General features: G+C 62.0%; 56 protein-coding genes, 1 tRNA gene and 2 pseudogenes (1 of these 59 only partly in view). 26 read left to right on the top strand and 33 right to left on the bottom strand.

The window, feature by feature from the left end:
• The 5 genes and pseudogenes from ROSMUC_RS14980 to purC all read right to left on the bottom strand — a co-directional run.
• A protein-coding gene (locus ROSMUC_RS14980) for a sigma-54-dependent transcriptional regulator (protein WP_052115402.1) crosses the window boundary here: on the bottom strand, positions 1-56 show its 5' end (the start). Its footprint begins 1,279 nt before the window's first position; the window shows 56 of its 1,335 coding nt (coding positions 1-56); its start codon is at positions 54-56; the stop codon falls past the left edge of the window.
• 6 nt (positions 57-62) lie between these two features.
• Positions 63-1,824: pseudogene (locus ROSMUC_RS14975) on the bottom strand (sensor histidine kinase).
• A gap of 45 nt (positions 1,825-1,869) precedes the next feature.
• A complete protein-coding gene (gene purQ, locus ROSMUC_RS14970; RefSeq protein ID WP_037274909.1) occupies positions 1,870-2,538 on the bottom strand; it encodes a phosphoribosylformylglycinamidine synthase subunit PurQ in 669 nt (222 codons plus the stop codon).
• Positions 2,538-2,777 carry a phosphoribosylformylglycinamidine synthase subunit PurS gene (purS, locus tag ROSMUC_RS14965; RefSeq protein ID WP_037274907.1) on the bottom strand — a complete coding sequence of 80 codons (240 nt, stop codon included), beginning with the start codon at positions 2,775-2,777 and terminating at the stop codon, positions 2,538-2,540. Before purS ends, purQ begins: the two co-directional genes overlap by 1 nt.
• Positions 2,778-2,788: 11 nt before the next feature.
• A complete protein-coding gene (purC, locus tag ROSMUC_RS14960) occupies positions 2,789-3,550 on the bottom strand; it encodes a phosphoribosylaminoimidazolesuccinocarboxamide synthase (RefSeq protein WP_037274904.1) in 762 nt (253 codons plus the stop codon).
• Between the two features lie 162 nt (positions 3,551-3,712).
• Here purC and ROSMUC_RS14955 point away from each other — a divergent pair, with 162 nt between their 5' ends.
• The 3 genes from ROSMUC_RS14955 to ROSMUC_RS14945 all read left to right on the top strand — a co-directional run bounded on the left by ROSMUC_RS14955 (position 3,713) and on the right by ROSMUC_RS14945 (position 5,466).
• Positions 3,713-4,027 (top strand): DUF1476 domain-containing protein, encoded by a 315-nt coding sequence (locus tag ROSMUC_RS14955; RefSeq protein WP_037274901.1) that lies wholly within the window; start codon positions 3,713-3,715, stop codon positions 4,025-4,027.
• A gap of 166 nt (positions 4,028-4,193) precedes the next feature.
• Positions 4,194-5,204, top strand: coding sequence for a betaine--homocysteine S-methyltransferase (gene bmt / locus ROSMUC_RS14950; protein WP_037275021.1), 1,011 nt, complete (start codon positions 4,194-4,196; stop codon positions 5,202-5,204).
• 16 nt (positions 5,205-5,220) lie between these two features.
• Complete coding sequence (locus ROSMUC_RS14945; RefSeq protein WP_037275017.1) at positions 5,221-5,466, top strand: hypothetical protein; 246 nt, start codon at positions 5,221-5,223, stop codon at positions 5,464-5,466.
• Here ROSMUC_RS14945 and ROSMUC_RS14940 read toward each other — a convergent pair.
• Positions 5,448-6,527, bottom strand: a complete 1,080-nt coding sequence (locus tag ROSMUC_RS14940; protein ID WP_037274899.1) for a PA0069 family radical SAM protein — start codon at positions 6,525-6,527, stop codon at positions 5,448-5,450. The two genes, ROSMUC_RS14945 and ROSMUC_RS14940, sit on opposite strands and share 19 nt — an antisense overlap.
• Positions 6,528-6,736: 209 nt before the next feature.
• Here ROSMUC_RS14940 and ROSMUC_RS14935 point away from each other — a divergent pair, with 209 nt between their 5' ends.
• Positions 6,737-7,441, top strand: a complete 705-nt coding sequence (locus ROSMUC_RS14935; RefSeq protein ID WP_037274891.1) for a corrinoid protein — start codon at positions 6,737-6,739, stop codon at positions 7,439-7,441.
• Positions 7,442-7,505: 64 nt separating this feature from the next.
• On the top strand, positions 7,506-8,147 hold the full coding sequence (locus tag ROSMUC_RS14930) for a DUF1638 domain-containing protein (RefSeq protein ID WP_037274889.1): 642 nt from the start codon (positions 7,506-7,508) through the stop codon (positions 8,145-8,147).
• Between the two features lie 63 nt (positions 8,148-8,210).
• Here the strand turns inward: ROSMUC_RS14930 and ROSMUC_RS14925 are convergent, their stop codons facing one another.
• Positions 8,211-8,621: a SufE family protein gene (locus tag ROSMUC_RS14925; protein ID WP_037274885.1), complete on the bottom strand. Its 411-nt coding sequence runs from the start codon at positions 8,619-8,621 to the stop codon at positions 8,211-8,213.
• Between the two features lie 108 nt (positions 8,622-8,729).
• Here ROSMUC_RS14925 and ROSMUC_RS14920 point away from each other — a divergent pair, with 108 nt between their 5' ends.
• Positions 8,730-9,266, top strand: a complete 537-nt coding sequence (locus tag ROSMUC_RS14920) for a hypothetical protein (RefSeq protein ID WP_052115401.1) — start codon at positions 8,730-8,732, stop codon at positions 9,264-9,266.
• A 20-nt stretch (positions 9,267-9,286) separates the two neighbouring features.
• Here the strand turns inward: ROSMUC_RS14920 and rnd are convergent, their stop codons facing one another.
• The 3 genes from rnd to purM all read right to left on the bottom strand — a co-directional run bounded on the left by rnd (position 9,287) and on the right by purM (position 12,174).
• Complete coding sequence (gene rnd / locus ROSMUC_RS14915) at positions 9,287-10,447, bottom strand: ribonuclease D (RefSeq protein WP_037274883.1); 1,161 nt, start codon at positions 10,445-10,447, stop codon at positions 9,287-9,289.
• 90 nt (positions 10,448-10,537) lie between these two features.
• Entirely contained in the window at positions 10,538-11,131 is a 594-nt protein-coding gene (gene purN, locus ROSMUC_RS14910) for a phosphoribosylglycinamide formyltransferase (protein ID WP_037274881.1), read from the bottom strand.
• The gene (purM, locus tag ROSMUC_RS14905) at positions 11,128-12,174 is read right to left on the bottom strand and encodes a phosphoribosylformylglycinamidine cyclo-ligase (protein ID WP_037274879.1); all 1,047 of its coding nucleotides are present in this window, start codon (positions 12,172-12,174) and stop codon (positions 11,128-11,130) included. Before purM ends, purN begins: the two co-directional genes overlap by 4 nt.
• A gap of 112 nt (positions 12,175-12,286) precedes the next feature.
• Between purM and ROSMUC_RS14900 the strand changes: the two genes are divergently transcribed.
• Together ROSMUC_RS14900 and ROSMUC_RS14895 are read left to right on the top strand one after the other, a co-directional pair.
• Positions 12,287-12,363 (top strand) — tRNA-Ile (locus ROSMUC_RS14900).
• A gap of 19 nt (positions 12,364-12,382) precedes the next feature.
• Entirely contained in the window at positions 12,383-12,721 is a 339-nt protein-coding gene (locus ROSMUC_RS14895; protein WP_037275011.1) for a TfoX/Sxy family protein, read from the top strand.
• Between the two features lie 3 nt (positions 12,722-12,724).
• Here the strand turns inward: ROSMUC_RS14895 and ROSMUC_RS14890 are convergent, their stop codons facing one another.
• Complete coding sequence (locus tag ROSMUC_RS14890) at positions 12,725-13,723, bottom strand: GlxA family transcriptional regulator (RefSeq protein WP_037274877.1); 999 nt, start codon at positions 13,721-13,723, stop codon at positions 12,725-12,727.
• Between the two features lie 146 nt (positions 13,724-13,869).
• On the opposite strand from ROSMUC_RS14890, the gene ROSMUC_RS14885 reads away from it, so the two are divergent.
• On the top strand, positions 13,870-14,517 hold the full coding sequence (locus ROSMUC_RS14885) for a helix-turn-helix domain-containing protein (RefSeq protein WP_037274874.1): 648 nt from the start codon (positions 13,870-13,872) through the stop codon (positions 14,515-14,517).
• A 162-nt stretch (positions 14,518-14,679) separates the two neighbouring features.
• On the opposite strand, the gene ROSMUC_RS14880 is transcribed toward ROSMUC_RS14885, so the two are convergent.
• Genes ROSMUC_RS14880 through ROSMUC_RS14865 form a run of 4 tightly spaced genes read right to left on the bottom strand, consistent with a single transcriptional unit; the run spans position 14,680 to position 18,552 of the window.
• Positions 14,680-15,747, bottom strand: coding sequence for a heme-dependent oxidative N-demethylase family protein (locus ROSMUC_RS14880; RefSeq protein ID WP_037274872.1), 1,068 nt, complete (start codon positions 15,745-15,747; stop codon positions 14,680-14,682).
• Between the two features lie 13 nt (positions 15,748-15,760).
• Positions 15,761-16,747, bottom strand: coding sequence for a PDR/VanB family oxidoreductase (locus ROSMUC_RS14875; RefSeq protein ID WP_037274869.1), 987 nt, complete (start codon positions 16,745-16,747; stop codon positions 15,761-15,763).
• The gene (dmmA, locus tag ROSMUC_RS14870) at positions 16,744-17,379 is read right to left on the bottom strand and encodes a dimethylamine monooxygenase subunit DmmA (protein WP_425442821.1); all 636 of its coding nucleotides are present in this window, start codon (positions 17,377-17,379) and stop codon (positions 16,744-16,746) included. The genes ROSMUC_RS14875 and dmmA overlap by 4 nt, the downstream gene beginning before the upstream one ends.
• 27 nt (positions 17,380-17,406) lie before the next feature.
• On the bottom strand, positions 17,407-18,552 hold the full coding sequence (locus ROSMUC_RS14865) for an aminomethyl transferase family protein (protein ID WP_037274862.1): 1,146 nt from the start codon (positions 18,550-18,552) through the stop codon (positions 17,407-17,409).
• Between the two features lie 21 nt (positions 18,553-18,573).
• Here ROSMUC_RS14865 and ROSMUC_RS21205 point away from each other — a divergent pair, with 21 nt between their 5' ends.
• The 7 genes from ROSMUC_RS21205 to glnT all read left to right on the top strand — a co-directional run bounded on the left by ROSMUC_RS21205 (position 18,574) and on the right by glnT (position 24,883).
• Positions 18,574-18,717: a hypothetical protein gene (locus tag ROSMUC_RS21205; protein WP_206018464.1), complete on the top strand. Its 144-nt coding sequence runs from the start codon at positions 18,574-18,576 to the stop codon at positions 18,715-18,717.
• An 81-nt stretch (positions 18,718-18,798) separates the two neighbouring features.
• Positions 18,799-20,172, top strand: a complete 1,374-nt coding sequence (locus tag ROSMUC_RS14860) for an ammonium transporter (protein ID WP_037274859.1) — start codon at positions 18,799-18,801, stop codon at positions 20,170-20,172.
• 11 nt (positions 20,173-20,183) lie between these two features.
• Positions 20,184-20,399: a hypothetical protein gene (locus tag ROSMUC_RS14855; protein WP_037274857.1), complete on the top strand. Its 216-nt coding sequence runs from the start codon at positions 20,184-20,186 to the stop codon at positions 20,397-20,399.
• A gap of 150 nt (positions 20,400-20,549) precedes the next feature.
• Positions 20,550-21,446: a class II glutamine amidotransferase gene (locus tag ROSMUC_RS14850; RefSeq protein ID WP_037274854.1), complete on the top strand. Its 897-nt coding sequence runs from the start codon at positions 20,550-20,552 to the stop codon at positions 21,444-21,446.
• Between the two features lies 1 nt (position 21,447).
• Positions 21,448-22,125: a GltB/FmdC/FwdC-like GXGXG domain-containing protein gene (locus tag ROSMUC_RS14845; protein WP_037274852.1), complete on the top strand. Its 678-nt coding sequence runs from the start codon at positions 21,448-21,450 to the stop codon at positions 22,123-22,125.
• A gap of 11 nt (positions 22,126-22,136) precedes the next feature.
• Entirely contained in the window at positions 22,137-23,480 is a 1,344-nt protein-coding gene (locus ROSMUC_RS14840) for an FMN-binding glutamate synthase family protein (protein WP_037274849.1), read from the top strand.
• A gap of 74 nt (positions 23,481-23,554) precedes the next feature.
• Positions 23,555-24,883, top strand: a complete 1,329-nt coding sequence (glnT, locus tag ROSMUC_RS14835) for a type III glutamate--ammonia ligase (RefSeq protein WP_037274847.1) — start codon at positions 23,555-23,557, stop codon at positions 24,881-24,883.
• Positions 24,884-25,162: 279 nt separating this feature from the next.
• Here the strand turns inward: glnT and ROSMUC_RS14830 are convergent, their stop codons facing one another.
• The gene (locus ROSMUC_RS14830) at positions 25,163-25,603 is read right to left on the bottom strand and encodes a globin domain-containing protein (protein WP_037274845.1); all 441 of its coding nucleotides are present in this window, start codon (positions 25,601-25,603) and stop codon (positions 25,163-25,165) included.
• A 45-nt stretch (positions 25,604-25,648) separates the two neighbouring features.
• A pseudogene (locus ROSMUC_RS14825) lies at positions 25,649-28,019 on the bottom strand (trimethylamine N-oxide demethylase).
• Positions 28,020-28,164: 145 nt separating this feature from the next.
• Here ROSMUC_RS14825 and ROSMUC_RS14820 point away from each other — a divergent pair.
• Positions 28,165-29,019 carry a DMT family transporter gene (locus ROSMUC_RS14820; protein ID WP_037274843.1) on the top strand — a complete coding sequence of 285 codons (855 nt, stop codon included), beginning with the start codon at positions 28,165-28,167 and terminating at the stop codon, positions 29,017-29,019.
• 98 nt (positions 29,020-29,117) lie between these two features.
• Here ROSMUC_RS14820 and ROSMUC_RS14815 read toward each other — a convergent pair whose 3' ends face one another.
• The 6 genes from ROSMUC_RS14815 to ROSMUC_RS14790 form a co-directional block, all read right to left on the bottom strand.
• Positions 29,118-29,729, bottom strand: a complete 612-nt coding sequence (locus ROSMUC_RS14815) for a tetratricopeptide repeat protein (protein WP_245875198.1) — start codon at positions 29,727-29,729, stop codon at positions 29,118-29,120.
• Positions 29,680-30,387 carry an ABC transporter ATP-binding protein gene (locus ROSMUC_RS14810; protein ID WP_037274837.1) on the bottom strand — a complete coding sequence of 236 codons (708 nt, stop codon included), beginning with the start codon at positions 30,385-30,387 and terminating at the stop codon, positions 29,680-29,682. Before ROSMUC_RS14810 ends, ROSMUC_RS14815 begins: the two co-directional genes overlap by 50 nt.
• A complete protein-coding gene (locus ROSMUC_RS14805; protein ID WP_037274834.1) occupies positions 30,377-31,144 on the bottom strand; it encodes an ABC transporter ATP-binding protein in 768 nt (255 codons plus the stop codon). Before ROSMUC_RS14805 ends, ROSMUC_RS14810 begins: the two co-directional genes overlap by 11 nt.
• Positions 31,141-32,118 carry a branched-chain amino acid ABC transporter permease gene (locus ROSMUC_RS14800; RefSeq protein ID WP_245875197.1) on the bottom strand — a complete coding sequence of 326 codons (978 nt, stop codon included), beginning with the start codon at positions 32,116-32,118 and terminating at the stop codon, positions 31,141-31,143. Before ROSMUC_RS14800 ends, ROSMUC_RS14805 begins: the two co-directional genes overlap by 4 nt.
• Complete coding sequence (locus ROSMUC_RS14795; RefSeq protein ID WP_037274831.1) at positions 32,111-32,980, bottom strand: branched-chain amino acid ABC transporter permease; 870 nt, start codon at positions 32,978-32,980, stop codon at positions 32,111-32,113. Before ROSMUC_RS14795 ends, ROSMUC_RS14800 begins: the two co-directional genes overlap by 8 nt.
• Before the next feature lie 68 nt (positions 32,981-33,048).
• Positions 33,049-34,338, bottom strand: coding sequence for an ABC transporter substrate-binding protein (locus ROSMUC_RS14790; protein ID WP_037274827.1), 1,290 nt, complete (start codon positions 34,336-34,338; stop codon positions 33,049-33,051).
• Between the two features lie 399 nt (positions 34,339-34,737).
• Between ROSMUC_RS14790 and ROSMUC_RS14785 the strand changes: the two genes are divergently transcribed.
• A complete protein-coding gene (locus tag ROSMUC_RS14785; protein ID WP_037274824.1) occupies positions 34,738-35,460 on the top strand; it encodes a FadR/GntR family transcriptional regulator in 723 nt (240 codons plus the stop codon).
• Positions 35,461-35,481: 21 nt separating this feature from the next.
• Here the strand turns inward: ROSMUC_RS14785 and ROSMUC_RS14780 are convergent, their stop codons facing one another.
• The gene (locus ROSMUC_RS14780; RefSeq protein ID WP_037274821.1) at positions 35,482-36,783 is read right to left on the bottom strand and encodes an ABC transporter substrate-binding protein; all 1,302 of its coding nucleotides are present in this window, start codon (positions 36,781-36,783) and stop codon (positions 35,482-35,484) included.
• A gap of 163 nt (positions 36,784-36,946) precedes the next feature.
• Here ROSMUC_RS14780 and ROSMUC_RS14775 point away from each other — a divergent pair, with 163 nt between their 5' ends.
• The gene (locus ROSMUC_RS14775; RefSeq protein WP_037274818.1) at positions 36,947-38,284 is read left to right on the top strand and encodes a flavin-containing monooxygenase; all 1,338 of its coding nucleotides are present in this window, start codon (positions 36,947-36,949) and stop codon (positions 38,282-38,284) included.
• Between the two features lie 135 nt (positions 38,285-38,419).
• Complete coding sequence (mnmH, locus tag ROSMUC_RS14770) at positions 38,420-39,454, top strand: tRNA 2-selenouridine(34) synthase MnmH (RefSeq protein WP_037275005.1); 1,035 nt, start codon at positions 38,420-38,422, stop codon at positions 39,452-39,454.
• Between the two features lie 187 nt (positions 39,455-39,641).
• Here the strand turns inward: mnmH and selD are convergent, their stop codons facing one another.
• The 5 genes from selD to ROSMUC_RS14745 form a co-directional block, all read right to left on the bottom strand.
• A complete protein-coding gene (gene selD / locus ROSMUC_RS14765) occupies positions 39,642-41,813 on the bottom strand; it encodes a selenide, water dikinase SelD (protein WP_037274815.1) in 2,172 nt (723 codons plus the stop codon).
• Between the two features lie 73 nt (positions 41,814-41,886).
• Entirely contained in the window at positions 41,887-42,132 is a 246-nt protein-coding gene (locus ROSMUC_RS14760; protein ID WP_037274813.1) for a MoaD/ThiS family protein, read from the bottom strand.
• Entirely contained in the window at positions 42,132-44,378 is a 2,247-nt protein-coding gene (locus ROSMUC_RS14755; RefSeq protein ID WP_037274810.1) for a xanthine dehydrogenase family protein molybdopterin-binding subunit, read from the bottom strand. The genes ROSMUC_RS14760 and ROSMUC_RS14755 overlap by 1 nt, the downstream gene beginning before the upstream one ends.
• Positions 44,378-44,857 carry a (2Fe-2S)-binding protein gene (locus tag ROSMUC_RS14750; RefSeq protein WP_037274807.1) on the bottom strand — a complete coding sequence of 160 codons (480 nt, stop codon included), beginning with the start codon at positions 44,855-44,857 and terminating at the stop codon, positions 44,378-44,380. Before ROSMUC_RS14750 ends, ROSMUC_RS14755 begins: the two co-directional genes overlap by 1 nt.
• A complete protein-coding gene (locus tag ROSMUC_RS14745; protein ID WP_037274804.1) occupies positions 44,854-45,717 on the bottom strand; it encodes an FAD binding domain-containing protein in 864 nt (287 codons plus the stop codon). The genes ROSMUC_RS14750 and ROSMUC_RS14745 overlap by 4 nt, the downstream gene beginning before the upstream one ends.
• Positions 45,718-45,962: 245 nt before the next feature.
• Here ROSMUC_RS14745 and ROSMUC_RS14740 point away from each other — a divergent pair, with 245 nt between their 5' ends.
• The gene (locus ROSMUC_RS14740; protein WP_037274801.1) at positions 45,963-46,166 is read left to right on the top strand and encodes a hypothetical protein; all 204 of its coding nucleotides are present in this window, start codon (positions 45,963-45,965) and stop codon (positions 46,164-46,166) included.
• A gap of 4 nt (positions 46,167-46,170) precedes the next feature.
• Here the strand turns inward: ROSMUC_RS14740 and ROSMUC_RS14735 are convergent, their stop codons facing one another.
• From ROSMUC_RS14735 to ROSMUC_RS14725, 3 genes are read right to left on the bottom strand one after another with little or no spacing between them, the layout of a single operon-like run.
• Positions 46,171-46,887, bottom strand: a complete 717-nt coding sequence (locus ROSMUC_RS14735) for an RlmE family RNA methyltransferase (RefSeq protein WP_037274799.1) — start codon at positions 46,885-46,887, stop codon at positions 46,171-46,173.
• A gap of 10 nt (positions 46,888-46,897) precedes the next feature.
• The gene (locus ROSMUC_RS14730) at positions 46,898-47,356 is read right to left on the bottom strand and encodes a phage tail protein (RefSeq protein ID WP_037274797.1); all 459 of its coding nucleotides are present in this window, start codon (positions 47,354-47,356) and stop codon (positions 46,898-46,900) included.
• Entirely contained in the window at positions 47,357-48,469 is a 1,113-nt protein-coding gene (locus tag ROSMUC_RS14725; RefSeq protein WP_037274795.1) for a Ppx/GppA phosphatase family protein, read from the bottom strand.
• Positions 48,470-48,705: 236 nt separating this feature from the next.
• Between ROSMUC_RS14725 and ROSMUC_RS14720 the strand changes: the two genes are divergently transcribed.
• The 4 genes from ROSMUC_RS14720 to ROSMUC_RS14705 all read left to right on the top strand — a co-directional run bounded on the left by ROSMUC_RS14720 (position 48,706) and on the right by ROSMUC_RS14705 (position 52,786).
• A complete protein-coding gene (locus tag ROSMUC_RS14720) occupies positions 48,706-49,002 on the top strand; it encodes a virulence factor (RefSeq protein ID WP_037274794.1) in 297 nt (98 codons plus the stop codon).
• Between the two features lie 30 nt (positions 49,003-49,032).
• Positions 49,033-49,959 carry a methylenetetrahydrofolate reductase gene (locus tag ROSMUC_RS14715; protein ID WP_037275002.1) on the top strand — a complete coding sequence of 309 codons (927 nt, stop codon included), beginning with the start codon at positions 49,033-49,035 and terminating at the stop codon, positions 49,957-49,959.
• 9 nt (positions 49,960-49,968) lie between these two features.
• Positions 49,969-51,030 carry a methyltetrahydrofolate cobalamin methyltransferase gene (locus tag ROSMUC_RS14710; RefSeq protein WP_037274792.1) on the top strand — a complete coding sequence of 354 codons (1,062 nt, stop codon included), beginning with the start codon at positions 49,969-49,971 and terminating at the stop codon, positions 51,028-51,030.
• Positions 51,031-51,613: 583 nt separating this feature from the next.
• The gene (locus tag ROSMUC_RS14705) at positions 51,614-52,786 is read left to right on the top strand and encodes a DUF3644 domain-containing protein (protein WP_037274783.1); all 1,173 of its coding nucleotides are present in this window, start codon (positions 51,614-51,616) and stop codon (positions 52,784-52,786) included.
• Between the two features lie 153 nt (positions 52,787-52,939).
• On the opposite strand, the gene ROSMUC_RS14700 is transcribed toward ROSMUC_RS14705, so the two are convergent.
• Entirely contained in the window at positions 52,940-53,548 is a 609-nt protein-coding gene (locus tag ROSMUC_RS14700) for a response regulator transcription factor (protein ID WP_037274781.1), read from the bottom strand.
• A 472-nt stretch (positions 53,549-54,020) separates the two neighbouring features.
• Between ROSMUC_RS14700 and ROSMUC_RS14695 the strand changes: the two genes are divergently transcribed.
• Entirely contained in the window at positions 54,021-54,794 is a 774-nt protein-coding gene (locus ROSMUC_RS14695) for a hypothetical protein (protein ID WP_245875196.1), read from the top strand.
• The last annotated feature ends 46 nt before the right edge of the window (positions 54,795-54,840 follow it).

Raw genomic sequence — 54,840 nt, 5'->3', positions numbered from 1 at the left:
GACTGGCGCATGTCCTTTTCATCATCGACGATGGCGATTTTCATGGCTGCTGGCATTTCACATCACTCCGCTGCTCGGGTCTCATCCGCCAATATGGGTAGCTGCATCTCGAATACAGCCCCTCCGTCGGGCGCATTGCGCGCCACAAGACGTCCGCCAAGGTCGTTGACGATCCCCGAGGAAATAGCAAGCCCAAGCCCGACCCCATCGCCGGGTTGTTTGGTGGTGTAAAACGGCTCGAAAAGGTTCTTGAAATCACCGATCCCCTCGCCGTTGTCGCGCACCGTGAGTACCGCCGTTTCCCCCGCCGCGAGCAGAATGTCGATGGTGGCATCAGGCACCGCGTTGGTGGCATCGATGGCGTTGCGCAAGAGGTTGATGATCACCTGCTCCACCCGCACCCGGTCGCCCATGATTATGACCGGCTGATCCGGAAGGGTGCGGGTGATGGTGATCTTGCGCTGGCGCAATTGCGGCTCCATCATCGACAACGCCGAGGCCACGGCATCTGCCATATTTACAGGGGAAAACTGCGTTCCCGACTGGCGCGCATAGGACTTGAGCTGTTTGGTGATCGCCCCCATCCGCTCGATCAGATCGTCAATTCGCTGAAAGGCCGAGAGCGCCTCGTCAGGCCGGTTGCGCGACAGCAAGAGCCGCGCGCCCGCAAGATAGGTTTTCATCGCCGCAAGAGGTTGGTTCAGCTCGTGGCTGACCGCCGCCGACATCTCACCCAGCACCGCCAGTTTCGAGCTTTGCTGGATGGTCTGTTCGGCCTGTGCAAGGTTCTCTTGCGCGCGCCTGCGCTCGGCGATTTCCCGCTGGAGGCGGGCATTCAATGCGCGAAGCTCTGCCGATTCCCGCTGAAACAGCGCCATCCGCAGCGCTGCCTTGCGGTTGAGAAAGTAAAACGCGAGCGCGAGGAGAATCGCGAATCCCATGATCTCGAGCGCGAGATAGCCGTTCACCTTGTCGCGCACCGCCGTGTAGGTGGTGAACCCGGCGATCCGCCAGCCACGAAAGGCCACGCGCCCCTCGACCCGCATCACCGCCTCGCCGCGCACATAGGCATCCGCCGGCAACGCGGTCCAATCCGAGGTCGCCTGAATGGCGCGCTGAATGGCGCTGTTGACCGGCTCGCGGCGCAACGCCTCGGGCCTCTGTCAACCCGCGCCAGCGTGGTTCGGTCGCCAGAATGATCCGCCCCTCGGTATCCGTCACCATCACGGCATCGGAAATCCCCGCCCAGGCGCGCTCGTATTTGCGCAGATCCACCTCGACCACGATCACGCCCAATGTGCCATTCTGGGTCTCGATCCGACGCGAGTAGTAAAAGTTGAATTGCCCGGTTTCCTGGCGCAAAACATGGAAAATCGTATCGCGCGAGCGCATCGCATCCACGAAATAGGCCGCCGACTTGTGGCTCTCTCCCAATCGCAGGCGGTCGGTTGCCGCCACCGCGCGCCCGTCCTTGTCGAGCAGGGTCAGGCTCGCCGCGCCGATTTCCTCAAGAAACGAAATCAGGCGTTGCGTGGATTGCGCATAGTCCTGCGTATTCAGCGCCGCAATCAGCGCCGGATCCCGCGCCAAGAGCTGTGGAACAATCGCATTCTGGCGCAACTCCGACAGCAGGTTGCCGGAATAGAGCACAAGGCGTAGCTCGGCACGGTTGCGCGTGTTCTCGGTAAAGCGATCCGTCAACAGCCGGTTCGTGGTCAGCACCACCGCCACCGCAACGATGAAAAGTGCAAAAAGCACCGCGCGCGCGCGCCAGGAAATGGTACGCATCCGATGACGTGCGGTCGAAGAGGCGGCTTTGCTCATGCTCTCAGATTATGCCGCGCGGCGCCGCTTCTCAAGCGCAAGCGTTCAGGCGCGCTCCAGCGCTCCCATCACGCCGGTGAAGAGAGCGGCCCCATCGGTGCCCCCCTGCAACGGCTCTGCCATGCGCTCGGGATGCGGCATCATTCCCAGAACGCGGCGATTCTCGGACAGGATACCCGCGATGTCGCGCGCCGACCCGTTGGGGTTCTCGGTATAGGTAAACGCCACCCGATCCTCGGCGTGCAGCCGGTCCAGCGTGGCGGCATCGGCATAGTAATTGCCATCGTGATGGGCAATCGGCACGGTGATCGTGCTGCCCGCCGCATAGCCATGGGTAAAGGCGCTGTCCGAGGTCGCAACCCGCAGGCCAACGGGCTTGCAAACATATTTCAGCCCTGCATTCCGCAACAAGGCACCCGGCAGAATTCCCGTCTCGGTCAGGATCTGGAAACCGTTGCAGACACCCAGCACATAACCGCCCTTGTCCGCATGCGCGATGACCGACCGGCAAATGGGCGAATTGGCGGCAATCGCGCCGCAGCGCAGGTAATCGCCATAGGAAAACCCGCCCGGCACGCCGACCACATCGACACCCTGCGGCAGGTCCGTGTCCTTGTGCCAGACCATCGACACCCGCGCGCCCGCGCGCTCAAAGGCCACCGCCAGATCGCGGTCGCAGTTAGAGCCGGGAAAGACGATGACGGCGGCATGCATCAGGCCAACTCCACCGAATAGCTCTCGATCACGGTGTTCGCGAGCAGCTTTTCGCACATCTCGGTCACGGTCGCCTTGGCCTTGGCCGCGTCGGTCTCGGCCAGATCAAGCTCGATCACCTTGCCCTGCCGCACCGCTTCGACCCCGTCGAACCCCATCGAGTCGAGGGCATGGCGCACCGCCTCGCCCTGCGGATCAAGAACGCCGGATTTCAGCATGACATGCACGCGCGCTTTCATGGGATACCTCTTCAGTTGATCAGTTTTGGCCGCGCCATCGGCGTGCTGCCCTTGGGCATGACCCCCAGACGGGTGGCAACCTCGGTATAGGCATCCGTCAGGCTGCCCAGATCACGGCGGAACACGTCCTTGTCCAGCTTGCGGCCCGTGGCGATATCCCACAACCGGCAACTGTCGGGGCTGATTTCATCGGCCACGATCAGCCGCTGGAAATCGCCGTCATAGACGCGACCGATCTCGATCTTGAAATCAATCAGCTTGATTCCGACGCCATACATCACGCCCGCCATGAAATCGTTGACGCGCAGCGCGAGGCTGAGGATGTCGTCCATATCCTGCTGGCTGGCCCAGCCAAAGGCGGCGATATGTTCCTCGGTGACCAGCGGATCGCCCAGCTTGTCATCCTTGAGGCAATATTCCACGATGGGGCGCGGCAATTGCGTGCCCTCTTCGATGCCCAAACGCTTGGCCATGGTGCCGGCGGCATAGTTGCGAACGATCACTTCAAGCGGGATGATCTCAACCGCGCGCACCAGTTGTTCGCGCATGTTCAACCGCTTGATGAAATGCGTGGGCACGCCGATGGTGTTCAGGCCGGTCATGAAATACTCGGACAGCATGTTGTTAAGCACGCCCTTGCCCTCGATCACGGCCTTTTTCTCGGCGTTAAAGGCTGTGGCGTCATCCTTGAAATACTGGATGATCGTGCCCGGCTCCGGCCCTTCATAAAGGGTCTTGGCCTTGCCTTCATAGATTTTCTTGCGCCGCGCCATGGGAACTCCATCGTTGAGGGTGGGGGGCGTGAGTCCCCTCATGCCGATGCGCTCTCATAGTGCATGGGCCAACACGTCGCAAGATGGCGTTGGCCCCTTGCCCTTTTGCGTGCCAGATTGCATATCGGGGGCAACAGCAACGCATGCAAGGGGACCGGCCCAATGACCACCTTTGACGATCGCGAAAGCGCATTCGAAAACAAATTCGCCCATGACGAGGAAATGGCCTTTCGTGCCGTGGCCCGCCGCAACAAGCTTCTGGGCCTCTGGGCCGCGGAACTGATGGGCAAGACTGGCGATGACGCCAATGCTTACGCCCTCGAAGTGGTCAAGGCCGATTTCGAAGAGGCAGGCCACGAAGACGTGGTGCGCAAGGTCGCGGCCGATCTGGGCGATATCGCCGATGTCGACACCATCCGCGCCAAGATGGACGAGCTGCTCAAGATCGCCAAGGGCCAACTGGCCAACGAGGCCTGAGCAGACCCACCCAACACCACCAAGGGGCGTGTCATACCATGGCGCGCCCCTTGTGCTTGGTCAGGCAATACAAACGCGCCTCACCATTTACATGAAATAAATGCATTTGCGCGCAGAGCCCGTTTGGTGGCACATCTGCGTGCTCACGAAGAATTGGACAGCCCAGATGACAAACGCCTTCACCAAGATGCTCGCCACCCGCGATTGGATTCTCGCCGATGGGGCCACCGGCACCAATCTCTTCAACATGGGCCTGCAATCGGGCGATGCCCCCGAAATGTGGAACGATCAGCATCCCGACCGGATCAAACGCCTCTATACCGAGGCGGTGGATGCGGGCAGCGACCTGTTCCTGACCAACTCCTTTGGCGGCAATGCGGCACGTCTGAAACTGCACGGCGCACAGGGGCGCGCACGTGAGTTGTCCCGCATCTCCGCCGAGATTGGCCGCGACGTGGCCGACCGCTATGACCGGCCTGTGATCGTGGCCGGTTCTGTCGGCCCGACCGGCGAGATCATGGCCCCGATGGGCGCGCTCACCCATGAATTGGCGGTCGAGATTTTCCACGAACAGGCCGAGGGGCTCAAGGAAGGCGGGGCCGACGTGCTCTGGCTCGAAACCATTTCCGCCCCCGAGGAATACAAGGCCGCTGCCGAAGCGTTCAAGCTGGCCGACATGCCGTGGTGCGGCACCATGAGCTTTGACACCGCCGGGCGCACCATGATGGGCGTCACCTCTTCCGACATGGCTGCCATGGTCGAAAAGCTGGGCAATCCGCCGCTCGCCTATGGGGCCAATTGTGGCGTCGGGGCTTCGGACCTTCTGCGCACCATTCTCGGTTTCGTGGCCCAAGGCTCGGAGCGGCCCATCATCGCCAAGGGCAATGCCGGCATCCCGAAATACCATGACGGCCATATCCATTACGACGGCACCCCGGACCTCATGGCCGATTATGCCGTGCTTGCCCGCGACGCAGGGGCGACCATCATCGGCGGCTGCTGTGGCACCATGCCCGAACACCTCTCGAAAATGCGCGCCGCACTGGAAAGCCGCCCACGCGGCCCCCGCCCCACGCTGGACCAGATCACCGAGGCGCTCGGCGGTTTTTCCTCAGGTGGGGATGGCACCGGCGACGATACTGCGGCCCCTCGCCGCCCCCGCCGCAGGCGCGCCTGAGCAAAGGGGCAGGAAGATGCTGCGCGTCATCTTCCTCGCTGCGGCCCTGCTGACCACCCTCGCATGGGGCATAGGCTATGTCTGGATTTCCGGCCTCGCCTGCGCCTTTGGGTCGCCCAGCGGAAACTGTTCCATCCCGCTCCCCTGGTCCCTGCGCGGCGAGGATCTAACGCTCCTTGTCCTCATGCCCGGTGGCGTGGTCGCGAGCCTTTTGGCGCTGGCCTGGCTCAGCGGACGACACGCTCAAAAAAGCGAGAGTTGATTCCCCCGCTCCAGTGGTACCTCGAACAGGTCCGTGCGTAACGCTGCCTGCGCTTGATCCAACCCCAGCCGCCGCGCCGCCAGATCGAACCGGCGCGCGATCATGCGCGCATGCACCCCCTCGCCGCGCATCCGTTTATGCCACTCGGCGCTATACTCTTGGCCACCGTGCATTTCGCGCAACCGGTTCATCACCTTGCGCGCTCTGTCGGGATAATGCGTCGCCAACCATTCCTGAAAGAGCGGTGACACCTCGCGTGGCAGGCGCAGCATGATCCAGCTTGCGGCCCCTGCCCCGGCGTCGCGCCCCGCGGCCAGAATCGCCTCGATCTCCGGGTCGGTCAGGCCCGGAATGACCGGCGACACCATGAGGCGCACAGGGATGCCCTCCCCAGCCAAGCGCCGGATCATTTCCAACCGCCGCGCAGGTGTGGGCGCGCGCGGTTCCAGCCGCCGCGCCAAAACCTCGTCGAGCGTTGTCACTGAAATCCCCACCCGCGCCAGCCCGCGCGCGGCCATGTCGCCCAGAAGATCAATATCCCGTTCGATCAGCGCCCCCTTGGTCACAACCGCCACCGGATGACGGAACCGCTGCAAGACCTCGAGGCAGGCACGGGTAATGCCGAATTCCGCCTCGATCGGTTGATAGGGGTCGGTATTGGTGCCGATTGCCATCGGCGCCACGCCATAGCTGCGCGCCCGCAATTCCGCCTCCAGCCGCGCTGGGGCCTCGGGCCGCGCGATCAGTCGTGTTTCGAAATCAAGCCCCGGCGACAGGCCCAGATAGGCATGGCTCGGCCGCGCAAAACAATAGATGCAGCCATGCTCACAACCGCGATACGGATTGATCGAGCGGTCAAACGGAAGATCGGGCGAGCGGTTATAGGTGATCATCCGGCGCTGGCGCTCTGTCGTGACCTGCGTGCGCAAGAGCCGCGCCTCCTCCGCGCTCACCTCTGCGTCGTACTGCACGCCATATGCCTCGAACCGGCCCGCCGCATTGCTCAGCGCGCCCCGCGCCCGTAGACGCACATCAGGGGAAAGGGTTTGATCCGGTTTCATGCCCCACAAATGGAACATAAAGTGAACATTTGCAAGAAACCGATAATCATCATGCCGATAATTCAGTCACATCCCCCGCGATTCCAAGCTATAGGTCGGTTGCGGCGCGGGCAGCGTCGCAATTCGGAAAGTGGCCGCGCCGCAAATTGACGAAAGCTGCGCCCAGTCAACCCAGATGCGCGCGCGCAGAGAACTCAAGGATTCCCCCAATGTCCGATCAAGACGACGACATCATCCTCGCCGACCTCGACGATGACGAGCTTGTCCAACAGATGTTCGACGACCTCTACGACGGCCTCAAGGAAGAGATCGAAGAGAGCGTGCACATCCTGCTCGAGCGCGGCTGGGCACCCTATCGCATCCTGACCGAGGCGCTGGTTGGTGGCATGACCATCGTCGGCAAGGATTTCCGCGATGGCATCCTCTTTGTTCCCGAAGTGCTGCTGGCGGCCAACGCCATGAAGGGCGGCATGGCCATCCTCAAGCCGCTTCTGGCCGAAACCGGCGCCCCGCGCGTGGGCAAAATGGTGATCGGGACCGTCAAGGGCGACATCCACGACATCGGCAAGAACCTCGTCGGCATGATGATGGAAGGCGCAGGCTTTGAAGTTGTCGATCTCGGCATCAACAACGCCGTCGAAAAGTATCTCGAAGCGCTGGAAGCCGAACAGCCCGACATCCTCGGCATGTCGGCGCTGCTGACAACCACCATGCCCTACATGAAGGTCGTGATCGACACGCTGGTGGAACAGGGCAAGCGCGATGAATATATCGTGTTGGTGGGCGGCGCGCCGCTCAACGAGGAATTCGGCAAAGCCATCGGCGCCGATGCCTATTGCCGCGACGCCGCCGTGGCCGTGGAAACCGCCAAGGATTTCATGGCGCGCAAACACAACCGGCTGGCCGCAGGCTGAGCAACGGAAACGCTCAAGAACGGCCCGCCCCCGCGCGGGCCGTTTGCATTTGAGAGGACCGGCAATGGATCCGAGCGACGATCACCTGACCACGCAGGGGCTTGAGGCCGAGGGACGAGGCCGCCTTCTGCTCATTGCCTGCGGGGCCTTGGCGCATGAGATTCTGGCGCTGAAACGCCTGAACGGCTGGGATCACATGGATCTGCAATGCCTTCCGGCCAAGCTGCACCTTTACCCCGACCAGATCACCGACGAGGTGGAAAAATCCGTCCTCGCCCATCGCCACGATTATGACCGCATTTTCGTGGTCTATGCCGATTGCGGCACCGGCGGCTTGCTCCAGGCAAAATGCGCCGAACTGGGCGTGGACATGGTGGCAGGCCCGCATTGCTATGCCTTTTACGAAGGTCTCGACAGCTTTGCCGCCCATGAGGATGAAATCAGTGCCTTCTACCTCACCGATTTCCTCGTGCGGCAATTCGATGCCTTTGTCTGGAAACCCATGGGGCTCGACCGCCACCCGCAGCTGCGCGACATGATCTTTGGCAATTACACCAAGCTGGTCTATCAGGCGCAAACTGACGATCCCGCCCTGCGTGCCAAGGCAGAGGACTGCGCCGCGCGCCTTGGCCTCGCCTATGAATACCGCTTCACGGGCTATGGTGATCTTAAGGTATCACTTGAGATTCAAGCCGCAAGACACTGATTTAAATATCATCTGGCCTTAAATACCTCGGGGGTGTGGGGGCAGAGCCCCCACGCTGCTGCCTTACGCGGCCTCCGCCGCCACCAGCCTGATGCGTTCGATCATCGCCCGCACCCCGTTCGAGCGTTGCGCCGACAGATGGGCATCCAGCCCCAACCGCGCCAGTTCCGCAGGCGCATCCACCCGCGCCACCTCTCCCACCGGCACGCCGTTATAAAGCGCGCGCAGCACCGCGATCAGGCCACGCACGATCATCGCGTCACTATCCCCATCAAAGCTGAAGACACCCGCCTCGATCCGTGGATGCAGCCACACCTGACTTGCACAGCCCTCGACCTTGGTCGTGGGCACCTTGAGCGCGTCATCCAGAGGGTCCATCGCCCGGCCCCGGTCGATCACATAGCGATAGCGATCCTCCCAATCCTCCAGAAACTCGAAATCATCGACAATCTCTTCAAAGGCGGCAGCGGCCATGACACTCTCCTTGCGCTTTGCCTCAGACCTAGGGCCGGGTCGGAAAAAGGTCCAGACCTCGCTTGCACCTTTTCAAGCCGGACGCGATAGGATAGTCGAAAGGAAAAGATGACAGGGGCGGATGGCATGCAACGGCGGGTCTTTCTATCATTGGTGGCAATGTCGGTTCTGGCGGGTTGCGGCGGGTATCGCCGGTCGCGCGCCAATCCGCGCAATTGGTTCGGGCGCAGCACCCCGCGCCGCCGTGCCGCAGAACCGGCCCCTGCGAACACCAACCCCCTCATCCCCGAACGCGAAGACACGATTTTTCGTCGTCGCCGCGACAAGGTCTATGAGGGCACGCCCGTGGATCAGATCACGCGCATGGTGATCGAACGCACCAGCGACGGCGGCATCATCCGGGTCGAGGGCGTGACCCTGCAACAGGGGGCCTTCGACGTGCGACTGGTTTCCGAAACAGACAACAAACCCGTGAACGGCCGGCTGGACTATCGCCTGATGGCCATTCAGCCCGAGGATCAACCCCAGGGGCCAGAGCGCGCGCGCACTGTGATGGCCGCGGTGTTTGTCTCAAACCAGGTGCTTGAGCGCTCAGATGAAATCCGCGTAATCGGTGCCCGCAACGAACAGGTCAGCCGCCGCTAAAGGCGGGGCACGGCCTTGGCTCAGAGATCCACTGTCTCTACGCTGCTGCCCTTGACCGCCAACGCCACCTCGCCCCTGCAGAGCCGCAGCGCATCAGTGCCGAAAACATCAAGCCGCCAGCCACGCAGCGCCGGCAGATCGCGCGCACCCGCCGCGATGGCGTCAAGATCACTCGCACTGGCAATCAGCTTGGCCGCAACGCCGTAACTCTCGCTTTTGGCCTTGAGCAGCACCCGCAAGAGATCGGCCAACGCCGGGTTGACTTGCGCGCGGTCGTCCAAGGCCTCCGCACGTGGCATGCGGTCCGCCGGGCACTCCAGCCCCGCCTTGACCGCCGCCAGAATCCCGTCGGCAATGTCCCCCTTGCGCGCCTCGCGCAGCAAGAGCCGCGACCGCCCCAGATCCTGCGGCGTCACCGGTTTGGTCGAGGCCAGTTCGACCAGCGCATCATCCTTGTAGACACGGCTGCGCGGCACGTCGTGCGATTGAGCATACTCTTCACGAAACCGCGCCAGTTCGCGCAGAATCGCCAGAAACTTGGGCGAGGTGTTGCGCGTCTTGACCCGCTGCCACGCCTCGGCCGGATCGGTGCGATAGGTCGCGGGATCGGTCAGCACGCTCAATTCCTCGGCCACCCATTTGTCACGCCCGGAACTCGCCAGTTTCTTGGCCAGATATTCGTAAATCACCCGCAGATGCGTCACATCCGCCAGCGCATAGACCTTTTGCGCCTCCGTGAGCGGACGCCGCGACCAATCGGTGAACCGAGAGCTTTTGTCGACGCTCTGCTTGGCGATCCGCTTGACCAGCGTTTCATAGCCCACCTGCTCGCCAAAGCCACAGACCATGGCCGCCACCTGCGTATCGAAAAGCGGATCGGGAATCACCCCGGCATCAACGTGGAAAATTTCCAGATCCTGCCGTGCGGCATGGAACACCTTAACCACCGATGTATCGCGAAACAGCTCGTAGAGCGGCTCCATTGACATCTCCGACCCCTCGATCGGATCGACCAGAACGGCGCTCTCGTCATCCCCGCCGGGCACGGCCATTTGCAAGAGGCAGAGCTTGGAATAATAGGTGCGCTCGCGCAGAAACTCGGTGTCGAGGGTCACATAAGGATGCTTGCGCGCCATGGCGCAAAACGCCGCCAGTTCTTCAGTCGTGGTGATTGTTTTCATATGGGGTGATCTTTGCTCTTGTCTCAAATGCCCGGTCCTGTCCCCCGCCCCCAGCTATAGACCAGATTAGCCGAATTGCAAATGCCACGCTCAGGGCAGATAGACCGGCGCGCGATTGCCCTCGGCAAAGCGCCGCAGCACCATGGGGTAAAGCATATGTTCCTGCGCCAGCACCCGCGCCGCGAGGCTGTCTGGCGTATCGCCGGCCAGAACCGGCACCCGCGCCTGTCCCAGAATGGGCCCTTCGTCCAGTTCCGCCGTAACCTCATGCACGGTACAGCCCACCTCCTGCTCGCCTGCCTCCAGCGCGCGGGCATGGGTGTGCAAACCACGGTACTTCGGCAAGAGCGAGGGGTGGATATTGATCATCCGCCCTTGCCAAGGCGTTACGAACCCGGCCGTGAGCACCCGCATGAACCCGGCCAGACAGATGATGTCGATGCCATAGGGCATCAGACGCTCGGTCAACTCGGCCTCGAACGCGGCACGATTGGCCCCGTGGGGGCGGTGATCCACCACCTCTGTGGCAATCCCGCGCGCGGCGGCCCAGGCGATACCTCCCGCATCGGCCCGGTTCGACAGCACCACCGCCGGACGCGCCGGATGGTCGCCGGTCATGCTCGCGACAAGCGCGCGCATGTTCGAACCGCCCCCCGAGAGCAGGATCGCGACCCGCTTGCTCACAAAAGACGGCCCCGATAGGCCACGCCCTTGCCCGCCACCACCTGTCCCAGCCGGCAAACCGTTTCACCGGCCTCGCTCAGCGCCGCGCTCACCGCGTCGGCCTCATCGGCCGCCACCACTGCGATCATCCCGATGCCGGAATTGAAGGTCTTGAGCAATTCCGGCTCTGCCATGTTTCCGGTCTCGGCCAGCCAGCGGAATACGCCCGGCAATGCCCACGCGCCAAGGTCGATCTCCGCCCCCAGCCCCTCGGGCAAGACGCGCGGCAGGTTCTCGGTCAGCCCCCCGCCGGTGATATGCGCCAGGCCGTGGATGCCCCCTGCCCGCAGTGCCGCCAGCACGGGGCGCACATAGAGCCGCGTGGGCGTGAGCAGAACCTCTCCCAGACTGCCCTCGGCCCAGGGGCAGGCATCCTCCCATGTCAGCCCCGACATCTCGACAATCCGCCGCACGAGGGAATAGCCGTTGGAATGCACCCCGTCCGAGGCAAGGCCAAGCAGCACATCGCCCTCAGCCACATGCGCAGGCAGTTCCGTGCCCCGCTCCATGGCCCCCACGGCAAACCCCGCCAGATCGAAATCGCCCTCGGGATACATGCCCGGCATTTCCGCCGTCTCGCCGCCAATGAGCGCACAGCCCGATCCTTCACAGCCCCGCGCGATCCCTTCGATGATCCGCGTCGCCTGCTCCAGCTCCAACTTACCCGTGGCGAAATAGTCGAGGAAAAACAGCGGCTCCGCCCCTTGGCAGATCAGATCATTGACGCACATCGCCACCAGATCGACGCCCACGCCATCGACATGGCCCGTGTCAATCGCGATGCGCAGCTTGGTGCCCACCCCATCGGTCGCCGCCACCAGCACCGGATCGCTGAACCCGGCAGCCTTGAGATCAAAGAGCCCGCCAAAGCCGCCCAGCCCCGACATGACGCCCGAACGGTTGGTCCGCTTGGCCGCGGGTTTAATCCGCTCGACCAGCGCATTGCCCGCGTCAATATCGACGCCTGCATCGGCATAGGTGATCCCGTTCTGTCGCTCGGTCATGGCCTCAAGTCCCCATCGCTAGAATGCGCCACCCGTTAGCCGATTGACCGCCGCTACGCAATCTCAAAGCCTTGACCCCGCCCCGCCCCCGGCTTACCAGTTGCCGCAGGTGGGGCCTGTAGCTCAATTGGTTAGAGCAGAGCGCTCATAACGCTTTGGTTGGGGGTTCGAGTCCCTCCGGGCCTACCAGATCAACGGATTGCTGCCCATGCCTGCCCCCGTTTCCTCGATCCGCAATCTCGGCCCGGCCTCGGACGCAGGCTTTGCGCGCGCCGGCATCCATGACGCCGACAGCCTGCGCGCCATGGGGGCCGATGCCGCCTATGAGGCGCTCTTGCGCAACGGCACGTCCCCGCATTTCATCGGCTACTATGCCCTTGTCATGGGCTTGCAGGGGCGACCCTGGAACGATTGCCAAGGGGCTGAGAAAACAGCCCTCCGCGCCCGGTTCGATGCGATCAAGGCGCGGGTGGCAGGAGAAGGTGACGCGCCTGACGCCGCCATCGAGGCCATCCTGAACCAGATCGGCACAGGCTTGCGCCGCTAGCCCTCAGACCGAGGGCACCGGCAGATTGCCCTTAACCCGCGTCAGGTTGATCCGCTGCCGATCCTCACGCGGCGAAATCCCGAATGCATCGCGGTAATGCCGTACCAGCACCTTGGAACTGGCATAGCCCACCGCTTCGGCGATCTGCGCCATGGTGTCGTTGGAATACATCACGATCTGCCGCGCTGCCTTCATCCGCATGGCACGGAAATAATTGGTCGGGTTCTGCCCTGTCGCCCGCTTGAAGCTGCGCTCCAGATGCCGGGGGGTGATGCCCAGCTCCTCGGCCACCTCCGCCATCGACAAGGGCGCCGACATATGCTGCGCCATCAGGTCAATCGCCTTTGCAACCATCGGTGGCAGATCGGTCGCCCGCGCCCCCTCGCCCAGCACGGGCACCATTTGCTGCACGCCAGCCTTGCGCATCATCGGATGCTGGAACCAACAGGCGACCTCGGTCGCAATGCCCGCGCCAAGTGCTGTCTCCACCATATGCAACGCCAGATCGAAGGCCGCCGCCGCCCCCGATGCGGTCACGCAGCGCGGGTCGATCTCGATCACCTGATCGGACGCGGGCACGCCCGGGAACTCGGCCAGAAACGCCGCCTGATAGCACCAGTGCACCGAGAGCGCGACATCCGCCACCGCCCCGCTGCGCAAGAGCGGGAACACCCCGCCGCTGATCGCGCCCAGCACCGTGCCATGCCGCGCAACGCGCCGCAAATGCGCGGCGGACCGCGTGTCGGCAAACCGGCTTGTCGGGGCAGACAAGAGCAGCAGGTAATCGCAATCGTCAGTCTCGGACAAACGCCGACCGGGTTCAAATCCGATGCCCGCGCTCGACATCACCCGCTCCGCCCCTTCGGCCACCAGGTCCCAGGCGAATGTGCGATGCCCCGAAATCTCATTGGCCGCGCGCAACGGCTCGATCACCGAAGTCAGGCACGACATCGGAAACCCCGGAAAAATCAGGAACCCTATTCGGATCACGCGCTGTGTCATCTCGGTCGACCTCTTGCCTGAACCGCTTGTGCCTCAACGTAACATTTTCCACTTGGGAAAAATTTATGCAATATGGTGAAGACGATAAGTCTGAACAGACATTCTGGCCTTTTCGACGCATTCGCCCTAAAGCTGAGAGGAAAACAATGAGCATCATGGAAGCCGCAAAATTGGTCAAACTGACTCAGGACCCTCACAAGCTGCGCGAAGAGCGCGAGAAAGTGCTTGAAGTCGCGATCGGTCGCGAGGTGCGCGCCTATCGCAAGAAACAGAACATCACCGTCGCCGAACTGTCGAACATGACCGAACTGTCCATCGGCATGCTCTCCAAGATCGAGAACGGCAATACCTCCCCCTCGCTGACCACCTTGCAAACCTTGGCGCGCGCGCTCTCCGTGCCGCTCACCGCCTTCTTCAAGGAATACGAAGAACGCCGCGAGGCCGTGCATACCAAGGCCGGCCAAGGGGTCGAGATCGAGCGCGCCGGCACCCGTGCGGGCCATCAATACAATCTCCTCGGCCATATCGGATCGAACAGCAGCGGCGTCATGGTCGAACCCTATCTCATTGTGCTCAACTCAGAATCCGACACGTTCCAGACCTTTCAGCATGAAGGGATCGAAATGATCTACATGCTCGACGGTGAGGTCGGCTATCGCCACGGCAACGAGACCTATCACCTTACCCCCGGTGACACGCTCTTTTTCGATGCCGACGCCCCGCATGGGCCGGATCAATTGATCCGCTTCCCGATCCGCTACCTGTCGATCATCAGCTATCCGCAAAAGAGCTGAGGTCAGAGGCGAGCGGTTGCTTCCCTTAGCCGCATGCCATGAGGTGCGCGGATCGTCAGGGCGCATCGCGCCCATCGAAACCATGCCCGTCCCGGGCCTGACCCGGGACCTCGTCAAGGCAGCGCAGAGGCGCCAGGCCGCGGCACGGCCCAGCGATACTCCTCACTTCTGCAACGGCGGTTCCGTCTCCAGATCGGGCCAGACACCGGGGCTGGTGGGCAGCCCGTCGTCAAACCGGCTCAGATACTTGATCATCAACGGGCGATTGGCGATAAACCCTTTATACGTCGCCAGTTCCTCGGGCAGATCGCGCACCACTCGGTGCAACCGGCGGCCCCATTTCGGTACGCTCACCACATCCTGAAACGCGATCAGATAGCAGCGGATCGGGAACAGCAGCGCATTCGAGCGCGGCAACCGGAAAAAGGTCTGCAACTCCACCCGCAGATGCTGTTTCGCGCCGATATTCTCGGGCGTCAGCGTGGTCTTTTGCACGCCCCATTTGTGGTAATTCTCGGGGCTGGTGTCCAAGAGCGGATTGACCGTCATGGTCCAGTTCAGCCGCCGCGCCGGTGCGCCCTGCTGCACATTGAGCAGGAATTTCAGCGCGCGCTGGAATATCCCCATCTCATGCGCCAGAGGCACCGGCGCGTGCCACTCAAAGAAGTTCATGCCGATGTCGAAGTCGAGCGACCAATCAGCCTGCGTCGTGACCATCCCGGCATCCATCCACAGCATCTCGTCGCGCTGATCGAGCACGGCGAAATCGCCCTGCGTCTGCCGCGTGATATACTCCAGCGGACCACAAGGCAGCGTGGTCGGATCGAGAAAGGTGAAACTCTGGTCGATCCCCATCGGCTTGTTGATCCACCGCCAGCGGTTGCCATCTCGGTGCAATTCAAAGAGGTCGGGGTAATCCTCGGCCTTGCAGGTCATGATCAGCTCGAGTGTATCCCACCCCGCCAGCGTCATATGCGGCAAGGATTGGCACCGCAGCGGATCATCGGCCAGCACCAGCGCCCGGTCGCGCATTTCCGACAGGTAATGCTCGTCTACATCGAACCGCTTTTCATAGACCGAGCCCTCTGGCCCGCCACGATGCTGCTCCATATTCACCGAATACATATAGCTGTCTTCGTGGAACGGGAACGGGAACCGCTTGATCGCCCAAGGCGAGTTGCGGAACGAGTAATCGTCGCGGAAGGTCTCGTTATTGAACTGAATGGTCATCGCAGATGGCTCCTTACCGGTCCAGAACCAGCGTCTTGCCGATGAAACGGCTGACGCAGGGCATGATTTTCTTGCCGCTGGCATGTTCGGCCTCGTCCAGCCAGTGATCGCGGTGGACGATCTCACCGTCCAACTCGACCACTTCGGTCTCGCATTGCCCGCAGGCACCGCCCCGACAGAGGAAGGGCGCATCGACCCCGGCCCGCTCAATGGCCTCCAGCAGGCTCTCATGCTCGCCCACCTGGATCACCAGGTCGGATTTGCAGAGCCGCACTTCGAACGGCGCGCCGGGTTGAGGGGCGAGGAACTCTTCGGAATGCACCGCCTCATCCGGCCAGCCAAGCGCTGCGGCGCGGGCCTTGACCCATCCGATCATCCCCTTGGGACCGCAGACATAGATATGCGTGCCCAGAGGTTGCCCGCTCAAGAGATCATCGAGCGGGATCACCTGCTCTTGATCGTCATAATAGATATGCGCCTTGTTGGGATACTTGCCCCGCAGCTCATCCGCATAGGATCCAAGCGCCGCACTCCGACAGGCATAATGCAATTCCCAGTTGCCGTTCGATTGCTCCAACTGCGCGATCATCGCCATAAAGGGCGTAATGCCAATCCCGCCGGCAAAGAACACATGCTTGCGCGCCCGCAAATCCAGCGGAAATAGGTTGACCGGATAGGTGATGGTCATCGCATCGCCCGGTTTCACATGGCGATGCATATAGAGCGATCCACCCCGCCCTTCGTCATCGCGCCGCACGGAAATGGCATAGAGCGAGCGATCACCGGGGTCCGACATCAACGAATAGGGGTTGAGCCGCGTGCGCCCGTCGTCGTGCATTTCCACGACCGTATGCGCACCCGCCGAAAACGGCGGAAACTCCGCCCCATCCGGGCGGCGGAATTCGAACCGCGTCACCAATTCATTCACCGGCACAACGGCAGCCACAACCACCTCGATCTTTTCAGCCCCGGCGCGGGCCTTCTGGGGGGCGGCGCTCATGAATATATCTCCTTCGCAGGGGGGACATTTCCGGGGTCCTCCGCGTCGATGCAAACCCCCTGAAACGCCGCCAGACGGCGCGAATAGTGGTCACGCACGAATAGGTTCAGGCCGCAATGCGAACAGACAAAGGGATCGGTGGTCACATCCTCGGTGATCCCCTTGCAATGCACGCATTGCATCCGACGCGCAGTCGAACCGCGATGCTCGGTCTGGATTGCGCTATGCGGAATGCCCGCGCTCACCGCCTCGTTCATCGCCTGCCCCATCAGCCCTTCGGTCCCCGCAAGATAGACCTGCAACCCCATATGGGCATCTGACAGCACCCGCCGCAGCCGCTGCACCGAGGCCGCATAACTCGGCCCGATATAGAGCTGCGCCGGACCCGCCGCGCGCAGCTTCTCCACATAGGTCTCGCCCGTCCCCTTGGGGATATAGAGGATATGCGCCTTGGCCATCAGACCCGCATCCTGCGCGGCCAGATCCAACAGCGCCTCGGCCCCCTCGGCATCGGCGATCATCAGATGCGCCTTGCCCGGTCGCGGGGCCAATGTGCCATAGACCGGGCGGCTGGCGATACTCTCCGGAAACTGGAATTTCGACATCTTCGCGTCTGCTCCCTTTCGCGTCATTAGGGCCAAAGGCCCGAAGGCCAAGGGTTACCCCTTGGCCGCCCGGATCAGTTTGTCCTTGTCATAGAATGGCATCTCTTCTGCCACGCAAGCGACCTCGGTGCCATCCGCATAGCGCACGCTCATCTTGGTGCCCGGCACCGCGCAGTCAACCGGCATCCGCGCGATGCCGACGTTATAGCCGTTGAGGTTGGAATTCAGACCAAAGGTCACGACGCCCACGACCTCGCCATCCTTGAGCAGCGGCGCGCCCATGTCGGCCGCGCGCTTGCCCTCAAGCCGCACGCCGTAGATCTTGAACCGTTCCTTGCCCTTGAGCGCATAGTGGTTCTCCGAGCCGCGGAACCCGGTCTTGCCAGGCGACACCGTGAAATCCAGGCCCAATTCCCACAGCGTATCGCCGCACAGATCGTCCTTGAAAGGGAAGGTTTCGGAATTGTCGCCGGGATAGAACAGCAGATAGCTTTCGGTGCGCAAGAGATCGAGCGTCGAGAACTGCACCGGCACGATGCCCATGTCCTTGCCGTCTTCCAGGATGCGATCCCAGATCTGGATCGCATGGCGCCCCTGACAGAAAATCTCGTAGCCGCGCTCGCCGGTATATCCGGTACGAGAGATCATCACCGGCAAATCAAAGAGCTTGGTTTGCAGAATGCCGAAATAGGCAAGGTTACGAATCCCCGGCACGTGCTTTTCGAGGAAATCCACGGCCACCGGCCCTTGCAGCGACATGTCATGCAGATCGTCATCAAAGATCATCGCGACATTCTTGCCATAGGCGGCCATCGCCAGCGATTCGTGCCCGGTGCCGGTGCCATGCACCACCATCCAGTGATTGACCGAGAGGCGGTAGATCACGCAATCGTCGATGAACTTGCCCGCGTCATTCAGCATACAGGCATAGACGGCGCGGCCCGGCATGATCTTGTCCACATTGCGCGTGGTGGCGCGGTCGATCACGGCGGCGGCATGCGGCCCAACAAGGTGAATTTTCTTCAGACCCGATACATCCATCAGTCCTGCCTTGGTGCGGACCGCCAGATAATCCGCCTCGGCGCGCTCGTCGGTATGGTCATAGAACCATGCCGTGCCCATGCCATTCCAGTCGGTCAACTCGCCGCCGATCTCGGTATGGCGCGGTGCGAGGGCAGAAGTTCTGTAGATAATGGCCATGTAAGCCTCCCTGTCGGTGTTATGTTTGACGATATTCAGACGCAGATCGCAGCAAAAATCAATACTTTCATGCAGATTTTTTTCCTGATGGGAATATCGCCATTCCTCCCGCCCGAAATCCGGGCAGCAACAGAAATGATCACCGTTTCGATTCAAATTTCTTGACAGGCAGGAAAATCTTTGCCCCCCTTAGAAGAAAAAGTTTTTACCACCAATAAAACAACACAGCACAACAGGGAGAGTGCGATGAACGGCAACCTTGATGCGTTGACGACCATATTCACCGAATTTTACTATTGGGTGACGGTCGTCTTCATGTTTCTGATCCATGTCGGCTTTTGCATGTACGAGGTGGGCGCCAGCCGCCGCCGCAACCACATGCACACGCTGATGAAAAACGTGATGGTGATTCCCCTTGTCACCGTGACCTTCTTCTTCTTCGGTTGGTGGATCTATTGGGCCTTCCCAATGTTCCCCTTCTTTGGCGGACTCAATCATGAATTGGGCGATGCCAACCTGCCGTGGTCCCCGACCATGGGCACCAATCTTGGCGACCGCATCACCGGCGTGTTCTGGGCGGCGTTCCTGCTCTTCTCGTGGACGGCAGCCTCGATCGTTTCAGGCTCGGTGATCGAGCGGATTCGCTCCTCGGCCCTCTGGGTTCATGCGGTGCTGATCGGATCGGTCTGGTGGATCATCGACGCCGCCTGGGGCTGGCACTATGACGGCTGGATGGTCAAATATCTGGGGTACCATGACGCCTATGCGTCGGGCGTGATCCATGCCATCGCGGGTGGATATGCGCTCGGCGTGATCATGGTTCTGGGGCCGCGGATCGGCAAATTCGCTGCTGACGGCTCCCCGCGGGACATCCCGCCGCATAACCCTTGGATGCTCACCATCGGGATTTTCCTGATCTATACCGGCTTCTGGGGCTTTTATGCCGCCTGCAACGTGCCGCTGATCGCGCCCGAAGTCATTGGCGGCCAGATCACCGGCACCACCTGGACGGCCACAAACATCTATCTCGCGCCCACCTCGTTGTCGGCCATCACCTTCAACTTCCTGATGTCGCTCTCGGGCGGTCTCATGGCGGCCTATGTCGTGTCCAAGGGCGATGCCTTCTGGACCTTCTCCGGCGGTCTTGCCGGGGTGATCACCGCTTCGGCGGGCAATGACCTCTACCATCCGATTCAGGCCATGCTGGTCGGCGCGGTCGGTGTCGTGATCGTCTACAAACTCCACTACTGGGTCGAGCGCCGCTTCAAGCTGGATGATGCCGTGGGTGCAGTCGCTGTGCATGGCTATTCCGGTGTGGTCGGCCTCATCATCGCAGGCTTCCTGCTCTGGGGCGCGCCCTCCTCACCCTTTGAAGGCTACGCCACTGTCAACCCGCTGGGTCAGGCCCTCGGCGCGGTGATCATGTTCTTCGTTCTGGGCTTCCTGCCCGCCTTCATCGTGGCCAAGATGCAGGCCGCCGCTGGCGTGCTGCGCATCCCGGTCGAGGTGGAATTGCAGGGTCTCGATTACGCAGAACACCATGCCTACGAGGATGCCATCGTTCAGGTCATCGAGGCCGACAAGGCCTTTCTCTCGGCCAAAACAACCCCCGCAGAATAAGGAAAAGGCACATGTCTACAATCGGATACGAATCCTGGGCCGTTGATCTGGCCGAAGTCGGCGCCGTCTATCCCTTCCAAGGCTGGGAAATGGCCATGACCGTGGTCGGTGTGATCTTCTGGCTCGCGTGGCACCGCATCCAGTTCGTCCGCGAGGGCGAGCATCTGGAACAGGCGCGCCGGATGGGCGATCCCGAAAAGGTGCGCAAGCATCTCGAACGCTACTGATCCTGCCGTGATTTGCGCGGGTCTTACAAACCCGCGCAAATTACCCTTAGGAAACTTTTATTCATTTCAGTTGCAGCGCCTTCAGCCCGATGCTAGCCTCGGACTCAGGCAGCCCCTCGGGGCAGAATCACCAAAGTGGAGCAAACGCGAATGTGCGGGATTGTCGGACTTTTCCTGAAAGACAAAGCACTTGAACCCCAGCTTGGCAGCTTGCTGACCGATATGCTGATCACCATGACCGACCGTGGCCCCGACAGTGCCGGGATCGCCATCTACGGCGCACCACAGGCGGGCCACGCCAAACTGACCATCCAGTCAGATAACGCCGCCCAGGATTTCGACGGTCTGGCCGAGCGCCTGTCGTCCGAGCTCGGCGCGCCCGTCACCCTCACCCGCAAGGATACCCATGCGGTGCTGGATTTCCCCGCCGACAAGGCCACCGAGACCCGCGCCGCACTTGAGAGCATCGCCCCCGGCGTGCGCGTCATGTCCGCAGGCGAGAGCCTCGAGATCTACAAGGAAGTGGGCCTGCCCAAGGACGTCGCCGCCCGTTTCGACATCTCGGCGATGCACGGCACCCATGGCATCGGACATACCCGCATGGCCACCGAATCGGCCGTGACCACCATGGGCGCGCACCCGTTCAACACAGGTGCCGATCAGTGTCTCGTGCACAACGGCTCGCTCTCCAACCACAACTCGCTGCGCCGCAAACTGCTGCGCGAGGGCGTGCGGATCGAGACCCAGAACGACACCGAAGTGGCCGCCGCCTATCTCACGTGGAAAATGCGCGAAGGTGCCACCCTGGGCGAGGCGCTCGAAAGCTCGCTTGTTGATCTCGACGGTTTCTTCACCTTCGTGGTTGGCACCGAGGATGGCTTTGGCGTCGTGCGCGATCCCATCGCCTGCAAACCCGCCGTCATGGCCGAAACCGATCAATACGTGGCCTTCGGCAGCGAATACCGCGCCCTCGTCAACCTGCCGGGCATCGAACAGGCCCGCGTCTGGGAACCCGAGCCCGCAACCGTCTATTTCTGGAAGCACTGATATGCAGACATTTGACCTCGCCGCCGAAGGGCTGCGCAGCCTCAATGCCACCCTTCAGGCACAGGCTAATGAGACCAACCAAACCGGTTGGGACATCATCAATCCGCGCGGCAGCCATGCCATCGCCGTTGGACTCGACGCGCCCATCGAGGTGCATGTCATGGGCTCGACCGGCTATTACTGCGCGGGCATGAACAAACAGGCCACCGTGCATGTGCATGGCTCCGCAGGTCCGGGCGTGGCCGAGAACATGATGAGCGGCACCGTGGTCGTCGAAGGCGACGCCAGCCAATACGCCGGGGCCACCGGCAATGGCGGCACGCTCATCATCAAGGGCAACGCCTCGTCGCGCTGCGGCATCTCGATGAAGGGCATCGACATCATCGTGCATGGCAATATCGGCCATATGTCTGCCTTCATGGCGCAATCGGGCAACCTTGTTGTCTGTGGCGATGCTGGCGACGCTTTGGGTGACAGCCTCTACGAGGCGCGGCTTTTCGTGCGCGGCAGCGTGAAGTCCCTCGGTGCCGATTGCATCGAAAAGGAAATGCGCCCCGAACATCTGGAACTCCTTGCCGAATTGCTCGAACGTGGCGGCTGCGACGCAAAGCCCGAAGAGTTCAAGCGCTACGGCTCGGCACGCCAGCTTTACAACTTCAAACCTGACAACGCATACTGAGGGCTCAGACCATGAAAGACGAGACCCACGGCGCTCCGCGCACACAGCCGATCCAGTCGGCGACATTTACACAGTCGATCAACGCGGAAATTCGCCGCGCAGCGGCCACCGGCATCTATGACATTCGCGGCGGCGGGGCCAAACGCAAGGTGCCGCATTTCGACGACCTGCTGTTTCTGGGCGCGTCGATCTCGCGCTACCCGCTCGAAGGCTACCGCGAGCGCTGCGACACCTCGGTGACGCTGGGCACCCGGTTTGCCAAGAACCCGATCCAGCTCGACATCCCGATCACCATCGCGGGCATGAGCTTTGGCGCGCTCTCTGGCCCCGCCAAAGAGGCTCTGGGGCGCGGTGCCACGCTGGCGGGCACCTCGACCACGACCGGTGACGGCGGCATGACCCCCGAGGAACGCGGCCATTCCAAGAAACTGGTCTATCAATACCTGCCCTCGCGCTATGGCATGAATCCTGATGACCTGCGCCGCGCCGATGCGATCGAAGTGGTCGTCGGCCAAGGGGCCAAGCCCGGCGGCGGCGGTATGCTTCTGGGTCAGAAAATCTCGGACCGCGTGGCGCAGATGCGCAACCTGCCCAAGGGCATCGACCAGCGTTCGGCCTGCCGTCACCCCGACTGGACCGGCCCCGACGATCTGGAAATCAAGCTGCTGGAACTGCGCGAGATCACCGGCTGGCGGGTTCCGATCTATATCAAGGTCGGCGGCGCACGCCCCTATTTCGACACCACGCTGGCCGTCAAGGCCGGGGCCGATGTGGTCGTGCTCGACGGGATGCAGGGCGGCACGGCCGCGACACAGGACGTGTTCATCGAACACGTGGGCCAACCCATCCTCGCCTGTATCCGCGAAGCAGTGCGCGCGCTCCAGGATCTCGGCATGCACCGCGAAGTGCAACTCATTGTCTCGGGCGGCATCCGCACCGGGGCGGACGTGGCCAAATGCATGGCGCTTGGCGCGGATGCTGTGGCCATCGGTACGGCGGCCCTGATCGCCCTTGGCGATAACGATCCCAAGTGGGAATCCGAGTATAACAAGCTTGGCACCACCGCGGGCGCCTATGACGACTGGCACGAGGGCAAGGACCCCGCGGGCATCACCACCCAGGACCCCGAGCTGATGAAGCGGTTTGACCCCATCGAAGGGGGGCGTCGCCTCAACAACTACCTCAAGGTGATGACACTCGAAGCGCAGACCATCGCGCGCGCCTGCGGCAAGAGCCACCTGCACAATCTCGAACCAGAGGATCTCTGCGCCGTGACGATGGAGGCCGCCGCAATGGCCAAGGTGCCGCTTGCCGGAACCGATTGGTGGCCCGGCAAACCCGGCACCAGCTTCTGATCCCCGATCCGGCGTGGCCTCTTGGGCCACGCCCTCCACTATCCGATAACACATGAACAACAGGGACCGAAAAAATGACCAGTGATCTGGCGAAATTTGCCAAGGACAAGGGCGTAAAATACTTCATGATTTCCTACACCGACCTGTTCGGTGGACAGCGCGCCAAGCTGGTGCCGGCAGAGGCGATTGCCGACATGCAAGAGGACGGCGCCGGTTTCGCGGGCTTTGCCACCTGGCTGGACCTCACGCCCGCGCATCCCGACATGCTGGCGGTGCCCGATCCCGCCTCGGTGATCCAGCTGCCTTGGCAGCGCGATGTCGCTTGGGTCGCCGCCAATTGCGTCATGGATGGCCAGGATCTGGCTCAGGCCCCGCGCAACGTGCTGCGCCGCCTGATCGGCGAGGCCGCCGCCGAAGGGATGCATGTCAAGACCGGCATCGAGGCCGAGTTCTTCCTGCTGACCCCCGAGGGCGATCAGATCAGCGATCCCCATGACACCAGCGGCAAGCCCTGCTATGACCAGCAGGCCGTGATGCGCCGCTATGATGTCGTGCGAGAGATTTGCGACTATATGCTGGAACTGGGCTGGAAGCCCTATCAGAATGACCACGAGGATGCGAATGGCCAGTTCGAAATGAACTGGGAATATGACGACGCGCTGGCCACCGCAGACAAACATTCCTTCTTCAAGTTCATGACCAAATCGGTCGCGGAAAAGCACGGATTCCGCGCCACCTTCATGCCCAAACCGATCGAAGGCCTGACCGGCAACGGCTGTCACGCGCATATTTCGGTCTGGGATGGCCCCGGTGCCAAGGCCAAGACCAACGTCTTTGCCGGCAAGGGCGAGGGTCAGACCGGCGAAGTTGGCCTGTCTGAGCGCGGCAAGCATTTCTTGGGCGGCATCATGAAGCATGCAAGCGCGCTTGCAGCCATCACCAACCCGACCGTCAACAGCTACAAGCGCATCAACGCGCCCCGCACCATCTCGGGGGCCACATGGGCGCCCAATTCGGTGACATGGACCGGCAACAACCGCACCCATATGGTGCGCGTCCCCGGCCCCGGCCGGTTCGAGCTGCGCCTGCCCGATGGCGCGGTCAACCCCTATCTCCTGCAGGCCGTGATCATCGCTGCGGGTCTCTCGGGCATCCGCTCCAAGGCCGATCCGGGCAAGCGTCACGACATCGACATGTATGCCGAGGGCCACAAGGTGCGCGGCGCGCCCAAGCTGCCGCTCAACATGCTCGACGCGCTGCGCGAATACGACAAGGACAAGGAACTCAAGGCCACGATGGGCGATGATTTCTCTGCCGCCTATCTCAAGCTGAAACGGCAGGAATGGAATTCCTTTGTCAGCCATTTCACCAAATGGGAACGCGACAACACGCTCGACATCTGAGGGCGCGTTACATTGGACAACAGGCCCGTGCGAGAGATCGCGCGGGCTTTTCGTTTGAGTTGCATGCGCGCGAACTACACAATTGGGGTGTACACGTATAGTCTGTTCCCGCGCGGAACAAGGCGCGAAGCGCCGCCGCGCGGATCGCTGGGCCGTCCCGCGGCCTAGCGATTTCGAGAGGGATTGCTAGGCTATGAGGTTAGACAGACGTTGCTGGCATAAATTGCCATACGGCACCGTTGCTTCGCTAGTCCCCGGCCCAGCGACCGCGCAGCGCCCTCAGCCCCCCGACACCGGGCACCCCTGCCCCGTCCGGTCCGCCTCGACGCGCCAATCCGGCACCTCGTTGATCAGCATATGCGCCGCCCGGTTCAACACCGCGCGAAACCGATCCACCACCGGCCCCTCCATCCCCTCGGCGCGCAGGGCCGCGTCGAATGTCTCGAGCCACATGGTCACATCCGCCTGCCGGATGGGCACATGCGCATGGATCTCGCGCAGGTCCATATGCCCGAACCGCTCGCGATAATAGGCGCGCCCGCCCAGAAACCCGGACAGGAATTCAAACTGCGTCTGGCGCGTATGCTCCAGCCCATGACCGCGAAAATGCAGCCGGTGCAGCGGATAGACCGCGGGGTCCCCTTCCATCCGGTCGTAGAACGTCCGAACCAGGTCCCGCAGCCGTTCTTCGCCGCCCATATCTTCAAGTGCCGTGCTCATACCCGCCAGTCTTTCAGCCGGACGAGCCCCTCGCCTTGACGCAAGTCAAGAGCGCGGGCGCGTCTTTTGCGGATCGTAATGGGCAAAGGGCACGATCGTCGCGGGCAAGCGTTTTTGCTGGCCATCGAGCTTGCCGATCTCAACGGCTGTGCCCACCGCATGATGCGCCACATCGACCCGCGCCAGCGCGATATTCTTGCCCAAGAGCGGCGAGCGCATCGAGGATGTCACCTCACCGATCTGCGCGCGCCCGATATGGACACAGTCGCCATGGCCCACCGCCACGTTGCTGTCGATGTCGAGGCCGACCAATACCCGCGCCGGATGCTCCTTGCGCCGGATGAGCGCCTCTCGCCCGATGAAATCATCCGGCTTCGACTTCAACGGCACGGTAAACCCGATGCCCGCCTCAAACGGATCGGTCTGATCGCTGAAATCATAGCCCGCAAAGATCAGCCCCGCCTCGATCCGCACCATATCCAGTGCCTCAAGGCCCATGGGCGTCAGCCCATGATCCTTGCCCGCCGCCCAGACCGCATCAAAGACTTCGACCGCATGTTTGGGGTGACAGAAAATCTCATAGCCCAACTCGCCCGTATAACCGGTGCGCGACACCACCACGGGAATCCCGTCGTGATCGCCGATGCGCGCGGGCGTGAACCGGAACCATCCCAGCTCTTCAAACTTGGGCTGATGCGGCGCGGTCCAGATCACCTTTTTCAGCAGATCGCGGCTCTCCGGCCCCTGCACGGCGATATTGTGCTGCATATCGGTCGAGGACCGCACCAGCACCTTCAGCCCCAGTTCCTGCGCCTTCTCGCGCAGCCATTCGCCGCCGTAATCACTGCCGCCGATCCAGCGGAAATTGTCCTGCCCAAGGCGGAACACCGTGCCGTCGTCGATCATGCCGCCATGCGGATAGCACATCGCGGTATAGACCACGCCGCCCACCGGCAGTTTCTTGATGTCGCGGGTAAAGACATATTGGCAGAGCGCCTCGCTATCCGGCCCGGTGATCTCGAACTTGCGCAGCGCGCTCAGGTCCAGCACCACGGATTTCTGGCGGCAGGCGTGATATTCGGCAATCGGCCCCGCGCTCGACATGGCGCTGGCCAGCCAGAAACCGTTATACTCGATGAAATTCTCGGTAAACCGCGCGAAACACGGGTGAAATCCTGTCTGTTTGGTCATCTTTGGCTCCGCGTCGGGGGTGGGCCGATAGGCCACCGATCTTTGAAAGGTTTCCTTGCCGCTATAGGTGCGAACGTGAATATCCGTGGGGTTCCAGCCATTTGCGGCGGTGGTGTCATCCGGACAGGCCGAACTCACACAGACCAGATCCGTCAAGGCGCGCAGCAGCACATAGTCGCCCGGCCGCGTCCAGGGCTCGTCGGTATACATCACCCCATGCGCATCAATGCCGGTGTTGAAGAAGAAATTGATCGCCATCCAGCCCGCGCGCCCCGTCACCCCATGCGGGGCAAGGGCGGCGTTGAAATTGTCGGAACAGTTCACATGCCCCGGATAGCCGATGTCGTCATAGTATTTCGCGGCACAGGCCAGCGCAAAGGCATCGTGCCGCCCGACCGTATCCTGCACCACCTCGACCAGCGGCAGCATATCCTGATCATAGTATTTCGCATGCAGACCGGGCATCGGATAGGCATGACCCATCAGCGTGCGCGTCGTGGTCACATCCAGCGCATGCTCGACCCCCTTGTCCAGCTTGCGCGCGGCGAAACACTGGAAATCCGTGCATTGCCGCCCGTCCACGTCGAGGATCTGGATATAATCCCCCGCCTTGACGAAATAGGACTCGGCCGTCGCCGAATGGACGCGCAAATCCGTCACCGGATCGGCCAGCGGATCGGGCAATTCGAACCGCGCGGCGGATTTGAGCGTGGCACGCGTCACCCAGACCGTGAACGGCGTCGCGGTATCCTGCGCCGTGAAATCCATGATGCCCCCCCGGCGCGGCAACCACCGCCACCCCGTCGCGCTGCACGGTGAATTCCGCCTCGTCCCCCGCCGGGCTGCCCGAATCGAACACATCCACCGACCGCGCCCGCGCCAGATCAATCCCTCGCGCCTCCAGCCCCATGCGCAATCCGCGCAACGAGGTCTCTGACCCTGACAAGAGCGCCCTGAGCCCCGTCGCCTCGCCCGTGCCCGCTTCACCCAGAATGCCCGGATCAATCGCCCCGTCCGGCCGCGCCGTCACGATCTCGCAGCGTTGCCCGCCTTCGGTATTCACCACCCGCAAGCGATCTCCCGCCTCGACGCGAATGAGGATTGCGCCCGCGCCTTCGACCACATAGCGTTCGGTTCCGGGCGGCAGGGAAAACACCCGCGGCTCGACAATCACACTGGGCCGGGGCGGCCCGGCCTTGACCTCGGGATAGCGCATTTCCAACACTGCGGACCTCCTCTTTCCCTGCAAGATATTTGCATAAGCGGAATATTTATTTAACAATAAGAATATCGCAACCCTTCCCCGCCAGCAACATCAAACCCGAACCAAGCCCGGAATTCTCGGCACAGACCACTGGAGAAAACCCCGCATGACCGCTCTCATCCTTGGCCTTGTCGCGGCACTCGCCTGGGGCACCCATGATGTCTGCGTCCGCTACGTCAGCCAGAATAACGGGATTTTCGCGCCGCTGGTGTGGGTTCTTGCGTTTGGGCTCATGATCGTGACCCCGATCAGCGCCTATGCGGGGCTTCACGCGCCCCAAGGCGGCGACATCGGCCTTGCTGTGCTCGCGGGCGTCTTTTTTGGCATCGGCGGCACGGCGCTCTACCGCGCCTTTTCGATCGGTCCAGTCCGGCTCGTGGCACCGGTGATCGGGGCCTATCCGATTCTCTCGGTCGGCTGGGCCAGCCTCAATGGCGCGCCCACCACGCCGCTCGAATGGATCATGGTCGGTCTCATCATCTGCGGCGTGGCCTATATCGCCCAGAGCGATGCAGGCCATGACACGGCCGAGGCCCCGGCCAGCCCCCTGCCCGCCATCGGCTGGTCGCTGCTCGCCGCCGCGGGCTTTGCGCTCACCTTCGCTATCGGGCATCAGGCCACAGCGACGGGCGGCGAATTGCTGCTCCTGGCTCCCACGCGCGCTGCCGCTCTGGCGGTGGTGCTGGGCTTTGCTCTGGCCCTGCGCGCGCCCCTTGCGCTCAGCCGCCGTCACGCGCCGCTTCTGCTGTTGATGGGCACGCTCGACGCGCTGGCCATCGGCTGCGTGATCGGCGCGGGCCAGACCGCGCGCCCCGAATTCGCCGCCATCGGCGCCTCGACCTTTGGCGTGATCACCGTGCTCTTTGCCGCGATTTTCCTTCGTGAACGCCTGCGCGGCACGCAATGGCTGGCGGTGCTGGGCGTCTTTACCGCCATCGGCATCCTGGGCGGCGGGCACTAGGGCGTGTCGCGCCTCATCGAACCCGCACCCGTCCCGGACTTGAGCCGGGACCTCGCCGAGGCCCCGCCTTTCATCGTTCTTCAAATACTCAAAAAATCTCAGCCCTCGGCAATCAGGAGCGCCGCCGCCAGAAACTTGCGCCCGTCATCGAACACCGGCGGCTTTTCCCCCCGCCAGCGCGCACAGATCGGCCGCTCGGGTCGCGCCCCGACCAGTAGCCGCCTGAGGGCCTGATCGCTCTCGGCGGCAATGGCGCGATAGCGCTTGCGCATGTTGTCGTGGAACGTGTCGCGGTGCAGCGCCTCCATCCGCAGATGAAAGAGCGACGAGCGGCTGCGCGGCTTGAACACGATCCCGCCCACAACCTCGGGCGCGCGCCGCCAGAGGCTCAAGGCCTGCTTTTGCAAGGCTTCCGCCCGCGCGCCCTGCCCGGCATCGCGCGCCAGAACCGCAAGATTGGCAAGGCTGGTGGCCCGCCGCATATCCTGCGCGCCGAAAAACAGCCGTGCCACCCATCCCGCGCGCCGCAGCGCACGCGCGGCCCCTGCCCGGTCGCCCGCCACATAGGCCGCACAGCCCGCCTCAGTCAGACGTTCCCAGACCAGATCGGCCCGCGACCACCCGGCTTCGCGCGCAACCCGCATTTCGGTGTCGCCGCGATCAAAGCCCCAGATACGCGGCGCGAACATGTTCATTTCCACGTAGCTCATGGGCAGGCCCCTCCATTGCGGTGTTCCCGGTTTCCAAGACATAGGCATGATGCGCCAGTTCCAGCGCCAGTTCGGCATTCTGCTCCACCAGCACCACCGACAGGCCCTGCGCGTTGATCTCCTCGATGATCCGCGCGATTTCCTCGACGATCACTGGCGCGAGCCCCATTGAAGGCTCGTCCATCAGCAAAAGGCGCGGCTTGGACATCAGCGCGCGGCCAATCGCCAACATCTGTTGCTCGCCGCCCGACATGGTCTGCGCCCGTTGCACGCGCCGTTCCCGCAGGCGCGGGAAACGATCATAGACCTGCTCCAGATCGCGCTCGATCTCGGGCTTGTCGCGCCGCAGAAACGCGCCGGTGCGCAGATTCTCCTCGACCGTCATATCCTTGAAGATGCGCCGCCCCTCGGGCACATGCGCGATGCCATGGGCCACCACCTTGTGCGCGGGCAGATGATCAATCCGCTGGCCCTCGAACAGGATCTCCCCCGCCGAAATCGGAATCATTCCCGACATCGCGCGCAGCGTCGTGGTCTTGCCCGCGCCATTGCCACCGATGATCGTGACGATCTTGCCCTCGGGCACGGCAATGGAAATGTCGCGGATCGCGTTGATCTTGCCATAGTTCACGGCAATCTTGCGCATCTCAAGCAACATGGCGTGCGCCTCCCAGATAGGCCTCGATCACCGCCGGGTGATGCCGGATTTCCGCCGGTCCCCCTTCGGCCAGGAACTTGCCGAAACTCATGCAGGTGATGGTATCACAGAGACCCATGATCGCCTGCATGTCATGCTCGACCAAGAGGATCGTGATCCCATCCGCCTTGAGGCGGCGCATCAGCTCCATCATCTGCCGGGTTTCCTCGGGATTCATGCCGGTGAATGGCTCATCCAGCAGCATCACATCGGGATGGCTGGCATAGGCCACCGCCAACCCGAGCGCGCGCTGGTGCCCGTGCGACAGATCACCCGCCCGTTCGTCCAGCAGATCTTCCAGCCCGAAGAATTCCAGTGCCTCGCGTGCCCGCGCCTCGGCCCCGCGCCGGTCCTCACGGTCCCAGCCGATGATCGCGGCAAAGATATTGGGCCGGAAGGGCATATGCGTGCCCACCAGCGCGTTTTCCAACACCGTCAATTCGGCAAAGAGTGTCGAGTGCTGGAATGTCCGCACCACACCGCGCCGCGCCACCTCATGCATGGCAAGGCCGGATATATCCTCGCCCCTGAGCAGGATTTGACCAGACGTCGGCGTATAGAACCCCGAGATCATGTTGAACGTCGTGGTCTTGCCCGCGCCATTCGGCCCGATCAGCCCATGGATGCTGCCATGCGCCACCTTGAAGGACAGCCCATCGACCGCCATCAGCCCGCCAAACCGCATGGTCAGGTTCCGCATTTCGAGAAAATCGGTCATGCTTCGGCCTTTCTGTCGGATTTTGCGGCGGATTTGCGCGGAATAAACTTCTGAACAATGCTCTCCAACCCATTGGGAAGAAAGAGAATAGACAGGATCATGATGGCTCCGTAAAAGAGGGGCCGCGCCTGCTCGAAGCCCATCCCGCGCAGCACGATCTCATTAATCACCGTCAAGAGAACACAGCCCAGAATTGGCCCGTAAAACGTCGTCGTGCCCCCCACGATGGCCCATGTCAGCACGAACACCATCACCTCGATGTCAAAGGAATTGGGGTTCACCGTGCCCACGTAATGCGCCTGCAACGCCCCTGCGATCCCGGCAAAGCCCGAGGCGATGGCAAAGGCCAAGGTGCGATAGGCCCGCAGATTGACACCTGACGCCTGCGCCAGCTTGTCCTGCCAATGCACCGCATGAAAGGTCAGGCCCACCGGAGATTTCTCGATCCGCCACAGCACCCAGAGACAAAAGGCGACGATGGCCCCGGCGAAATAGTAGTAGGACACCGGCTCGAAGAAATCGAAACTGTAAAAGCCAATGGAAAAGTCCGGCATCGGATCAATCCCCGAAATCCCCCGGACGCCGCCAAAGGGCTCGCGGAACCGCTTCCAGATCAGGCGGATGATCTCACCCGCCGCGAAGGATCCGATCAGGAAATAAAACCCCTTCATCCGAAAGAGAGGAAAGGACAACAGCACCGCCAAGAGCGCCGCCGCAACGCCGCCGAGGATCATGCCAAGCGGCACCGGCACGCCGAGGTTTTTCGTCATCAAAGCCGAGGCATAGGCCCCCACCCCCATGATCACCACATGGCCCAGCGACCATTCGCCGGTCAAAGTGAGCAGGCGGTAGGACATGACCAACAGGATATTGATCACCATAAAGACCAGAATTTCCTGTTGCGAGAAACTCAGCCCATGCGGCAACGCGATCAGCGCCGCAGCACCCAATAGGAACATCATTGGCTTAAGCACGATCCGCACTCCCGAACAGACCCGTGGGCTTGACGATCAGCACCACCAGCATCAGCATCAGACCCACAATATCGGCCAACACCCCATCCGAGAATGTGGTGACGAACGTGTGGACAAAGGCATAGACCACCGAGGCGATGATTGCCCCCTCCAGCGATCCGACCCCGCCCACGATGATGACGATAAAGGCCGTGACAATCACCGAATGGCCCATATGCGGGTTGACCGACACCAGCGGCGCGGTCAGCGCCCCCGCCACACCCGCCAATGCGGCACCGATGAACATGGCGATCCGCGCCGTCTGGGTGATCGAAATCCCCTGCAAGGCCGCCGCTTCCGGATCTTGCGCCGAGGCGCGCAGCGCCCAGCCAAACCGCGTCCGCTTGAGGAAATACCACAGCGCGCTCAACAAAACGACCGCCGCGACGATCACATAGATACGTGCCACCGGCAGACCCACCTTGTCAGAGATACGCCAAACCTCTTGCGTAACAGGGGGGATATGCTCCATCCGCACGCCAAATCCCATCACCGCCAGGGATTGCAGGATCATCAGAAAGCCGATCGAGGCCACCAAACCGCCCAAAGGATTGCCCTTGAGCGGTCGAAACAGCCCTCGCTCCATCACCAGGCCCAAAACGCCCACAAAGACCATGCCAATCGGCACCGCCACAAAGAACGGCAGATGCATGTCGGCATAGAGGGCGACCACCGCATAGGCCCCGGCCATGAACAATTCGCCATGGGCGAAATTGATCACGCCCATCACGCCAAAGATCAGCACGAGGCCAACCGCGACCAAAGAAATATAGCTTGCTGCATAGACGGCGTTCAGGCCGGTCTGCGCCAGGAGTTCCATCATCGGAATGCTCGAATTTTAGAGAGAAAGGATAACAGCGCCCGCCAACCGGGCGCTGTCTTGGGACTGGGTCAGCCGCGCTGATCCCACATTTGACCATAGGCCTGCATATGCTTGATCAAGAGATCGCCATGCCGGTTATACCAGTCGGGGATCGAGCGGAATTCCTTGATCACGGCCTTGCCATCCTCGATGGCCACCACCGGCCAATCGCCCACCAGCGCGTTGTCGATGCCGAAGAGCTCGTTGCCCCACCATTCCGCCTCTCCAAAGGCGTGATTGCCGGGGCCATCCTTCATTGCAGCGAGCACCGCCTCGGGATCGGCGGAACCGGCTTTCTCGGCCGCAACCTTCCACAGATCCATGATCGAGGCATATTCCCAGCTGACCGCGCCCCACTGACCGGGATGCCGCTTGTTGTATTCGGCATAGAACCCGTTGGGGTCCTGGAAATTGACATTCTCGGCATTCAGCGCCGGATCGTCGAAATCCGGGAATTGGAAGATGAACCCTTCCATGAATTCCTTGGAGGTCTTCGCGATCATCTGGTCATAGAAATCCGCCGTGCAGCTGATGATCTGACCCTTGAAATTCTGCTGGAAAAGCTGCTCGGCAATCGGGTGCACATAATCCGAATAGCAGGTGTCCAGACAGATGATGTCGGGGTTCTTGGCCATCAACCGTGTCACCACCGGCGCGAAATCCGTGGTGGCCGGATCAAACAACAGCGGCTCATCCAGCATCTCGATGCCCGCCGCCTCAAAGGCCGCCAGATAGGTTGCCACCGACGGCAGGCCAAGCGCATCGTCCTGCGCGCACATCACGGCGGTTTTCAGCTCCGGCTTGTTCTGTGCCAGCCACTCGACGCCAGTCACGTTATAGATCGGGTGCACTTCGGCGGGTGCCAACAGCGTCTTGGTATCGGGCGAGAGATCCGAAGGCAGCAGCGTGGAAAAGAGCATCCCCGTGCGTTCCGCCACCGGCTGCACACCCGGCCAGGGATCACCGCCCAGCATCATGATAAAGCTCACGCCATCCTCGCGGATCAGCTTGGTGGCCCCGGTACGCGCCTTGGCGGGATCGTATTCCTCGTCATAGGCCACGAATTCGACCGGATGCGGGCCATCCGCCAGCATGATGCCGCCTGCGGCATTGACCCGCTCGGCCCAGATCATGCAGCCATCGAGACCGGGTTTACCCCAGGCCGCCACGGCGCCCGTCAGAGGGGCCAGAAATCCGATCTTGATCGGTTCACCCGCTGCCAGCGCCACTTTCGGCAAGCCAAGCGCGGCAGTCGCCGCCGCGGAGGTTTTCAGAAAGGTCCGACGTGTGAACCCCTTAGAGATATATTTGGAAAGCATGCATTCCTCCAACTGTTGGCACCGCGCGATCTCGCGCAGCAGATCGGAGCCAAGGACGACCTGTTTTGGTTCATTGACAACCCCAGAGACTATACCAGTTTCCGAAATTGGTTTCGGCCCACGAACAAAGGCTAGCAAAGCGATTTGAAACTCACAAGAAAATTTGTTTCTTAGAGTTATAATTTAGCCAGACCAATCGACCAAGTTCCTAAATTTAAATACAATTTCTAAAAGTTCATTTTAGAGGCACCTCGCAAAACCCCTCTTTTTGCCCGCAAAACTGGTCCGAAAGGGGATCGAAATTGGTTCTCTGGCCCTGAGCTGCGGCTTGTGCCAGTGTTCGGTTCCGCCTAGATTTACCGTAAACGGCCCCCGCGCCACACCAAGGACCCCGCTACGATGGCCAACCAGAGCACCACAGCCCAGCTTGTCACCAGCCACTCGGTCGGGGCCACCGTGCAGGTGGTGATCGACAGCCTCTTTGCCCGGATCAAATCCGAAGAATATCCCGAGGGCGCGCGCCTGCCGTCCGAGCGCACCCTGTCGTCGGAGCTAGGTGTCGCCCGCAATACCGTGCGCGACGCGCTCGACGTGCTCGAAGCACGCAACATCATCCGCCGTCGCGCCGGGTCTGGCAGCTTTGTCACCTACAAGAGCGAACTCACCCGCACTTCCAGCCGCAGCGCCTTGGCCGAAAACACCAGCCCGCTCGATCATCTTGTCGTGCGCGGCATTCTCGAGCCCGAGATGATCCGCCTTGCGGTCATCAACATGACCCCGCGCGACATCATGGAACTCGACGACATCCTCACCCGGATGGAAGGCATCAGCACCGACGCCGCCGAATTCGTCGCCTGCGAAGAGGATTTCTATCGCAAGATCGCGGCGGGCACCGGCAATCCCCTGCTCGCCTCCTGTTACGATCTGGCGATCGAGGCCTGCCTGCAGACCCACCGCTCCACCATGATGCGGCGGCATCTGACACCGAAACGCATCGAGGATTACCAGAAGCGCTATAACGCGCTCTTCAACGCCATTTCTTCGCGCGATGTCGAAACGGCCGTTGAATACATCAAGCTGCACCTGATCGAAGAGCAAAAGACCCTGCTGCAAGAAGATTGAGGGCAAGACGGCTGAGCCGCCTTAGCTCACCACCAGGCGTGCCTCGAGACAGGCCTTGCCGGCCCCCTGCCCATGCCTCTGGTGCCAAAGCTGGCCAAGTGCCGCCATTTCAACCCGCAACAGCGCCTCATGCTGCACCAGCCAGTCGGGGATCGACCCGAAATCGACAATCCGCGCCTTGCCGCCTTGGATCTGCACGACCGGCCAATCGCCGATCAGCGTATGATCGAGGCCAAACATATCCTGCCCCCACCACTGCGCCGGGCCAAAGGCATGGTTGACCTCGCCCAATTGCCGCATCGCCGCCAGAACCGACACCGAATTGACCGTCCCTGCCCGCTCGACCGCCGATTGCCAGATGTCGAGAATGGCCGCATATTCCCAACTCACCGCTGTCCAGCTTCCCGGAAAGCGTGCGTTGTATTCCTCGTAGAATGCCTGCGGCTGGTTAAAGAAGAACGCCTTTTCCGCCAGCGCCGGATCGTCGAAATCGGGGAACTGGAACAGGAACCCTTCCATGAACTCGGGCGAGGTGAGCGCGATCAATTGTTCATAGCAATCCGCCGTGCAACTCAGGATCTGCCCCGCATAGCCCTGATGATAGGCATATTCCGTCATCGCATGCACCATCGGCGTATAGCTCGTACACCAGCACAGCATGTCCGGCGCGGTCGACAGCATCGGGGCCACCACCTCGGGTGCCGTGGCGGTGCCCGGATCATACCGGATTTCCGCGACAATCTCGATGCCCACCGCCTTGAACGCCGCGCGATAGGCGGCCAGCGCCGGCAGCCCAAGCGCATCAGTCTGCGCACAAAGTGCCACGGTCTTGATCTCGGGCCGGTGCTTGGCAATCCATTCCACCGCCGTCACCGTGTAGATGGGCAGCGATTCGCCCGGCGCAATGAGATAGGGCGTGTCCGGCGACAGATCACTGGTCAGCAAGGATGAGGTCAGCACCTTATGCCCCATCAGGTAATCGCGCACCTCGGTGAACGAATCGCCCCCCAGCATCATCACCAGCGCGGCGTCATGCTCCTGCACCAGATGCCGCGCCCCTGCCAGCGCATCCGCCCCGTCATACCCGCAATCATAGGCCTCAAGCCGCACAGGGAATCGCCGCCCCCCCATCAGGACGCCCCCCGCACGGTTCAGCCAATCCACCCACAGCCGACACCCCTGCAATCCCGGCAAGCCCCATGATTCGACCGGGCCGCTCAGCGGGGCAAGAAATCCGATGGTCAGCGTCTTGCGCATACCCACGGAAAACCGCGGTAGTGCGCTTCTGATGGCCAGACGTTGGGCAAAACTCGAATTGGACATGATCAATTCCTAGCAGGTTCCCGGCGCAGCACCAGCCGTCTCGTGGGAAAATATTATTCTTAGAAAGAATATTTATTGACAAGCCCGCCACACCGACTCCAATCTGGCATGAACCAAAGGCACCAATACCTGAATATTGGTCCATACCAGCTTGGAGGGCTACATGACCAAAAAACGAATTGCGATCATCGGCGCGGGACCGTCGGGCTTGGCCCAATTGCGGGCTTTTCAATCCGCCGCCGCCAAGGGCGCGGAGATCCCCGAAATCGTCTGTTTTGAAAAGCAGGACAACTGGGGTGGCCTGTGGAACTACACATGGCGCACCGGCCTCGATGAATATGGCGAGCCGGTCCATGGCTCGATGTATCGCTACCTCTGGTCGAACGGCCCCAAGGAAGGTCTGGAATTCGCCGACTATTCCTTCGAGGAACATTTCGGCAAGCAGATCGCCTCTTACCCGCCCCGCGCCGTGCTCTTCGACTATATCGAAGGCCGCGTGAAAAAGGCGGGCGTACGGGATCTCATCCGCTTTTCCACCGCCGTCCGCTGGGTCGAGAAAGACGGCGACAAGTTCAACGTCACCGTCTGCCATCTCCCCGAGGATCACACCTATACGGAGCAATTCGATCACGTCATCGTCTGTTCGGGCCATTTCAGCACGCCCAACGTGCCTTATTTCCCCGGCTTCGAGAATTTCAAGGGCCGCGTCCTACACGCCCATGATTTCCGCGACGCGCTGGAATTCAAGGACAAGGACATCCTCATCGTCGGCACCAGCTATTCCGCCGAAGACATCGGCTCGCAGTGCTGGAAATACGGCTGCAAATCCGTGACCGTCAGCCACCGCACCGCGCCCATGGGGTTCAATTGGCCGGACAACTGGCAAGAGGTGCCGCTCCTGCAAAAGGTCGAGGGCAACACCGCGTACTTCAAGGATGGCACCACCAAGGACGTGGATGCCGTGATCCTCTGCACCGGCTACAAGCACCATTTCCCCTTCCTGCCTGACGATCTGCGCCTCAAGACCGCCAATCGCCTCGCCACCGCCGATCTCTACAAAGGCGTGGCCTTTGTGCGCGAACCCGCGCTCTTCTACCTCGGCATGCAGGACCAGTGGTTCACCTTCAACATGTTCGACGCGCAGGCATGGTGGGTGCGCGACGCCATCATGGGCCGCATCTCCCTTCCCGACCGCGCCACGATGGAGGCCGATGTTGCCGACCGTGTCGCCCGCGAGGATGCCGGTCAGGATGACTATGACGCGATCTGGTATCAGGGCGATTACGTCAAGGAACTGATCGACGAGACCGATTATCCCAGCTTCGATGTCGAAGGGGCCTGCCAAGCCTTCAAGGAATGGAAGGGCCACAAGAAGAAAGACATCATGGGCTTCCGCAACAATTCCTATAAATCTGTCATCACCGGCACCATGGCCCCCCTGCACCACACGCCATGGAAAGACGCGCTCGACGACAGCCTCGAAGTTTACCTCCAGAACTGACTTTCCCTACCTGTGGTGGGCGGCCCCGTGCTGCCCACCCTTTTTTTTGCCGGTGCAACAGGGCTTGATCTTGCCCGCGGGTCGGCGCATGCACAGGGCCATGTCTCATCCCTGCCCTTATCCCGTTTTTCCCTGATGCCCATTGCCCTCGATAGTCTCGCGGCGCTCGCCGCTCTGCCGTTCGACGAGGTGATCGACGTCCGATCCCCCGCCGAATTCGCAGAGGATCACATCCCAGGCGCGCTCAATCTCCCCGTCCTCTCGAACGAGGAACGCGCCCGCGTGGGCACGATCTATGTGCAACAGGACCGTTTTCTCGCGCGCAAGATCGGCGCAGCCCTCGTTTCGCGCAATGCCGCCGCCCATCTTGAGGGCCCGCTTGCGGATCGTCACGGCGGCTGGCGCCCTCTGGTCTACTGCTGGCGCGGCGGACAGCGCTCGGGCTCCTTCACCGTCATCCTGCAACAGATCGGCTGGAAGGCCGACACCATCCAGGGCGGCTATCAATCCTATCGCCGCCTCGTCGCCCGCGCGCTCTATGACGAGGATTTTCCCGCCCCTGTCCGCCTGATTGACGGCGGCACCGGCACCGGCAAGACACATCTCTTGGCCCATCTCGCGGCCCTAGGCGCGCAGGTGATCGACCTTGAGGCTCTCGCCGCCCATCGCGGCTCGGTCTTTGGCCCCATCGTCGGCGGTCAACCCTCGCAAAAATCCTTTGAAAGCGCTCTGGCGGCCCAAATGGCCCGGCTCGATCCCACCCGCCCGGTCTATATCGAGGCCGAGAGCAGTCGCATCGGCCGCATCACCCTGCCCCCGATGCTCACCCGCGCCATGCGCAGCGCGCCTGTGATCCGGCTCGAAGTGCCGCTTGCGGCGCGTGTGTCCAACGTCTGCGCCGATTATGCCGACCTGATCGCCGATCCTAACCGGCTCGACGCGATCCTCTCGCGCCTCGTCCAGTATCACGGCCACACCCAAGTGGACCAATGGCGCGCCCTTGCCGCATCGGGCGATTTTCCCACCCTCGTGACGCAGTTGATCGAGACCCATTACGATCCGCGCTATATCCGCAAACCCCGCCCCGAGGGGATCACCCAACTCAACTTGCCCGATTTGTCAGAGGCCACGCTGCAAGCGGCAGCAAAGGGCTTGATCCAAAGCGGGTAGCCTTGGGGTATTGCAAACAGCGGCCCCAGTTCCCCGCGCGGAACCAAGGCGCGAAGCGCTTTACAGCAAGTTCCTTCTGATCGGGTTCACATCGCCCCGGCCTCCGAGCCGGGGCCTCGACGCTGCTTAGGGGAGGTCCCGGATCACGTCCGGGACGGGTGTGGTTTTGATGGGGCGCAACACGTCCTCACCCCTTCACTCTGATCCCCACCGAACCAGCCACAACCCGCCCGATCACCGCTGCCTCATGCCCCACCGCGCGCAACCGCGCCACCAACGCCTCTGCCTCTCCACCATCGACCGCCGCCAGCATCCCGCCCGCCGTCTGCGGATCGTGCAACAACGCCAGCCGCGCGCCCGTGCCCCCCTCAACCGGCGCTGCCGCAACATTCGCCGCCCAGATTGTTGACCGCACGCCCGCTTCCGCCAGCGCCTCGGCGCCATCGTAAACCGGCACCGCCGCCAGATCGACCTCGGCCGCCACACCCGAGGCCCGGCAAATGGCCATCAGATGCCCCGCCAGACCAAAGCCGGTCACATCCGTCATCGCATGCGCATCGCCCAAAATCTCCGCCGCATCCCCTTGCGGCACCTGCAACGCGGCCAGCAGCGCCGCAATATCGCGCCCATCGGCCTGCCCGCGCATCTCCGCCGCCAAGAGAACCCCCGACCCGACAGGCCGCGTCAGGATCAGCGCATCGCCACCCCGCGCTCCCGCGACCGTAATCGCCTCGCGCTCCAATATCCCCGTCACCGTAAAGCCGATACTGGCCTCCGCCCCCATGGTCGAATGCCCGCCCACGATCTCGGCCCCCGCCGCGCGCAAGGCATCGCCCGCCTGCGCCATGATCTCGGCCATGGTGCGCGCCTGCAACGCCTCGGCCATGCGCGGCAAGGTGACAGAGACCAGCGCCGCTTGCGGCTTGGCCCCCATCGCCCAGACATCGCCCAAGGCATGCAGCGCCGCAATCCGCGCCATAACGCCCAGATCCTCGGTGAACCCCCGCAAGTGATCCGTGGTCAGCACCTGCTGCACACCGCCCACCCGGATCACCGCCGCATCATCCCCCGGCCCGGTCATTATATCCGCACGCGCGGGGTGCCGTTCTTGCGCCAAGACCGCTGACAACACCCCCGGTGCCACCTTGGCCCCGCACCCGCCACAGAGCGGCTCTTGCCCGAGGCCGCCCAAGGCCCGCAGGCGTGGTGGCTCCGCCGCCGCCATCGCAGGCAAATCGCCAAATTGCAGCATGAATTTCCGGTCGATCCGATCCTTCAACCGCCAGAGCATAGGCCCGCCAAACGCCATGCCCAGCTTTTCGGCCAGGGCCGACTTTTCACCCAGCGAGATCAGCTTGAGGTAATCGCGCTGCGGATGAAACACCCGTGTCTTGCCCCCGCTCAACACCGCGCGCAGGTTGTCACGCAGCACAGGCGCGGCGCGCACGGCATAGACCCCGGCCTTGGGGCGCGGTGCATGGGTCAGATGGGCGCAATCCCCGGCGGCAAATATCGCCTCTTGCCCCTCAACCCGCAAATCCGCCCCCACGCGCAAGAAACCGTCCTCCGTCACCGGCAACCCGGTCTCGGCCAACCAGCCATGCGCCCGCGCGCCTGCTGCGCCTGCGACAAACCCCGCCGCAATCTTGGTGTCATTGCCCAGAACCACCCCCGCGGCCGTCACTTCAGCCACCTCGACACCCGTCACAATCCGCACCCCCGCCGCCGCGCAGGCGCGGATCAGACGCGGGCGAATGACTGGTGCCCCCGGCGCAATCTCCCCCGCCCGCTCGATCAGCGTGACCTCTGCCTGCCCAGCAACACCCTTCAACCGATAGGCCATCGCCATCGCCAATTCGATCCCGGCAATCCCGCCGCCGATCACCGCCGCTTGCGGTGTGGCCCCTTGCGCCACCCGACCGAGATACCCCTCCCACGCCCCGGCAAAAGGGCCGAGCGGTTTCGCTGCAACGCCATGTTCAGAGAACCCCGGCACCCGTGGCATGCCCGAATGGATACCCACATCGACCGAAGCCACGTCAAACCCGATCTCGCCGCGCCCCGCGACCGTCACCCGGCCCGCGCCCGCATCAATTCCCGTCACGGCACCCACGATCAGCCGCGCACCCGCAAACCGCGCCAGCCGCACCAGATCAATTTCCAATTCCTCGCGCCGGTAATGCCCTGCCACCAATCCCGGCAACATGCCCGTATAGGGTGCCACCGGATTGGGGTCGATCACCGTCAATCGCGCCCCCGGCAGCGGGTCCATCCCCCACATCCTCAGCACCAGCGCATGCGCATGGCCACCTCCGATCAGCACCAGATCACGGGTCAGAGGAACAGAGGCAGGCATCATGGGAAATTCTCCGGTTTTCGGCTACCGGCATAGGCCAAGCCACCGCACAGGAAAAGCGGCGAATGCGCGCGCCTCAGCCGCCCTTAAGCCGCTTGAGCAACACAACTTCGCTATCTGGCTGAATCGGCGTGAACCAATTGTCATTGTAGACGCGCCCGTCGATCGACACCGAGACGCCACGCTCCAACTCGGCCCGCAGGCCGGGGAATGTCTCCCCCAGCCCGTCAAGCAACTCGCGCAAGGTGGCGGCCTCGACCGCCACCTCGCGTTGGCCGTCCGCGCTCTCGGCCAGAGACCCCCAGAGCACGACCTTGACCATCAGCCCTTCGCCGCCTGAATCGCGGCCAGAACACGCGGCGGCGACATCGGAAGCTGCGTCATCCGCACGCCCGCCGCCGCCGATACCGCATTGGCCACCGCCGCCAAGGGCGGCACAATCGGCGTTTCGCCCACACCGCGCACCCCGTAGGGATGGCCGGGATTGGGGATTTCCAAAATCACCGTGTCGATCATCGGCAGATCAGAGGCCACGGGAATCCGGTAATCAAGGAAGCCTGCGTTTTGCAGAATCCCATCCTCGCCATAGATATATTCCTCGTTGAGCGCCCAGCCGATGCCCTGCACGGCACCCCCCTGAAACTGCCCCTCGACATAGGCCGGATGCACCGCGCGCCCGGCATCCTGAAACACCGTGTAGCGCAGGATCTTGGTGGCGCCGGTATCGGGATCGACCTCGACATCCACCATATGCGTGCCAAAGCTGACACCCGCCCCCTCGGCTGTCACCTCATGGTGCCCGGCAATCGGCCCGCCGGTGTTGCTGGCGACGGCGGCGATTTCCTTGATGGTCATGGGGGGGAATTTCCCGGCATTGGGGCCAGCAGGGCGCGCGGCCCCGTCTTCCCATTCCACCGCCTCTTCGTCGATGCCCCAGATCATCGCGGCGCGGCGGCACATCTCGCGCTTGGCGGCGCGGGCGGCCTCGATCGTCGCCAGACCCACGGCAAAGGTCACGCGGCTACCGTCCGTCACCTCGTTCTGGCCCAGCGATCCGGTATCGGCAATAATCGTCCGCACCTGATCATAGGGAATACCCAACTCTTCGGCGGCCATCATCGTCATCGACGCGCGCGAGCCGCCGATATCGGGATTGCCCTCGGATACCGTCACCGTCCCGTCCGGCGTGACATTGAGGCTGACGCAGGTATCGCCGCCAAAGTTGAACCAGAACCCACAGGCCACACCGCGCCCCTGGTTTTCGCCCAAGGGGGCGGTCCAATGCGGATGCGTATGCGCCGCCTCCAACGTCGCCATCAGACCAATCGCCGGATAGGTCGGCCCATAAGAGGCGCGCGTGCCCTCCTTTGCCCCGTTCATCAACCGCACCGCCAGCGGATCAAGGCCAAAGCCCTTGGCCAGTTCGTCAATCGCACTCTCCACGGCAAAGGCCGCCATCGGCGCGCCGGGGGCGCGATAGGCGGCCGCCTTGGGCCGGTTCGTCACCACGTCCCAGCCCACGGTCTTGACGTTCTCCAGATCATACGGCGCAAAGGCCGACATCGAGCCCATATCGACCGGCGAGCCCGGATAGGCCCCGCCCTGATAGCGCAACTCGGCAAAGGCCGCCGTGATCCGGCCATCCTTCTTCATCCCGATACGCACATCAATCGAGGTCGAGGCCGTTGGCCCCGTGGCGCGCAGCACTTCGGACCGGCTCATCACCATCTTGACCGGGCGGCCCGATTTCTTGGCCAGCATCAACGCTACCGGCTCAAGGAAAACCACTGTCTTGCCACCAAAGCCACCGCCGATTTCGCTGGCCGTGACCCGCAATTGCCCCTGCTCCAGTCCGAGGATCGCCGCACAGACGTTGCGCACCATGTAGTGCCCTTGGGTGCAAACCCAGAGATCGCCCTGACCATCGGCGCTCATCGTCGCAAGACAGGCATGCGGTTCGATATAGCCCTGATGCGTGGCCCCGGTGCGATAGGTCCGCTCGACCACGCGGTCGGCCTTGGCCAGTCCCGCCTCAATATCGCCGTGCCCGAACTCGACGCGCGAGATCACGTTGCCGGAATACCCTTCGGGCACCGTTTCCTGCTGTGCACCCTCATGCAGCACCGGCGCGCCGGGCCGCATGGCCGCGTCCACATCCGTCACATGCGGCAGCACCTCATATTCCACCTCGATGAGCTTCAGCGCCTTGCGCGCCACTGCCGCCGAAGTGGCGGCAATCGCCGCCACCGCATGCCCATCATAGAGCGCCTTGTCGCCCGCCATGCAATTGTCGATCACATCGGCCACGTGATCCGGCACATCGCCAAAATCGGCGCGCGTGACCACGGCCTTGACCCCCGGCAGCGCCTCGGCCTTGCTCGTGTCGATCCGCAGGATGCGCGCATGGGCATGGGGGCTGCGCAGGATACGGCCCGTGAGCATCCCCGGCGCCACCATGTCGGCCCCGAAACGCGCGCGCCCCGTCACCTTGTCGATGCCGTCAGGGCGGTTGGGCCGGGTGCCCACAACCTTGAAATCCTTGACTTTCTTGGTGTCATCCAGTGCCATCACGACGCCCTCCGCATGTCCGCCGCCGTTTCCATCACAGCGCGGATGATCTTGTCATAGCCGGTGCAGCGGCAGAGATTACCCGCCAGCCAATAGCGCACCTCTTCCTCGGACGGGTCCGGGTTGCGCTCCAGCAGCGATTTTGCCGCCACAAGGATGCCCGGCGTGCAAATGCCACATTGCAGCGCCGCCATCTCGATAAACTTCTGCTGGAGCGGATGCAGCACCTCGCCCGCCGCCATGCCCTCGATCGTGGCAATCTCACGACCCTCGGCCTCGGCTCCCAGCATCAGGCACGAACAGACCAGCCGCCCGTCCACCGTCACCGAACATGCCCCGCAATCGCCGGTGCCGCACCCCTCCTTGGTACCCGTCAGGCCCAGTTCGTCGCGCAGCACATCCAGCAGCGTCGCCTCGGCATCGCAGAGGAACTCTGTCTCGTCGCCGTTGATCTTGGTCGTCACATGAATCCGGCTCATGCTTTTTCTCCTTTCGCCCGCGCCTCTGCGATCACCGCCGCGCGACGGGCCAAAACGCCTGCCACATGGCGGCGGAAATCGACCGTGCCGCGCTTGTCCTCGATTGGCGTTGCCGCTGCCGAACAGGCTTCGGCCAGATCGCTCAACGTGGCCTCGTCCAGAACCCGGCGCTTGATCGCCGCCGCCGCCGCCTCGACCAGAATGACCTTGGGCCCGACCGCGCCAAGCGCCACACGCGCCGCCGTCACCCGGCCCTCCGCATCCAGGCTCAGTGAAATCCCGCACCCCACCACCGCAATATCCATCTCGGTGCGCGGGATGAACCGCAGATAGGCATCGCCCGACCGCGCGCCCCGCGCCGGAAGGAAGACCGAAGCAATGAACTCGCCCGCTGCCAGCGTCGTCTTGCCCGGCCCCTTGGGAATATCAATCACATCCACGTCGCGTGTGCCCTGGGGGCCAACCACGCGCGCCACGGCCCCCGCCGCCACCATGGCTGGCACCGAATCCGCCGCAGGCGAGGCGTTGCAGAGATTGCCCGTCAAGGTCGCCCGCCCCTGCACCTGCGTCGAGCCAATGAGACCCGCCGCCTCAACCACACCGGGCCAATCCGCGACCAGCCCGGCATGCTCGCCCATCTCGGCGCCGGAAACCGCAGCCCCGATCCGCCAGCCGCCATCCTCGGCGGTGATCGCTTTCATGCCTGCGATGCGCTTGATGTCGACCACCACCTCCGGCTCGACCATCTCAGAGCGCAACTTGACCAACAGGTCCGTGCCCCCCGCCAGCACATACGCCCCCTGCTCCGCCGCGAGGATCCGCACCGCGGCCTCGACATCCTGAGGTGCCTCATATCGCATTCCGGCCATCCTTTCCTGTTGCTGCACCGGCCAGACCTCTGCCTGACTCGGCCCTGTTTGCGCCGACTATCCCGCAACTCGCGCCCAGACGCAAATCGCTTGCCGACGCCTCGCCGCCTGCCCGCGCCACGCGTGATCCCTTGCGCAAGACGCCTTACCGCCGCACCGATATGGCGCCAAAATCGCCGCAATCCTTTGGCAAGACATTTGCATTCACGTGTTCGAGCGTTCTCACGAGGTAATTCATGTCCCAGTCCGATCCGCGGCCCCGCCCCAAACTCGACCGCGCGCGCCACGCACTCTTGTTCGAATTGATCCGGCAGCGCAGCATGGCGCACCACGTCTCGCGCAGGGTTGCGGACCTGGCCGAAACCGATCCCGCCGACCTACACCTCTTTGCGCAGGCCGCCGCCCGCTCCATCGCCCCGGATGAGCGCGCAGCGCGCTGAGGCGTCAGCCGCGAAAGCCGGTGGCCACCACGAATTTCTCCGAGCTGTCGGCGCGTGACGCAGGCGGCTTGACGTTGGCCACCTTCTCGAACCGTTGCTTCAAAAGCTTTTGCAACTCGCCCTCGGCCCCGCCCGCCAGCACCTTGGACACGAAGGTGCCGCCCACTTCCAGCACGTCAAACGCCAGATAGGCCGCTGCCTCGCAGAGCGCGATGATCCGCAAATGGTCCGTCTGCTTGTGACCAGAGCTTGAGGCCGCCATATCCGACATCACCACATCCGCCTTGCCACCCAGCCAGGCCTTGACCTGTTGATCGGCATCGTCGGACATGAAATCCAGCTGATGAATCTCGCAGCCCATGATCGGCTCCACCTCTTGCAGATCGACCCCCACGATGCGCCCAATCGCCTTGCCCTGCTTCTCGCCCAAGGCATTGACACGCGGCACCGCCACCTGACACCAGCCTCCGGGCGCACAGCCCAGATCGAGCACCCGCGCCCCGGGCACCAGAAACCGGAACTTGTCATCCAATTCCATGATCTTGAACGCCGCCCGGCCCCGGTAGCCTTCGATCTGTGCGCGCTTGACATAGGGATCGTTCAACTGCCGCTGCAACCAACGCGTCGAGGACGACGTGCGCCCGCGCGCCGTCTTGACCTTGACCGTCAGGTCGCGTTGTCCGCGCCCCGAGGTGTTTTTGCCATCCGGTGTCTTGGCCATCTATTCCGTCTCACACGTTTTCAATTGTCAGTCCTTCATGGGCAAACTCAATGGACTCAATCGCCACCTCATTGCCCTCAGCCTTCAGGTCGGTGCCCATGACCTTCACCGGAAAGGCGTTCTTGACCCTCCAGATCATCGTCGGCGCGCCGCTTTCGTCTATCAAGGAAATCGTCAGCTCTTTGCGCGTGATCCTGTTCATTTCGATCTCGGCAAACCACTCAAAGAGTCCGCTTTCCTTGGCGAATACCCCCTTTTTCATGGTGATATTGCCCGATTTCAGCATCCCCGGCATTTTCACCCGCGAAAACACAGGCGAATTGCCCGCACGATATTCAATCGGTTGAGAGTCCGCATCCAGCCCCGAAACCTCTTGAAAATTCAGCGCCGTCGTATCCCATGTCACCCGAAAATAAAACTTCGGCAAAGGCCAGATGTTTTGCGATTGCGCCGATCCGTCATCCACCATTTATCCGTCCTTTTCCGTCAATACCCCATCCGCCGCCATCTGTGCATAGAGCATACCTTCACGCAGGCCGCGATCCGCTACGCTCAACCGATCCGTGGGCCAACACCGGAGCAAAGCTTGCAAGATCGCTGCCCCCGACATGATGAGGGCTTGGCGGTCCTGACCGATGCGCGGATCACGCCGCCGCCCCGCCGGCCCAAGCGCCAGATAGGACCGGATCACCCGATCAATCTCGTCGCTGGTCATGGTCAGCCCGTCCACCTTGTTGCGATCATACCGCTTGAGGCCCAGATGGCTGGCCGCCACGGTGGTCACCGTGCCGGACGTGCCCACAATCTGAAACCCCTCGCGTGATTGCTCGTCCTTGTAGGGCGCGAATTCGGCGAGGTTCTCTTCAAAGAACCAACTCATCAACGCAAACCGCGCCGCGTCATCCTCGACATCTCGGAATTGATCACGCAGCGTCGCAACGCCAAGCGGCACGCTGATCCAATCCACGACCTTCGGCGCGGGCAGGCCTACAGGGCTGGCATGAAAGCCCATATGCATGCGCATGATCGCGCGCCGCCGCTCGTCATGCGGAACCGCCGTCAGGTCGATCCAGACCAATTCCGTCGACCCACCGCCAATATCCACCACCAACAATTGATCGGTGCGCTGACTGACCAACGGCGCACAGGACACGACCGCCAGTTGCGCCTCTTCCTGCGGTGCGATGATGTCTAGCTTGAGCCCGGTTTCGCGCTCTACCCGCAGCATGAAATCGACCCCATTACTGGCGCGCCTGCAGGCTTCGGTCGCGACCAGACGCATCCGCGTCACCCCGTGCCGCTTCAACTTCTGCTTGCAAACCCGCAGCGCCTGAATCGTCCGATAAATCGACGCCCGCGATAAACGGCCAGAGCCTTCCAGCCCTGCGCCCAACTGCACTGATTTCGAAAAGCTATCCACGACTTTGAACTGATGGCCCTCGGGTTGGGCAATCAGCATGCGGCAACTGTTTGTTCCCAGATCAAGCGCCGCATAGAGCGGCCCCCGATCCGGACGGGTCAGTGCGGGGCTCTCAACCGGTTTCGGGACCGCGCCCGCACTTTCGGGACGCTTGGGCGTCATCGCAACACGCCCTCCATTTCAAGTTATCCCCAAACTAGTCCGAAGCGCAGGCGCACGCAAGCGTTGCGAGGGGTCATGATGATGATGAGTATTTTTCGCAATTGTGCCCATGGCCCCTGTCCCGACCCGCGGCTAGGGTACGCAGGTCGCATGACGCGCCCGTTCTGTCGAAATCCGACCCTGTGCCACGTCGCTCCTGCATTAGGTAGTGACCACGAAGGAAAAAGGAATCAGCCATGGTTGACGTCACCATCGTCTACTGGCGGGACATCCCCGCTCAGGTCATCGTCGGCAAGGGGCGTCGCGGCAGCAAGGTTCAGCTGCCCGAACGGTTCGAGCAGGCCATCGACCGCGCGGCGATGAAATGCGGCGCAGCGGGCACCGATGCCTATCTTGCCGAATGGCGCAAGGCCGATCCCTATTCCATCGAAGGCGAACCCGACGCCGTCGCCCAATCCGAGGCGGCCCGGCTCGACGCAGACTACGATCAGGAGCGCATCAAGGCCCTGATCGCGAATGATGGCTGGGCGTGAATGCGCTCTGGATCTCTATGGGAGGCCGCGATGGCACTGTTCAATTTCAAGAAGCGTGAGAAATTCACCCCCGCCAATGGCCAGCTCGAGGCGTTCCTTGATGGCTATTCCATCGAGGTGATGCCGCGCACCGCCGAAAAGGTCGAGAACTTCCGCGACCTGCTGCCTGCCGGCACCCGCGTCTATATCGCCCATATCGAGGGCACGCCCATCGAGGATATGGTCGCCACCGCCGCGCGCCTCAACGCCGAAGGCTATCCCGTTATGCCGCACTTCCCCGCGCGCATCATCAAGGACCGCGCCACGCTGGCCGATTGGATCGCCCGCTATCAGGGCGAGGCCAATGTCGATCAGGCCCTCCTGCTCGCCGGTGGCGTCACCACGCCCCATGGCGATTTCGACAGCTCCATGCAGCTCCTCGAATCCGGTGAATTCGACCGTGCCGGCTTCGAACGCCTGCATGTCGCCGGCCACCCCGAGGGCAACAAGGACATCGACCCCGACGGCAGCATGAAGAACGTCGAGGATGCGCTGCGCTGGAAACAGAAATTCTCGGAAACCACCGACGCGAAAATGGCCCTCGCCACGCAATTCGCCTTCGACGCCAAGCCGATCATCGCCTGGGCCGACAGCCTCAGCGCGGCGGGTATCACCCTGCCCATCCATATCGGCATCGCCGGTCCCGCCAAATTGCAGACCCTGATCAAATTCGCCATCGCCTGCGGTGTCGGCCCCTCGCTCAAGGTCCTGCAGAAACGCGCCATGGACGTCTCGAAACTGCTCCTGCCCTACGAGCCGACCGAGGTCCTGAGCGAACTCGCCGCCCACAAGGCCGCGAACCAGAACTTCAACATCGAGCATGTGCATTTCTTCCCGCTTGGCGGGATCAAGGCCAATGCCGAATGGGCCATCGAAAACGGCGGGGCCTCCGCCACGCCCGCCAACCAGCAAGGATAAGACCAGACCATGACCCGCACCATCGTCGAGAGCAAAACCAAAACCGCCGTTATCGGCTTTGACGAGCCGTTCTGCGTCATTGGCGAACGCATCAACCCCACCGGGCGCAAGAAACTCGCCGCCGAGCTTGAGGCGGGCGATTTCTCCACCGTCGAATCCGATGCGCTGGCTCAGGCCGCCGCCGGGGCCACCGTGCTCGATATCAACGCGGGCGTGGTCTACAACTCCAACCCCAACCCGAACGAGACCGAACCGCCCCTCATGACCAAGATGATCGAGCTGGTTCAGGGCCTCGTCGATCTGCCGCTCTGCATCGACAGCTCGGTGCCCGCCGCGCTCGAGGCCGGTCTCAAGGCCGCCCATGGCCGCCCCCTCCTCAACTCGGTGACGGGTGAGGAAGAGCGTCTCGAATACGTCCTGCCGCTGGTCAAGAAATACAACGTGCCGGTCGTCGCCATCTCCAACGATGACACCGGCATTTCCGAAGACCCCGACGTGCGTTTCGCCGTGGCGAAAAAGATCGTCGAGCGTGCGGCCGATTTCGGCATCCCCGCCCATGACATCGTGGTCGATCCGCTCGTCATGCCCGTGGGCGCCATGGCCACGGCGGGCCGTCAGGTCTTTACCCTGGTGCGTCGCCTGCGCGAGGAACTGGGCGTCAACACCACCTGTGGCGCCTCCAACATCTCCTTCGGTCTGCCCAACCGGCACGGCATCAACAATGCCTTCCTGCCCATGGCGATCGAGGCGGGCATGACCTCTGCGATCATGAACCCCATCGCGCTGCCGGTGAAACAGGCCGAGATTGCCGCGAAAAAGGCCGAAATCACCGCCGCAGGGCTGATCCTGCCCGAAGATATGGATGACGAGACCTTCTGCCAGCTCTTTGGTCTGGGCTCCATGCAGGCCCGCGCAGGCAAGGAGATGGAGGCGATCATGGCCGCCAACTTCCTGATGAACAACGACCCCCACGGCGGCAACTGGATCAAGTTCAACAAAGCGCCCCCCAAGCCCGGTGAAGAAGTCCGCGCCGGCGGCCGCGCCGGCTCCCGCAGCCGCCGCCGCGGCTAACCCCCGCCCCGGGGCCTCCCATCCAACACGCCCCGGGCTTGACCCGGGGCCTCCCACACCTACCCGCCCCGGGCTCGACCCGGGGCCTCTCCCCCAAAAACCAAAAGCGCGACACCAAGGCACCGCAGGTGCCGCCGCGCAGCGCCCGTCCGCCATTGGCACGCTGCCCTTCACCCTCGTCACCCCCGCGCGGAATCAAGGCGCGTAGCGCCCGTCCGCCCCCTCGGGCGGGCGCTTCTACACCGTCGCAGTCCCTTGATAACGCGGAAGTATTTGGCAGACATAAACTGCCAGCCGACACCGCAACAGCGCCCCCCCGGCGGACAAGGCCCCGCGCGGCGTGTCGCCAAAGTGAATATAGGGCGTTTCGGCCCTTTGCTGCCATTCGTCGGTCAATATGGTGCTGCGCTGCAGGTTCACTGACCCTGCAATTCGCCGCGTGTACGAAATCAGCACCATGGTGAACGACAGCTGTGCGAAGTCATATGACTTTGACCTTTTCGCCAAAAACTGACTTTATTCGTGAAATCATGATCGACAATCATTGAAGTCGTCACCGAGAAGAACAGAAAGTTCATAGTAATTGGCACGTAGACCCGGAAAAACGCTGGAAAAATGGGAAGTGGCAATTGTGAAAGCCATGCTGCAGAAGAACTACGTCCCGCAAGACGTTCACGCATATTTTTCCAGACCAACTCGCTCTGTGAACCAAGCTCGGATATCTCAAATCAAAGATGGGAAGATGCACGCGGCGATCAAACCGGCAAGCGACGATGAACTGGACGCTTTTCTGAATGCATGGCCGGACAGAGATACAGCAACGGGGCTTCACTTCAAGGGCGATGAGTTACTGATCAAAGCTCGGGAAGCGATGATTGCGGCTGTGCATACTTTTAACAGCGCCGGACTACATTTCCGCGCAGAACTGTTCATCGTCACAAGCGTCATTGCATGGACGTACCTGTTGCACGCCTACTATAAAAGTGAGGGCGTCGATTATCGGTACAAGCAGGCTGGGGTTGTCAAGAAAACAAAACATGGTGCTGACATGTATTGGGAACTAGGGCAATGTCTTGCTCACGGCGGGTGTCCGATTGAAAAAGGCGTAATTGATAATCTCAATTTTTTGACTGAGATTCGGCATGAGATTGAGCATCAATCAACCAACCGGATTGACGATGCTCTAAGCGCGAAGCTGCAAGCATGTTGCATTAATTTCAATGACGCGATCAAAACTCTGTTTGGCAAAGAATTTGCGTTGGAAAAACGGCTGCCAATAGCACTTCAATTCGTTACCTTCGATGGAGCGCAGCGCGCCAGTTTAGTCGGTCAGAATTTGCCGCCAAACATAGCGGCTGCGATGGATGACTTCCACAATAGGTTAACTGATGAAGAGCAAGCCGACCCGAAGTTTCGCTATCGCGTTGCCTTTGTACCAAAGGTGGCAGGCAAGGCTTCAAAATCTGATTTGGCTGTTGAGTTTGTCAAAGCCGGCTCACCGGAGGCGGTAAATGTTGAGAGAGTGCTACTGAAAGAAACAGAGCGACCCAAATATCGTCCTACAAAGATAGTTGCCAAGGTGAAAGCGGCTGGGTTTCCAAAGTTTGCCATCTTCGATCATACGAAGCTCGTTAATGAGCTCAATGCTCGTACTCCAGAGAAAGGCTATGGCGTCGAGATAGCGGGTCAGTGGTATTGGTACGATGGTTGGTTTGAGAAGGTCATGGAAAAACTCAATGAAGGATGGACCCGTTGACCTACTGCATCACAGTTTGGTGAGGCCACGGCAGCTCTCCGCTCCCTCAACGTCAAACCCACCCCCAGATTTCACGGACTTCTTCCCCCGATCCCTACCCCCCAAACCTTACAAAACCCGCATCCAAACCTTACAGTCCTTACACAGTCAACGTCAGGTCAGCCCCATATCCCGGGCGATCATGGCGGCGTGGGTGCGGTTTTTGGCGCCGAGTTTGCGGGACAGGGTCTTGAGGTGCAATTTCACCGTAACCTCTTGAATATCAAGGTCTCTGGCGATTTCCTTGTTGGATTTTCCGTGCAGGATGCCGACCAGCACATCGGTCTCTCTGGGCGTCAGGCGCACCGGTCCCTCCGCCTCATCCTCCCCCGCTTCAAGAAAATCTAGCGGCGCATAGGTCTCCCCCAACAACATATGGTGGACCGCCGCAACCAGAGATTGCGGATCAAGCGTCTTGGGCAAGAACCCCGCCGCCCCCGACCTCAGCGCCCTGCGCCCAATCTCCGCCGTCGCCGTCCCCGACAAAATTGCAACAGGGCATTTCGCCCGCGCTTTCATCACGCCAAGACCGGTCAAGGAATCCATTCCCGGCATCATCAAATCCAGCAGAACCAATTGAAAAGGCCCGTTTTTTTCCTGAACATCCAGCGCCGTCCCAAGGCTCTCGGCGACATGCACCTCGAACCCACCCTGCGCGCGCAGGTAGGCGGCAATCATTTCCCGGACCAGATCATGATCGTCAGCCAACAAGAGTTTGGTCATCGGCGCGTCCTTCCTTCTACTACCTCAAATGTCTTTTTTAACTCATTTTTCAACAACTAAGTCAGCCGTCGAGCCATGACAATCCCAAGACAACCCTAGGTGGGTATCCTCCACCTATTCCCTAAACGGCAAATTCCGTGCCAACCCTCAAATCCCACCTATCTTTAGGGATAGGGGGCTGGTCAAACGATGAAAAAAAGGCAAATGCCAGTGATAATACAATAATTTCGCCAGCGCCGATGACCCCGCGTGACAAGGAACCGCCCCGGTTGATATACTCTACCCAAGCAAGAGCCGAAGATCACTCGGAAACTGTGTCCCCCGCATCACGTCGAGGAACCCGATCAAACCACAACGTCCTTTGTTCAAGTTTTCCAGTGTAAGGCCCGATATGCACGTTCCCTTCCCCCGCAGGTTCCCCGGCCGCAACAAAGTGTTTGTGGTGCTTCTGAGCCTGTTCGCTGCCGGGTGCATGTTGGCTGCCGTCCTGCAAACAAGCCGGGTTTTCGTGCAGTTGGACGACTATCGAAGCGCCAGCCAGGACAACCTCCACTGGACCACCTCGCGTCTTGAAGTGGATCAACTCAAATTTCTCGCCTCGCTCCGGGCGCTCACGGGGCCAGAGCCGGAACTGGTCGACGCGGTGCGCCGCCAGTTCGATATCCTCTACAGCCGCGCGACCGCCCTGCGGGATGGTCGGGTGTACCGCGAGGTTTTGGCCCAGGACATTGCACATGCGGATATGGATCGCGTGACCGAGCTTTTGGCGACCATGGTGCCCATCATCGACGGCGATCAGAGCAATGTGTTCAAAGAGCGGGCGCGGTTGATCCAGCTTGGCACCCGGATGGCTGATCCGATCCGCAACATTGCTGCGCGAGGGCTGGCCGCGGATGCGCAGCGCTCGGATTCGGAACGCGCAGCCCTTACGGCCAAGATTCTGAGCCTCGCCATACTCATCCTGATGATGCTGGCTGCCCTGTCCTCACTCCTGCTTTTGCTTTGGCGCCTCTACCGCAACTATCGCACGGAGGCTGAGCAGAACAAGAGTAAATCCAATAGATTAGCGACCATTCTTAACACATCTCAGGACGCGGTAATGGTGGTCGGCGCCGACGGTCTGATCGGCGACACGAATGCGCGCGCCAATGACCTCTTGGCACTGAGTGATCGGCTGACAACGAAAATCGAACTGGGCGATGTTCTGTTTTGCAAGGGCGATGATGGGACGTTAACAGGCTGCTGAAAAAGTCGGCCCTCGACGCGGTTATGAGAACATGATTCACTTCCGG

It is taken from the genome of Roseovarius mucosus DSM 17069 (assembly GCF_000768555.3).
In the GTDB taxonomy this organism is placed as follows: Bacteria; Pseudomonadota; Alphaproteobacteria; order Rhodobacterales; family Rhodobacteraceae; genus Roseovarius; species Roseovarius mucosus.
Note: the sequence above shows the minus strand (reverse complement) of the source record. Positions and strands in the feature narration are given on the sequence as shown.

Excerpts from the sequence above, each read along its gene's own strand:
- purQ (WP_037274909.1), bottom strand. The coding sequence starts at position 2,538 with ATGCATGCCGCCGTCATCGTCTTTCCCGGCTCTAACTGCGACCGCGAT.
- purS (WP_037274907.1), bottom strand. The coding sequence starts at position 2,777 with ATGAAAGCGCGCGTGCATGTCATGCTGAAATCCGGCGTTCTTGATCCG.
- purC (WP_037274904.1), bottom strand. The coding sequence starts at position 3,550 with ATGGCGCGGCGCAAGAAAATCTATGAAGGCAAGGCCAAGACCCTTTAT.
- ROSMUC_RS14955 (WP_037274901.1), top strand. The coding sequence starts at position 3,713 with ATGACCACCTTTGACGATCGCGAAAGCGCATTCGAAAACAAATTCGCC.
- bmt (WP_037275021.1), top strand. The coding sequence starts at position 4,194 with ATGACAAACGCCTTCACCAAGATGCTCGCCACCCGCGATTGGATTCTC.
- ROSMUC_RS14945 (WP_037275017.1), top strand. The coding sequence starts at position 5,221 with ATGCTGCGCGTCATCTTCCTCGCTGCGGCCCTGCTGACCACCCTCGCA.
- ROSMUC_RS14940 (WP_037274899.1), bottom strand. The coding sequence starts at position 6,527 with ATGAAACCGGATCAAACCCTTTCCCCTGATGTGCGTCTACGGGCGCGG.
- ROSMUC_RS14935 (WP_037274891.1), top strand. The coding sequence starts at position 6,737 with ATGTCCGATCAAGACGACGACATCATCCTCGCCGACCTCGACGATGAC.
- ROSMUC_RS14930 (WP_037274889.1), top strand. The coding sequence starts at position 7,506 with ATGGATCCGAGCGACGATCACCTGACCACGCAGGGGCTTGAGGCCGAG.
- ROSMUC_RS14925 (WP_037274885.1), bottom strand. The coding sequence starts at position 8,621 with ATGGCCGCTGCCGCCTTTGAAGAGATTGTCGATGATTTCGAGTTTCTG.
- ROSMUC_RS14920 (WP_052115401.1), top strand. The coding sequence starts at position 8,730 with ATGACAGGGGCGGATGGCATGCAACGGCGGGTCTTTCTATCATTGGTG.
- rnd (WP_037274883.1), bottom strand. The coding sequence starts at position 10,447 with ATGAAAACAATCACCACGACTGAAGAACTGGCGGCGTTTTGCGCCATG.
- purM (WP_037274879.1), bottom strand. The coding sequence starts at position 12,174 with ATGACCGAGCGACAGAACGGGATCACCTATGCCGATGCAGGCGTCGAT.
- ROSMUC_RS14895 (WP_037275011.1), top strand. The coding sequence starts at position 12,383 with ATGCCTGCCCCCGTTTCCTCGATCCGCAATCTCGGCCCGGCCTCGGAC.
- ROSMUC_RS14890 (WP_037274877.1), bottom strand. The coding sequence starts at position 13,723 with ATGACACAGCGCGTGATCCGAATAGGGTTCCTGATTTTTCCGGGGTTT.
- ROSMUC_RS14885 (WP_037274874.1), top strand. The coding sequence starts at position 13,870 with ATGAGCATCATGGAAGCCGCAAAATTGGTCAAACTGACTCAGGACCCT.
- ROSMUC_RS14880 (WP_037274872.1), bottom strand. The coding sequence starts at position 15,747 with ATGACCATTCAGTTCAATAACGAGACCTTCCGCGACGATTACTCGTTC.
- ROSMUC_RS14875 (WP_037274869.1), bottom strand. The coding sequence starts at position 16,747 with ATGAGCGCCGCCCCCCAGAAGGCCCGCGCCGGGGCTGAAAAGATCGAG.
- dmmA (WP_425442821.1), bottom strand. The coding sequence starts at position 17,379 with ATGACGCGAAAGGGAGCAGACGCGAAGATGTCGAAATTCCAGTTTCCG.
- ROSMUC_RS14865 (WP_037274862.1), bottom strand. The coding sequence starts at position 18,552 with ATGGCCATTATCTACAGAACTTCTGCCCTCGCACCGCGCCATACCGAG.
- ROSMUC_RS21205 (WP_206018464.1), top strand. The coding sequence starts at position 18,574 with ATGTTTGACGATATTCAGACGCAGATCGCAGCAAAAATCAATACTTTC.
- ROSMUC_RS14860 (WP_037274859.1), top strand. The coding sequence starts at position 18,799 with ATGAACGGCAACCTTGATGCGTTGACGACCATATTCACCGAATTTTAC.
- ROSMUC_RS14855 (WP_037274857.1), top strand. The coding sequence starts at position 20,184 with ATGTCTACAATCGGATACGAATCCTGGGCCGTTGATCTGGCCGAAGTC.
- ROSMUC_RS14850 (WP_037274854.1), top strand. The coding sequence starts at position 20,550 with ATGTGCGGGATTGTCGGACTTTTCCTGAAAGACAAAGCACTTGAACCC.
- ROSMUC_RS14845 (WP_037274852.1), top strand. The coding sequence starts at position 21,448 with ATGCAGACATTTGACCTCGCCGCCGAAGGGCTGCGCAGCCTCAATGCC.
- ROSMUC_RS14840 (WP_037274849.1), top strand. The coding sequence starts at position 22,137 with ATGAAAGACGAGACCCACGGCGCTCCGCGCACACAGCCGATCCAGTCG.
- glnT (WP_037274847.1), top strand. The coding sequence starts at position 23,555 with ATGACCAGTGATCTGGCGAAATTTGCCAAGGACAAGGGCGTAAAATAC.
- ROSMUC_RS14830 (WP_037274845.1), bottom strand. The coding sequence starts at position 25,603 with ATGAGCACGGCACTTGAAGATATGGGCGGCGAAGAACGGCTGCGGGAC.
- ROSMUC_RS14820 (WP_037274843.1), top strand. The coding sequence starts at position 28,165 with ATGACCGCTCTCATCCTTGGCCTTGTCGCGGCACTCGCCTGGGGCACC.
- ROSMUC_RS14815 (WP_245875198.1), bottom strand. The coding sequence starts at position 29,729 with ATGAGCTACGTGGAAATGAACATGTTCGCGCCGCGTATCTGGGGCTTT.
- ROSMUC_RS14810 (WP_037274837.1), bottom strand. The coding sequence starts at position 30,387 with ATGTTGCTTGAGATGCGCAAGATTGCCGTGAACTATGGCAAGATCAAC.
- ROSMUC_RS14805 (WP_037274834.1), bottom strand. The coding sequence starts at position 31,144 with ATGACCGATTTTCTCGAAATGCGGAACCTGACCATGCGGTTTGGCGGG.
- ROSMUC_RS14795 (WP_037274831.1), bottom strand. The coding sequence starts at position 32,980 with ATGATGGAACTCCTGGCGCAGACCGGCCTGAACGCCGTCTATGCAGCA.
- ROSMUC_RS14790 (WP_037274827.1), bottom strand. The coding sequence starts at position 34,338 with ATGCTTTCCAAATATATCTCTAAGGGGTTCACACGTCGGACCTTTCTG.
- ROSMUC_RS14785 (WP_037274824.1), top strand. The coding sequence starts at position 34,738 with ATGGCCAACCAGAGCACCACAGCCCAGCTTGTCACCAGCCACTCGGTC.
- ROSMUC_RS14780 (WP_037274821.1), bottom strand. The coding sequence starts at position 36,783 with ATGTCCAATTCGAGTTTTGCCCAACGTCTGGCCATCAGAAGCGCACTA.
- ROSMUC_RS14775 (WP_037274818.1), top strand. The coding sequence starts at position 36,947 with ATGACCAAAAAACGAATTGCGATCATCGGCGCGGGACCGTCGGGCTTG.
- mnmH (WP_037275005.1), top strand. The coding sequence starts at position 38,420 with ATGCCCATTGCCCTCGATAGTCTCGCGGCGCTCGCCGCTCTGCCGTTC.
- selD (WP_037274815.1), bottom strand. The coding sequence starts at position 41,813 with ATGATGCCTGCCTCTGTTCCTCTGACCCGTGATCTGGTGCTGATCGGA.
- ROSMUC_RS14760 (WP_037274813.1), bottom strand. The coding sequence starts at position 42,132 with ATGGTCAAGGTCGTGCTCTGGGGGTCTCTGGCCGAGAGCGCGGACGGC.
- ROSMUC_RS14755 (WP_037274810.1), bottom strand. The coding sequence starts at position 44,378 with ATGGCACTGGATGACACCAAGAAAGTCAAGGATTTCAAGGTTGTGGGC.
- ROSMUC_RS14750 (WP_037274807.1), bottom strand. The coding sequence starts at position 44,857 with ATGAGCCGGATTCATGTGACGACCAAGATCAACGGCGACGAGACAGAG.
- ROSMUC_RS14745 (WP_037274804.1), bottom strand. The coding sequence starts at position 45,717 with ATGCGATATGAGGCACCTCAGGATGTCGAGGCCGCGGTGCGGATCCTC.
- ROSMUC_RS14740 (WP_037274801.1), top strand. The coding sequence starts at position 45,963 with ATGTCCCAGTCCGATCCGCGGCCCCGCCCCAAACTCGACCGCGCGCGC.
- ROSMUC_RS14735 (WP_037274799.1), bottom strand. The coding sequence starts at position 46,887 with ATGGCCAAGACACCGGATGGCAAAAACACCTCGGGGCGCGGACAACGC.
- ROSMUC_RS14730 (WP_037274797.1), bottom strand. The coding sequence starts at position 47,356 with ATGGTGGATGACGGATCGGCGCAATCGCAAAACATCTGGCCTTTGCCG.
- ROSMUC_RS14725 (WP_037274795.1), bottom strand. The coding sequence starts at position 48,469 with ATGACGCCCAAGCGTCCCGAAAGTGCGGGCGCGGTCCCGAAACCGGTT.
- ROSMUC_RS14720 (WP_037274794.1), top strand. The coding sequence starts at position 48,706 with ATGGTTGACGTCACCATCGTCTACTGGCGGGACATCCCCGCTCAGGTC.
- ROSMUC_RS14715 (WP_037275002.1), top strand. The coding sequence starts at position 49,033 with ATGGCACTGTTCAATTTCAAGAAGCGTGAGAAATTCACCCCCGCCAAT.
- ROSMUC_RS14710 (WP_037274792.1), top strand. The coding sequence starts at position 49,969 with ATGACCCGCACCATCGTCGAGAGCAAAACCAAAACCGCCGTTATCGGC.
- ROSMUC_RS14700 (WP_037274781.1), bottom strand. The coding sequence starts at position 53,548 with ATGACCAAACTCTTGTTGGCTGACGATCATGATCTGGTCCGGGAAATG.
- ROSMUC_RS14695 (WP_245875196.1), top strand. The coding sequence starts at position 54,021 with ATGTTGGCTGCCGTCCTGCAAACAAGCCGGGTTTTCGTGCAGTTGGAC.